At 64.0% G+C, this 56,403-nt stretch carries 50 protein-coding genes and 3 pseudogenes (1 of these 53 cut by a window edge); 26 read left to right on the top strand and 27 right to left on the bottom strand.

The features are described 5' to 3' along the window. The 5 genes in view from ACFTSA_RS08055 to ACFTSA_RS08035 are tightly spaced (at most 32 nt apart) and all read right to left on the bottom strand, a layout consistent with a single transcriptional unit that may run on beyond the window. Positions 1-361, bottom strand: the 5' end (the start) of a protein-coding gene (locus tag ACFTSA_RS08055; RefSeq protein WP_377950753.1) for a low temperature requirement protein A. The gene continues 893 nt to the left of window position 1, outside the view; 361 of the gene's 1,254 nt are visible here — the first part of the coding sequence; it begins with the start codon at positions 359-361; its stop codon lies off the left edge, out of view. A 3-nt stretch (positions 362-364) separates the two neighbouring features. Further along, on the bottom strand, positions 365-811 hold the full coding sequence (locus ACFTSA_RS08050; protein ID WP_377922937.1) for a nuclear transport factor 2 family protein: 447 nt from the start codon (positions 809-811) through the stop codon (positions 365-367). Next, the gene (locus ACFTSA_RS08045) at positions 808-984 is read right to left on the bottom strand and encodes a hypothetical protein (RefSeq protein WP_377950752.1); all 177 of its coding nucleotides are present in this window, start codon (positions 982-984) and stop codon (positions 808-810) included. The genes ACFTSA_RS08050 and ACFTSA_RS08045 overlap by 4 nt, the downstream gene beginning before the upstream one ends. A gap of 32 nt (positions 985-1,016) precedes the next feature. Then, complete coding sequence (locus tag ACFTSA_RS08040) at positions 1,017-1,766, bottom strand: glucose 1-dehydrogenase (protein ID WP_377950751.1); 750 nt, start codon at positions 1,764-1,766, stop codon at positions 1,017-1,019. Between the two features lie 30 nt (positions 1,767-1,796). After that, positions 1,797-2,528 (bottom strand): SDR family oxidoreductase, encoded by a 732-nt coding sequence (locus ACFTSA_RS08035; RefSeq protein ID WP_377950750.1) that lies wholly within the window; start codon positions 2,526-2,528, stop codon positions 1,797-1,799. Positions 2,529-2,694: 166 nt separating this feature from the next. Between ACFTSA_RS08035 and ACFTSA_RS08030 the strand changes: the two genes are divergently transcribed. Then, the gene (locus tag ACFTSA_RS08030; protein ID WP_377950749.1) at positions 2,695-3,540 is read left to right on the top strand and encodes a helix-turn-helix transcriptional regulator; all 846 of its coding nucleotides are present in this window, start codon (positions 2,695-2,697) and stop codon (positions 3,538-3,540) included. Between the two features lie 268 nt (positions 3,541-3,808). On the opposite strand, the gene ACFTSA_RS08025 is transcribed toward ACFTSA_RS08030, so the two are convergent. The 11 genes and pseudogenes from ACFTSA_RS08025 to ACFTSA_RS07975 form a co-directional block, all read right to left on the bottom strand. Further along, on the bottom strand, positions 3,809-5,314 hold the full coding sequence (locus ACFTSA_RS08025; RefSeq protein WP_377950748.1) for an aldehyde dehydrogenase family protein: 1,506 nt from the start codon (positions 5,312-5,314) through the stop codon (positions 3,809-3,811). Further along, entirely contained in the window at positions 5,311-6,048 is a 738-nt protein-coding gene (locus ACFTSA_RS08020; RefSeq protein WP_377950747.1) for an HD domain-containing protein, read from the bottom strand. The genes ACFTSA_RS08025 and ACFTSA_RS08020 overlap by 4 nt, the downstream gene beginning before the upstream one ends. Before the next feature lie 41 nt (positions 6,049-6,089). Then, positions 6,090-7,394 carry an NAD(P)/FAD-dependent oxidoreductase gene (locus ACFTSA_RS08015; RefSeq protein ID WP_377950746.1) on the bottom strand — a complete coding sequence of 435 codons (1,305 nt, stop codon included), beginning with the start codon at positions 7,392-7,394 and terminating at the stop codon, positions 6,090-6,092. 2 nt (positions 7,395-7,396) lie between these two features. Continuing rightward, positions 7,397-7,717: a 2Fe-2S iron-sulfur cluster-binding protein gene (locus tag ACFTSA_RS08010; protein WP_377950745.1), complete on the bottom strand. Its 321-nt coding sequence runs from the start codon at positions 7,715-7,717 to the stop codon at positions 7,397-7,399. Between the two features lie 47 nt (positions 7,718-7,764). Then, on the bottom strand, positions 7,765-8,541 hold the full coding sequence (locus ACFTSA_RS08005; RefSeq protein WP_377950744.1) for an SDR family NAD(P)-dependent oxidoreductase: 777 nt from the start codon (positions 8,539-8,541) through the stop codon (positions 7,765-7,767). Then, the gene (locus ACFTSA_RS08000) at positions 8,534-10,402 is read right to left on the bottom strand and encodes a PEP-utilizing enzyme (protein ID WP_377950743.1); all 1,869 of its coding nucleotides are present in this window, start codon (positions 10,400-10,402) and stop codon (positions 8,534-8,536) included. The genes ACFTSA_RS08005 and ACFTSA_RS08000 overlap by 8 nt, the downstream gene beginning before the upstream one ends. 87 nt (positions 10,403-10,489) lie before the next feature. Further along, on the bottom strand, positions 10,490-11,608 hold the full coding sequence (locus tag ACFTSA_RS07995; protein ID WP_377950742.1) for a PEP/pyruvate-binding domain-containing protein: 1,119 nt from the start codon (positions 11,606-11,608) through the stop codon (positions 10,490-10,492). Positions 11,609-11,613: 5 nt separating this feature from the next. Then, positions 11,614-12,891, bottom strand: a complete 1,278-nt coding sequence (locus ACFTSA_RS07990) for a cytochrome P450 (RefSeq protein ID WP_377950741.1) — start codon at positions 12,889-12,891, stop codon at positions 11,614-11,616. A 154-nt stretch (positions 12,892-13,045) separates the two neighbouring features. Further along, positions 13,046-13,840, bottom strand: a complete 795-nt coding sequence (locus ACFTSA_RS07985; RefSeq protein WP_377950740.1) for an IclR family transcriptional regulator — start codon at positions 13,838-13,840, stop codon at positions 13,046-13,048. A gap of 60 nt (positions 13,841-13,900) precedes the next feature. Beyond that, entirely contained in the window at positions 13,901-14,221 is a 321-nt protein-coding gene (locus tag ACFTSA_RS07980; protein ID WP_377950739.1) for a hypothetical protein, read from the bottom strand. Further along, positions 14,131-14,604: pseudogene (locus ACFTSA_RS07975) on the bottom strand (hypothetical protein); the annotation flags it as partial. The gene ACFTSA_RS07980 and the pseudogene ACFTSA_RS07975, both read right to left, overlap by 91 nt. A gap of 344 nt (positions 14,605-14,948) precedes the next feature. On the opposite strand from ACFTSA_RS07975, the gene ACFTSA_RS07970 reads away from it, so the two are divergent. Then, the gene (locus ACFTSA_RS07970; RefSeq protein WP_377950738.1) at positions 14,949-15,182 is read left to right on the top strand and encodes a hypothetical protein; all 234 of its coding nucleotides are present in this window, start codon (positions 14,949-14,951) and stop codon (positions 15,180-15,182) included. Positions 15,183-16,633: 1,451 nt separating this feature from the next. Here the strand turns inward: ACFTSA_RS07970 and ACFTSA_RS07965 are convergent. Further along, entirely contained in the window at positions 16,634-16,882 is a 249-nt protein-coding gene (locus tag ACFTSA_RS07965) for a retinol dehydrogenase (protein ID WP_377922859.1), read from the bottom strand. Positions 16,883-16,933: 51 nt separating this feature from the next. Between ACFTSA_RS07965 and ACFTSA_RS07960 the strand changes: the two genes are divergently transcribed. Next, the gene (locus ACFTSA_RS07960; protein ID WP_377922858.1) at positions 16,934-17,233 is read left to right on the top strand and encodes a TetR/AcrR family transcriptional regulator; all 300 of its coding nucleotides are present in this window, start codon (positions 16,934-16,936) and stop codon (positions 17,231-17,233) included. A gap of 311 nt (positions 17,234-17,544) precedes the next feature. Here ACFTSA_RS07960 and ACFTSA_RS07955 read toward each other — a convergent pair whose 3' ends face one another. Continuing rightward, entirely contained in the window at positions 17,545-17,754 is a 210-nt protein-coding gene (locus ACFTSA_RS07955; protein WP_377922857.1) for a hypothetical protein, read from the bottom strand. 153 nt (positions 17,755-17,907) lie between these two features. Between ACFTSA_RS07955 and ACFTSA_RS07950 the strand changes: the two genes are divergently transcribed. Further along, complete coding sequence (locus tag ACFTSA_RS07950; protein ID WP_377950737.1) at positions 17,908-18,693, top strand: YqjF family protein; 786 nt, start codon at positions 17,908-17,910, stop codon at positions 18,691-18,693. 555 nt (positions 18,694-19,248) lie between these two features. Here the strand turns inward: ACFTSA_RS07950 and ACFTSA_RS07945 are convergent. Further along, positions 19,249-20,658, bottom strand: coding sequence for an MFS transporter (locus ACFTSA_RS07945; protein ID WP_377950736.1), 1,410 nt, complete (start codon positions 20,656-20,658; stop codon positions 19,249-19,251). Positions 20,659-21,769: 1,111 nt separating this feature from the next. On the opposite strand from ACFTSA_RS07945, the gene ACFTSA_RS07940 reads away from it, so the two are divergent. The 13 genes and pseudogenes from ACFTSA_RS07940 (at position 21,770) to ACFTSA_RS07880 (ending at position 38,698) form a co-directional block, all read left to right on the top strand. Continuing rightward, on the top strand, positions 21,770-23,074 hold the full coding sequence (locus ACFTSA_RS07940) for an SRPBCC family protein (RefSeq protein ID WP_377950735.1): 1,305 nt from the start codon (positions 21,770-21,772) through the stop codon (positions 23,072-23,074). Next, on the top strand, positions 23,071-24,477 hold the full coding sequence (locus tag ACFTSA_RS07935) for a ferredoxin reductase (protein WP_377950734.1): 1,407 nt from the start codon (positions 23,071-23,073) through the stop codon (positions 24,475-24,477). Before ACFTSA_RS07940 ends, ACFTSA_RS07935 begins: the two co-directional genes overlap by 4 nt. A 255-nt stretch (positions 24,478-24,732) precedes the next feature. Next, positions 24,733-25,172, top strand: a pseudogene (locus ACFTSA_RS07930) (formyltetrahydrofolate deformylase); the annotation flags it as partial. Between the two features lie 351 nt (positions 25,173-25,523). Further along, positions 25,524-27,575: a hydantoinase/oxoprolinase family protein gene (locus ACFTSA_RS07925; RefSeq protein WP_377950733.1), complete on the top strand. Its 2,052-nt coding sequence runs from the start codon at positions 25,524-25,526 to the stop codon at positions 27,573-27,575. A gap of 10 nt (positions 27,576-27,585) precedes the next feature. Then, positions 27,586-29,259, top strand: coding sequence for a hydantoinase B/oxoprolinase family protein (locus ACFTSA_RS07920; protein WP_377950732.1), 1,674 nt, complete (start codon positions 27,586-27,588; stop codon positions 29,257-29,259). 23 nt (positions 29,260-29,282) lie between these two features. Further along, positions 29,283-30,305: a sugar ABC transporter substrate-binding protein gene (locus ACFTSA_RS07915; protein WP_377950731.1), complete on the top strand. Its 1,023-nt coding sequence runs from the start codon at positions 29,283-29,285 to the stop codon at positions 30,303-30,305. Positions 30,306-30,402: 97 nt separating this feature from the next. After that, positions 30,403-31,929 (top strand): sugar ABC transporter ATP-binding protein, encoded by a 1,527-nt coding sequence (locus ACFTSA_RS07910; RefSeq protein WP_377950730.1) that lies wholly within the window; start codon positions 30,403-30,405, stop codon positions 31,927-31,929. 10 nt (positions 31,930-31,939) lie between these two features. Further along, on the top strand, positions 31,940-32,923 hold the full coding sequence (locus ACFTSA_RS07905) for an ABC transporter permease (RefSeq protein ID WP_377950729.1): 984 nt from the start codon (positions 31,940-31,942) through the stop codon (positions 32,921-32,923). 83 nt (positions 32,924-33,006) lie between these two features. Beyond that, positions 33,007-34,326, top strand: a complete 1,320-nt coding sequence (locus tag ACFTSA_RS07900) for a hydantoinase/oxoprolinase N-terminal domain-containing protein (RefSeq protein ID WP_377950728.1) — start codon at positions 33,007-33,009, stop codon at positions 34,324-34,326. Beyond that, entirely contained in the window at positions 34,323-35,405 is a 1,083-nt protein-coding gene (locus tag ACFTSA_RS07895; RefSeq protein ID WP_377950727.1) for a DUF917 domain-containing protein, read from the top strand. Before ACFTSA_RS07900 ends, ACFTSA_RS07895 begins: the two co-directional genes overlap by 4 nt. Continuing rightward, a complete protein-coding gene (locus tag ACFTSA_RS07890) occupies positions 35,398-36,948 on the top strand; it encodes a helix-turn-helix domain-containing protein (protein WP_377950726.1) in 1,551 nt (516 codons plus the stop codon). Before ACFTSA_RS07895 ends, ACFTSA_RS07890 begins: the two co-directional genes overlap by 8 nt. Continuing rightward, positions 36,932-37,387 carry a GAF domain-containing protein gene (locus ACFTSA_RS07885; RefSeq protein ID WP_377950725.1) on the top strand — a complete coding sequence of 152 codons (456 nt, stop codon included), beginning with the start codon at positions 36,932-36,934 and terminating at the stop codon, positions 37,385-37,387. The genes ACFTSA_RS07890 and ACFTSA_RS07885 overlap by 17 nt, the downstream gene beginning before the upstream one ends. Positions 37,388-37,420: 33 nt before the next feature. Then, positions 37,421-38,698 carry an amidohydrolase family protein gene (locus tag ACFTSA_RS07880; protein WP_377950724.1) on the top strand — a complete coding sequence of 426 codons (1,278 nt, stop codon included), beginning with the start codon at positions 37,421-37,423 and terminating at the stop codon, positions 38,696-38,698. Between the two features lie 436 nt (positions 38,699-39,134). On the opposite strand, the gene ACFTSA_RS07875 is transcribed toward ACFTSA_RS07880, so the two are convergent. The 5 genes from ACFTSA_RS07875 to ACFTSA_RS07855 all read right to left on the bottom strand — a co-directional run bounded on the left by ACFTSA_RS07875 (position 39,135) and on the right by ACFTSA_RS07855 (position 44,860). Continuing rightward, complete coding sequence (locus ACFTSA_RS07875) at positions 39,135-39,344, bottom strand: hypothetical protein (RefSeq protein WP_377950723.1); 210 nt, start codon at positions 39,342-39,344, stop codon at positions 39,135-39,137. A gap of 122 nt (positions 39,345-39,466) precedes the next feature. Continuing rightward, entirely contained in the window at positions 39,467-40,804 is a 1,338-nt protein-coding gene (locus ACFTSA_RS07870) for an MFS transporter (RefSeq protein WP_377950722.1), read from the bottom strand. Positions 40,805-41,042: 238 nt separating this feature from the next. Further along, complete coding sequence (locus ACFTSA_RS07865; protein ID WP_377950721.1) at positions 41,043-42,530, bottom strand: aldehyde dehydrogenase family protein; 1,488 nt, start codon at positions 42,528-42,530, stop codon at positions 41,043-41,045. 4 nt (positions 42,531-42,534) lie between these two features. After that, positions 42,535-43,428: a 4-hydroxy-tetrahydrodipicolinate synthase gene (dapA, locus tag ACFTSA_RS07860; RefSeq protein ID WP_377950720.1), complete on the bottom strand. Its 894-nt coding sequence runs from the start codon at positions 43,426-43,428 to the stop codon at positions 42,535-42,537. A 46-nt stretch (positions 43,429-43,474) separates the two neighbouring features. Beyond that, positions 43,475-44,860, bottom strand: coding sequence for a protoporphyrinogen/coproporphyrinogen oxidase (locus ACFTSA_RS07855; protein WP_377950719.1), 1,386 nt, complete (start codon positions 44,858-44,860; stop codon positions 43,475-43,477). Between the two features lie 168 nt (positions 44,861-45,028). Between ACFTSA_RS07855 and ACFTSA_RS07850 the strand changes: the two genes are divergently transcribed. Further along, on the top strand, positions 45,029-45,709 hold the full coding sequence (locus ACFTSA_RS07850) for a GntR family transcriptional regulator (RefSeq protein WP_377950718.1): 681 nt from the start codon (positions 45,029-45,031) through the stop codon (positions 45,707-45,709). Between the two features lie 82 nt (positions 45,710-45,791). Here ACFTSA_RS07850 and ACFTSA_RS07845 read toward each other — a convergent pair whose 3' ends face one another. Beyond that, a complete protein-coding gene (locus ACFTSA_RS07845) occupies positions 45,792-46,028 on the bottom strand; it encodes an SDR family oxidoreductase (RefSeq protein ID WP_377950717.1) in 237 nt (78 codons plus the stop codon). Positions 46,029-46,308: 280 nt separating this feature from the next. On the opposite strand from ACFTSA_RS07845, the gene ACFTSA_RS07840 reads away from it, so the two are divergent. The 8 genes and pseudogenes from ACFTSA_RS07840 to ACFTSA_RS07805 all read left to right on the top strand — a co-directional run bounded on the left by ACFTSA_RS07840 (position 46,309) and on the right by ACFTSA_RS07805 (position 52,941). Further along, positions 46,309-47,100 carry an amino acid ABC transporter ATP-binding protein gene (locus ACFTSA_RS07840; protein ID WP_377950716.1) on the top strand — a complete coding sequence of 264 codons (792 nt, stop codon included), beginning with the start codon at positions 46,309-46,311 and terminating at the stop codon, positions 47,098-47,100. A gap of 7 nt (positions 47,101-47,107) precedes the next feature. Beyond that, entirely contained in the window at positions 47,108-47,755 is a 648-nt protein-coding gene (locus ACFTSA_RS07835; protein ID WP_377950715.1) for an amino acid ABC transporter permease, read from the top strand. Beyond that, positions 47,755-48,417, top strand: coding sequence for an amino acid ABC transporter permease (locus tag ACFTSA_RS07830; protein WP_377950714.1), 663 nt, complete (start codon positions 47,755-47,757; stop codon positions 48,415-48,417). Before ACFTSA_RS07835 ends, ACFTSA_RS07830 begins: the two co-directional genes overlap by 1 nt. 57 nt (positions 48,418-48,474) lie before the next feature. Next, the gene (locus ACFTSA_RS07825; protein ID WP_377950713.1) at positions 48,475-49,341 is read left to right on the top strand and encodes a substrate-binding periplasmic protein; all 867 of its coding nucleotides are present in this window, start codon (positions 48,475-48,477) and stop codon (positions 49,339-49,341) included. 123 nt (positions 49,342-49,464) lie between these two features. Next, positions 49,465-49,889: pseudogene (locus ACFTSA_RS07820) on the top strand (universal stress protein). A gap of 131 nt (positions 49,890-50,020) precedes the next feature. Continuing rightward, positions 50,021-51,337, top strand: coding sequence for a flavin monoamine oxidase family protein (locus tag ACFTSA_RS07815; protein WP_377950894.1), 1,317 nt, complete (start codon positions 50,021-50,023; stop codon positions 51,335-51,337). A 22-nt stretch (positions 51,338-51,359) separates the two neighbouring features. Beyond that, complete coding sequence (locus tag ACFTSA_RS07810) at positions 51,360-51,563, top strand: ATP-binding cassette domain-containing protein (RefSeq protein ID WP_377950712.1); 204 nt, start codon at positions 51,360-51,362, stop codon at positions 51,561-51,563. Positions 51,564-51,978: 415 nt separating this feature from the next. Beyond that, positions 51,979-52,941, top strand: a complete 963-nt coding sequence (locus ACFTSA_RS07805; RefSeq protein WP_377950711.1) for a hypothetical protein — start codon at positions 51,979-51,981, stop codon at positions 52,939-52,941. Between the two features lie 486 nt (positions 52,942-53,427). Here ACFTSA_RS07805 and ACFTSA_RS07800 read toward each other — a convergent pair whose 3' ends face one another. Beyond that, positions 53,428-54,357 carry an aldose 1-epimerase family protein gene (locus ACFTSA_RS07800; RefSeq protein ID WP_377950710.1) on the bottom strand — a complete coding sequence of 310 codons (930 nt, stop codon included), beginning with the start codon at positions 54,355-54,357 and terminating at the stop codon, positions 53,428-53,430. Positions 54,358-54,359: 2 nt separating this feature from the next. Further along, a complete protein-coding gene (locus tag ACFTSA_RS07795; RefSeq protein ID WP_377950709.1) occupies positions 54,360-56,309 on the bottom strand; it encodes a glycoside hydrolase family 2 protein in 1,950 nt (649 codons plus the stop codon). Positions 56,310-56,403: the final 94 nt, after the last annotated feature.

The raw sequence follows: 56,403 nt of genomic DNA, 5'->3' as shown, positions 1-56,403 counted from the left end.
CGCCTTGGTCAAGGGATTCGAACAGCTCCTCCAGTCCCAGAGTCCAGACGATCACGCCGACCATTTGCAGCAAGGTGGCGATGCGGAATAGCCAGTCGTCGGTGTCGTACGCCGAGGCGAACCAGGAGTAGTTCATCCAGGCCCAGACGACCGCGAGTACGGCGATGGAGAAGCCTGCGATGGCCGTGGCGAGATGGCCTTCTGCCAGGTAGTGCGCGAGGTGGTTCGCAGCCGTACCGAAGGCGACGACGAAAGTCAGGTCGTACAGCAGTTCCAGCGGCGTCGCGGTCCGGTGCGCCTCGTTCTGGTCACGCCCGGACAGCGGCCGCCGGCGACGGCCGCTGTGTCGAGTGTCGAACATCGGTCAGCCCACGCTCGAGGGACGCTTGTCGCTCCAGTCGATGACGAGTTTGCGGTCGCTGAAGCGCCACTCGCCGTCGTACCGGACGAAGGTGTCGAGGTAGCGGATCGAGAGGACCAGCAGGACCCGCTGGCCGTTCTCGGTCCACAAGTGGTGCGCGAGGCAGTAGGACTCGCCTGTGGCGGTGTCGCCGTCGACGTTGATCGTACTCTGCCCGTTGAAGTGGGTGGTGATGTCGTATGTCTGCAGAATCTCGAACGACTTGGCGAGTGCGGCCTTCCCCTGGATGACTTGCATGGGCTCGGTCGATCCCGGATCGCCCGGATACACTGCGACCTTCCCGTCGGGGGTGAAGAGCTCGGCCTGCTGCTGGCGGAGGCGGCGGTCGGCGAAGTGTGCCCAGCCGTCGACCAGAGCGCGGATCGCCTGGTGGTCTGAAACGGTGGTCATGCGTTAGTTCCCTCGAGCTGGCTCGTGATGACAGTGGGTGCGGCGCCGGCCCGGCGGAGCCGCCGGCGGAGCATCCAGGCCTGGATGACGAAGAACGCACCGCCGGCGGCCGCGTACAGCATGAGCGGATCAAGCGCGGCTACGCCACGGATGAGGAAGATTCGGGTTTGCAAGAGGGACCTCCGGTCGACAGTAGGGCTGGTTATCACGGGACGGAGTAGCCGCCGTCGACGGGCAGGGCGATGGCGGTGACGAAGCTGGCTTTGTCGGAGAGCAGCCAGAGCACGGCGTCGGCGATCTCGGCGGGCCGCGCGATGCGTCCCAGCGGGTGCGCGGCGCTGAGCGACTCTCGGGTGGCCGGATCCAGTGCCGCGATGAGCTGGGTATCGACCAGGCCGGGAGCGACCGCGTTGATGCGGATTCCGTGGGGTGCGACCTCGAGGGCGGAGCTCTTGGTCATCGCGATTTCGGCGGCCTTGGTGGCGGTGTAGCCGGAGAACCCGGGGACGCCGAGCAGCCCGGCGCCGGAGGACATGTTGACGATCGCGCCCGATCCTTGCGCGACCATTGCCCGGAGCTCGTACTTCATCGACAGGAACACGCCCCGGACGTTGAGGGCGATCATGTGGTCGAGCATCTCGGTGGAGTAGTCCGTGGTGAGCTGGTACTCGCCGTCGTACCCGGCGTTGTTCAGGGCGAGGTCGAGGCGGCCGTTCTCGGTCGCGGCCGCGATGGCGTTCTCGACCTGCGCCTCGTCGGTCATGTCGGCCACGACGAACCGGGCCGAGCCGCCGTCGGCCTCGATCAGGCGAACGGTTTCCTTCAGGGTTTCCTCGGTGCGGCCGGTGACGGTCACCAGTGCTCCTTCGGCCGCCAGTGCCAGGGCGCTGGCGCGCCCGATCCCGCTGCCGCCTCCGGTGATGAGCGCGGACTTGCCCGCAAACTGCTTGGTCATGTGAGTTTTTTCCTTTCTCTGCAGGGGGTGTCAGAACTTGGCAGCGGTCGGGTTGACGACGATCTCGCTGACGTCGACGTCGGCCGGCTGGGCGATGGCGTAGCCGATAGCTCCGGCGATGGCCGAGGGGTCGATGCCGATCGTTTCCGCGGTCTCCCGGGCGCCCTGCCGGGTGTCGGGGTCGCCGCCGATGGTGGTGAGTTCGGTAAGGGTGAAGCCGGGGCTGATGATGGTGACGCGGATGTCGCTGGTCTCCTGGCGCAGGCCTTCGGACAGGGCGCGAACGCCGTACTTGGTCGCGCTGTAGACGGCGCCGGTCGGGTAGACCCGGTGACCGGCCGTCGAGGCGACGTTGATGATCTGACCGGACTTCTGCTCGTTCATCACGGGAAGGACCGCGGCGATGCCGTGCAGCACGCCGCGCAGGTTGACGTCGATCATCTGGTTCCAGTCCTCGACGCGCAGGGCCTCAACGAGGGAGAGCGGCATGACACCGGCGTTGTTGACCAGTACGTCGATCCGCCCGTGCCGCTCCAGAGCACCGGCGGCGAAGGCCTTGACGCTGTCAGGGGCGGTGACGTCCAGTTCGGCGTACTCGGCCTGGTAACCGGCGTCGGTCAATTCCTTGACGAGCAGTTCGAGGCGATCAACGCGCCGGGCGCCGAGTACGACAAGGTGGCCCGCGGCTGCCAGGTGACGGGCGGTCGCTTCACCGATGCCGCTGGAGGCGCCGGTCACGAGCACGATCTTAGGGTTCTGCATTGTGGGGTGTCCTTATTGGTGTTGGGGTTCCTGCCAGGGATTCCTGACACCATCCAGATAACCAAGCGCGCGGAAGCCCAAGAAGGGGTGCGCTTTTCCCGGGGTACGGGCTACAGGGGGCCCGGCAGACCCCCCTCAGCCCGGTGGCCGCGCTAGCCTGATAGTTATGAACCAGTCCGTTCCCGAGACCGATCTTCGGGAATTCCTGCGGACCCGGCGGGCACGGATCACGCCGCAGGAAGCGGGTCTGACCGCGTTCCCGGGGGTCCGGCGGGTTCCCGGCCTGCGGCGCGAGGAAGTCGCCCAGTTGGCCGGCGTCAGCCTCGACTATTACGTACGCCTGGAGCGCGGCCGCAGCGCGTCTGTCTCGGACGCGGTCCTCGAGGCGGTGGCCAGGGTCCTCAAACTCGATGACGACGAACGCGAGCACCTGTTTGCGCTGGCCCGACCGGGCCGACCGGCGCCGCGCACGGACACGCCTGAGCCTGCGCGACCCGGCCTGCTGCGTGTGCTCGACAACATCACCAACATCCCGGCCCTGCTACTGAGCCATCGCCTGGACGTCCTTGCCACGAACCACCTGGCCCGCGCGCTCTATCTCGACTTCGACGCGCTGCCAGTCGAGGCCAGGAATATCGCCCACTACCTGTTCCTCAATCCCGCCGCACGCGATCTCTACGCCGATTGGCCCGAAACAGGCCGGGAGATCGTCGGCATGCTGCACTTCCAGGCGAGCCGCCATCCACACGACCCCCAGTTACCCCGGCTGATCGGACAGCTGTCATCCGGCGACCCTGACTTCCGTCGCTGGTGGGCCAACCAGGACATCTTCAAGCCCCGCCACGGCTCCAAGCACTACCGCCATCCCCTGGTCGGCGACCTGATCCTCGGCTACGAGTCCTTCACGCCCACCGGCGATCCCCACCAGACACTCGGCCTCTACACCGTCGAAACCGGGTCACCGTCCGAGCACGCACTGAGCAAGCTGGCCATGAGCGCAGAACGACCATGAAGTGGCCGAGACGGAGACCTCGGCAAAATTGGTCTCCGGCTCGGCCGGTCGTGGTCAGGAGGCCGGGATGACGATGTGTTCGACGTCGGCCGTGCAGTGACTGGCACCCATCCGGGCTGCCGCCCGCGCCCGCTTGTCATAGGGCCGGTTACCGGCGTTCAAGCAGAGGGAGATGCAGTAGCTGCGGGAACTCCCGCCCAAAGGGAATTCGACACTCACCTTCGTTATGGCGTGCGATCCCCCGGGCCCCGGACCGAGCCGAAACGCGCTATGCGCGGCGGTGGATGGACTTGTAGCTTAGGTAGGCGCTCAGGCCTTCTTTCCCGTACTCCGTACCGAGGCCGGAGTTGTGCCGGCCGCCGAACGGCGCGGCATGGTTGGAGGCGAAGAAGTTGATGCCTACGGAGCCGGTGTCCATCCGGTCAGCAACAGCGAGGGCGGCCTCAGGATCCTGTCCGAACACGAGCCCACCCAGACCGAACTCGGTGTTGTTCGCCAGTGCAACTGCCTCGTCAACGTCCTTGTATTTCAGGATGCAGATTACCGGGCCGAAGATTTCCTCGCGGGATATCCGCATCGCGGGTGTAACGTCAGCGAATACGGTGGGTTCCACGAAGTAGCCGCCTTCCAAGCCCCCGCCCAGCGAGGCGGCACGTCCTCCGGTCGTGGCGCGGGCGCCTTCTGCAAGGCCCGATTCAACGTATTCCAGCACGGTCCGGTATTGGGCCTCGGTGGCGCACGGCCCGAACACGGTGCCGGGATCCAACGGGTCCCCCTGCTTTCCGGCGGCGATTGTGGCCGTGACCATGTCCACGACTTCCTCGTAGCGGCTCGCCGGAGCCAGGATGCGGGTGGAGATGTAGCAGGTCTGCCCGGTGTTCCGCATGCAGGAGCGAATCAGCACCTTGGACATGGCGTCCAGGTCAGCATCCGGAAGCACGATGGCACTGGATTTTCCGCCGAGCTCCAGGGTGACGGGGCGCAACAATTCCCCGCACGCAGCAGCGATTTTCCGGCCCACAGGCGTGGAGCCGGTGAAGGCGACCTTGTCTACGCCCGGGTGCCTGACCAGCGCGTCACCGAGCCGCCCGGAGCCTGTGACCAGGTTGACCACGCCTGCCGGAACGCCGGCGGCGGCCACCGCGTCGATGACGACACGGAAAGACAGCGGGGTGGGCGAAGCAGGCTTGATCACGACGGTGCATCCGGCCAGCAGCGCAGGTGCGAGCTTGATGACCACCAGGTTGATGGGATAGTTCCACGGCGCGATCAGCGCGCACACTCCCACAGGGTCGCGCCGGACTACGGATTCACCGCCGCCGTTGGGGAAGGGGCGGACGTCCTCGTGCTCCAGGTACGCGGCGAGCGTGGCGAAGTAGCGGAAGATACCGGCGGCGTTGGCCGCAGCCCCGGCGGATTCGGAGACCGGTGAGCCGTTTTCCAGTGAGTTGGTCAGGGACAGCTCATTGGCGCGTTTTTCCAGTTCCTCGGCAATGCGCACCAGGTACTCTGCCCGTTCGGACGGGGTTAGCCGGTGCCACTCGCCCTTGAAGGCTCGCTGGGCGGAGGCTACTGCGGCGTCCAAGTCTTCGGGAGTTCCGTCCGGCACTGATCCCCAGACTTGTCCTGTGGCGGGGTCGGTGACTGGGTTGCGGCCGGTGCCGCTGGACGGAGTCCAGGCCCCGTCGATGAAGATGTCGTCCACATGGGTGTACGGCAGGGACAGGCCCGCCCGGGCGGCAAGGGCTGGAGCGTCGTGCGTGGCTGCGGTCATCGGATGACTGCCGTCTTGAGCAGGGCGTTGGAACGGTTGAGGTCCGCGGTGGCCATATCTAGGGCGGCTTGGGTGATGAGTTCGGGCACAATCTCGGTGGCCAGCCTGTCGGTGTAAGTGGCCGGATCCATGCCGAACCACGACGAGGCCAGCGCGATTCCGGCATGGTCGAAGCGCCACAGCCTGTCAGCGTCGCGCATCAGTGCATCCTCCAGGGAACGGGCCACCGGGCGCGTGTCATGCCCGTCGATAATTTCACACACGCGTTCCACAAAAGCCGGAGAATATCCCAGCCCAGGGAGCACCCGGCGTGCCACGCTGCAGCCCTGCACCTCATGTTCAAACCGAATGGCTGCCTTGCGCCAGTCTCCGGCGAAACCCTCGGAAATGATGCGGGATTCATCAACGTGGGCCCAGCCTGTGTCATGCAGCAGGGTGGCAACCCGCACCAGTTCGGCATCGGCACCGGGGTAGGCCCGGCACAGCCGTTCGGCGAAAGCCAGCGAAATCGGCAGGTGGATGTCGTTGCCGCGGGTCCGGGTCTCGTGGACAACGGCCTTCCACAGCGCGTCGAGCTCTTCAAGGGCGGCCGGCGTGGTGCTGATGGGGGTGGTGTCCACCGGGCCGGGCGCCGGGACTGGCCGGAGGCTGTACTCGGCGTCGAAGGCCTGGGCCAGCACATCCGTTTCAGCGGCCGGGTCGGCTGGGGCGACCGGAGTCTTGGGGGTGCTCATAGTGCTCCTTGGGGGTGGGCCAACCTGCTGTCTGAGTGCAGTTAGCTGTCCGTGGTGATGGTCTTGAGGGGTGTGGCGGTCTCGGCAGCGGCGTGGGCGGGGATGTTCTGTCCTTTGGCCAGTGCGTTCTTCACGGCCATGAAGTCCAGTGGCGCGTTGACGCAGTCAGCGGCGATGATCTGGCCCTGCCGGTAGTAAAGGACGGTGAACTTTCCGCGTTCCTGACCTCGCCGGACAACGGTCTGGTCGTAGCCGTTGCAGAGGCCCGCGATCTGCAGCTTCAGATCGGCCTGGTTGGACCAGAACCACGGTATCCCGGCGTACTCCTCTCGCCTGCCCATGAGTGAGTAGGCGGCCACTTTGGCGTGCTCGATGGCGTTGTTGACGCTTTCCAGCCGGATCCGTTCGCCCGGATCCGAACCGGGGACGGGGTTGGGCATGTTGGCCACGTCCCCTGCCGCAACGGTGGTGCCGTCAGAGGCCAGCGCGAACCGGTCCACCACCACCCCGTTCTCCACTGCCAGGCCCAGCTGTTCGGCCAGGTCGGTGTTGGGGATGACGCCGATTCCAATCAGCACAATCTGGGCTGGCAGCACCGTGCCGTCATGGAGTTCGACGGCGGCAACTTTCGTGCCGCTGTCGTTCGCGGTGAAGCGTACAGCACTGGTGTTGAGCCGGATATCCAGACCGCGGGAGCTGTGCGTCTGCAGGAAGTACTCGGCAGTCTCCTCCCCCACCGCCCGGCCCACCAGCCGCGGACCGAACTCGAGAACGGTGACGTTCTTGCCCATTTTCTGCAGGCTGGACGCGGCCTCCAGGCCGATGAACCCGCCGCCGATCACCACCACGTCCGTGGCGTCACGCACCCGGGCCTTCAGGGCCAGTGCGTCGTCGGCGTTGCGCAGGTACAGCACACCGTCGAGGTCCCCGCCGTCAATTTCCAGCCTGCGGGCGCGTGCACCCACGGTCAGGGCCAGCCGACGGAACGGGAACTGCCGGCCGGAGGACGCATGCGCCACCCCGGAACCGTCCGTTTCCTTGTCGATCCGGACGATGTATTCGCCCTTGACCAGCTCCACATCATGCTCGGTCCAGTACTCGTTGGAGCGGAATATCAGGGACTCGCTCTCGACCGTTCCTTGGAGGAACTCCTTGGACAGTGCGGGGCGTTGGTAGGGGCGGTGGTCCTCGTCCCCGAGCAGTGTGATGTGTTCATCGAAGCCGAGGGCGCGCAGGGATACCGCAAGCTGAACGCCTGACTGGCTCGCGCCGATGATAAGCAGGCCGGTGCGGGTGCGGGTTTCGCTGCCGGATATGCTCTGTTCCGCCGCCACTGTGGTGCCCATTTCTACACCTGTGTTTCCGGGGTGGTGATGAAAAGTTCGGAGCTTTCGGTGAGGCGGAGCTGGCAGGACAACCGGGAGTTCTTCTCGCGGTCCACGGCGGTGCCATAGAGCATCTCGTCCTCCATGTCCTCCATCGGAGGCAGCTGTTCGAGGCAGTCCTCCCGGACGAAGACGTGGCAGGTGGCACAGGACAGCGAGCCGCCGCACTCGGCCACGATTCCGGGAACGCCGTTGCGCACGGCGGTTTCCATGACCGAGTCGCCGGGGTTGCCCTGGACGTCGCGGACAGCACCTTCGGCGTCAGTGAAATGAACCGTTGGCATGGGGTTCTCCTTGGGGGTTGAAGTCGGTTTTAGGGGTGGGGCAGGGGCTAGATGAACTGCCGGCCACCGTCGACCACCATGGTTTGGCCGGTGTAATACGAGCTGTCGGGTCCGGCGAGAAACAGCGCGGCTCCCACGATGTCCTCAGGCTGGCTGGCCCGTTTGATGGCACCGCGGTCCACGCCGTAGTTCTCGGCGTTCTCCATCAGCCCGTAGCTGGCCTCAGTAAGCGTGAAACCCGGGGCGATCGCGTTGACCGTGATTCCCCGCCGGCCCAGTTCCTTGGCCATGACCCGGGTCAGGGCCACCACGCCGCCCTTGGAGGCCACGTAGTGCAGCCACTGCTCGGAACCGCTGTAAATGGTGGCGCTGGAGAGGTTGATGACGCGCCCGCCCTCGGGCAGGTATGGACTCGCGGCGCGGGTCACCAGCCAGGGGCCTTTGAGGTTTACGTTCATGACCAGGTCCCATTCCGCGGGATCGATGTCCTCAAACGGGCTGCGTGTCACCGCCGCGTACACCGCGGCGTTGTTTAGCACGACGTCGATGCTCCCGTTACCGAACTCCGCACAGCTTTTCGCCAGGGCCTCTGTGGAGTCGACATTGGTGACGTCCGCGGAGAAGGCAGCCGCGTCGGCGCCGCTTTCGCGGACGAGTTTCGCGGTCTGTTCAGCGCCCTCGAGATTGATGTCCGCTACTGCCACCCGGTACCCGTGGCCGGCAAAGCCGAGCGAAAATGCCCGGCCCAGCCCGCCGGCGGCACCGGTGATGAGGACGGTTTTTCCCGCTTCTTGCCCGGTTGCGGGCACAGTCTCTTCAGACATGGCTGTGGCTGTGGGCGCCGGGGCCGGTGACCAGCAGCTCGTCCTCGGCGTCAAGGATCTCGACCGTGCCCTTGGTTCCGTCCACGCGCAGCCGCTGGCCGGTCTTGATGGTGGTGGAGGCGGATCCGGTGCCGGTGACGGCCGGAAGTCCGTACTCGCGGCACACGATCGCGGCATGGCTCATCATTCCGCCGATGTCGGTGACCGTGGCCTTGATCTTTCCAAAGATCGGCCCCCAGGACGGTGCGGTGACGGTTGCGATCAGGATCTCCCCCTGCCGGACCTCCGAAAGCTGGTCAGCATCGTGGACCACGCGGGCCAGGCCTTCCACCACGCCGGGTGACGCGGCCATGCCGCGCAGGCCGCCGCCTTCAACCGCTTCGCCGGCGCCCAGCCATTGCTGGACCTGCTCGGTGGTGATGCCCCAAAGCATCCGGGTGAACGGTTCGGTGATGGATTCCGGCGGGGTGTTCAGGGCCGGGGCGGGGCGGGCTGTCTTGAGGGCGTCCACTATGCCGCGGCGGCGCTCGATCTCTTCGGGCCAATAGTCCGGGCCGATGGGCTTGGCCCCCACGCCCCAGCCGGTGACCAGGTCAAAGAGCGCGTCCCGGACCTCGTTGCGGCCCAGGTACAGAAGGTCGTCGGGCTCGGTCCAGAAGCCTTCGGCATGCAACATGCGGGACAGTTCGCGGATCTTGCGCCAGAAGACACCCATGGTCCAGTGCTCGATGTAGAAGTTGTGGTTCTCCACGTACGGGTAGGCGGTGGCCGCCAGCCCACGCTTGGCGTCGAAGATAGCCTGGTTTTCGCCTTCCAGCAGGTCGCGGTATTCCTCGACAATCCGGTCGCGTTCGGCGATAAGGGCTTCAACGGGGCGCATGATTTCCTGGCCCTCGTCCAAGCGGCGGATGTAGTCCGCGATGTAGCCCAGTGGAATTTCCTGGTGCTCATTCCAGTACTTGTCGTGGCCGTAGAAGCCGTTGCCCACGGTGAAGTTGAACCACGGGTCCTTGGCCCCCTCGTACTGGGCCATCCACTTTTCCCCGCCGGGGGCGGACGCGATGGCACCCAGGGTGGCGTCGACGTCGTCGGTGTTTCCGAAGTGGGCCTGCAGCCCAAGTTCCACGGCGAGCTTGGCCAGCTGCTTGAGCTCGTCGTCCGGGCGGAACAGTTCCATGTCGACGCCCTGCACCATGGCCGCGATCGACTGGTCCGGAACGTTGGGAAAAACCTGCTTGCAAAAGTTAAAGAAGTCCAGGTAGGCAATGTAACCGAGGTTCAGGAACTCGAAGTGGTACTGCCAGTTTTGGTAGGCGAGCTGGATGAGACGGTCATAGTTTTCCAGCAGCTTCTCAGAGCCGTCCTTGCCCTTGCCCGCGACGATGTCCTCCATGGGGACAAGGTCCGGGAGCTTGGGGAAGGAGATGGTTTCCATCTCCGCAATGGTGCCCTTGACCTTGATGTGCCAGTCCTTGAGCAGCTGTTCCCAGTTCTGGAAGTAGTGTCCCACCCGTTGCTCAAACAGGGGCACGCGGGCGGCGATCTGGTCCTGAGGCACGGGGATGGGCGACATGTAGAGGTAGCCAAGGTGGATGCGGAATTCGATGCCGTTGGCGTTGGGGATCATCAGGTGCCGGGCGTTGTACTGGCCCAGGCATTTGACCGCGAATTCGCCGCCGATGGTCTCAAAAGGCTTGAAAACCGTGGGCCAGTGCTGGCTGTCGCAGAACCAGAACTTCGCGTCTTCCTGCTCCTTGAGCTTGTCCTGGAAGACCAGATAGTAGGGGTAGATCTTTTCCCAGCCCTCGGCCCCGGCGGGAACCGGAAGCGCGGAGGGTTTGGGGAAGGACTTGAGGGTCATGGCGGTCCTTTCAATGGGCTCGGCGTTGAGCCTTGGTGCGTGGAGTCTTGCTTGAGGAGCTTGAGGAGCTTGGGGAGTGTCGGTGTCTTAAACGGAGGGCTTGAGCAGGGATGCGGTGATGCTGCCGAGGCTGAAGCCGCCGGCCGCGGGGGTGGTGGGGCTGGAGATTCCGCCGAAGTAGCCGCCCGGGGTGGCGGTGGGCTGTGCGGCCGGTTTGGAGGAGTGTACGGTCTCCGGGCGGCTCTGCAGCAGCAGGAGGTTTTCGCCGTCGGGCAGGTCCGAATCCAAGGCCCATTCGATGTCCTGGGGGCACTTGTAGTGCTTTTCGGCCTGCTTGGCCATCTGGGCGACCGCGGTGAGTTCGGTGCCGGTGAGGCTGCGGCGGCTGCGGCGGTCGGCGTCGACCTCGCGTTCGATGAGCCGTTTGGCGCCGGGGTCGGGAACCAGTTCGGCGTGCTTGTCGCCGAGGTGTTCGTTCACGACGGCGAGCGTGACCTTGTCCAGGACGATGTTGTCCGGCGTGACCTGGCCCGAGACGACCATTTCGCCCACACCGTAGGAGGAATCGATGGTGATCTTGGAGCGGTCGCCATTGGTGGGATCCATGGTGATGGCGACGCCGGAAACGCGGGAGTTGACCATCTTCTGCACGACGACGGCCATGGAGAGTCCCTGGTCGGGGATGTTGTTCTTCAACCGGTAGATGATGGCGCGGGAAGTGTAGAGGGAGGCCCAGCACTGGCGGATGTGCTCGGTGGCAGTCTTGACGCCGTCGAGCCAGAGGTAGGTGTCCTGCTGGCCTGCGAAGGAGGCGTCCGGCAGGTCTTCCGCGGTGGCGCTGGAGCGGACGGCCACCGGGACGGGGGCGTCGAAGCGGTCCATGAGCGACTTGTAGGCGGCGATGGTCTGATCGCGCAGGGTTTGGGGCACCGGGCGGGAGCAGATGTCCTCGCGGATGGCGGCGGAGACCTGGTCCACCCGAGCGGTGTCCTCGGGGTCCAGGTCGGCGAGCAGCTGGTTGATTCTTGCCGTGATGCCGGCCTCGTCCATGAAGGCGTCGAACTGGGCGGTGGTGACCACGAAGCCGGGCGGGACGGGCATGCCCGCGGAGGTCATGGTGACCAGGGATGCGCCCTTGCCGCCGAGGTTTTCCAGTTTCGGCTCGATTCCGCCGTCGAAAAACTGGATGTAGTCGTTGCTTTCCATGGTTTTTAGGCCTTCCAGGTGACGGGGACGGTTTCGGGGACGCGGAAGGAGAGGTTTTCGCGGAAGTCGATGGATTCCGGGTTCTCCAGCTGCAGCTCCGGGGCGAGCCGGGCCACTTCCTCGAGCGCGATTTTGGCTTGGAGTTTGGCGAGCATGTTGCCCAGGCAGTAGTGGATGCCGAAACCGAAGGAGAGGTGCTCGCGGGCGTTGGGACGGGTAATGTCGAAGTCCTCGCCGGCTGCGAACTTGCTCTCGTCGCGGTTGGCCGAGCCCATCAGGAGCAGCAGCTGGGCACCTTCGGGAATCTTTACCCCGTCCACCGTTGTGTCCTTGAGGGCCTTGCGGCGCCAGCCGACGATTGATCCCGCATAGCGCAGGACCTCATCAATAGCTCCGGGGATCATCTTGGGCTCCTCAACCAGCTGCCGCCACTGCTCGGGGCGTGCAAGGAGCTCACGCAGGGCGTTGGAGATCAAGGTCGTAGTGGTTTCGTGGCCGGCGAAGAGCAGGCTGTAAAGCACGGAAGCGATCTCATGGTCGGAAATCTCAGCGCCATCCTGCTGCGCTTTGACGAGGTCTCCGGTGAGGTTGTCTCCGCCCTCCTCGTGCGCCACCTTGACCAGGCGCAGGCATTCCTGCCAGTACTCCACCAGATTGTGGGCGTGGGGGACCTGCTCCTCATCGCTCAGGTCGCCCCAGGTCATGGCCGCCCGGGAATCGCTCCAGCGCTTGAAAGTGTCCACCTGCGAGACGTCCGCACCGATCAGGGTCAGGATGGTAATGGTAGGGACGTCGTAGGCGAGGTCTTTCACGAGGTCACCGCGGCGTTCCGGCCGGGAGAGCATCTGTTCGATCAGGGTGACAACATTCTGCCGAATGAAGGGTTCCAGTGCCTTGTAGCGTCGGGGGGTGAACGCTTTCTGAACCACCGCGCGGATCCGGGTGTGCTCCGGCGGGCGCCGGGCCGAAAGGCCCGAATAGGCGGTAAACCCGCCGTCTTCCATGATCTTTTTTGCAGCGGGGCCCCGTTCCCGGACCGGCGCCTGGGCGTTTTCGCTCGAGAACGTCTCCCAGTCCTCGAAGACAGCCTTGACGTCGTCATAGCGGGAGACGACGTAGAGGCCGACGCGCTCATCGAACATGACGGGCTGTTCCGCCCGGAGTTCGGCGTAGGCCGGGAAGGGGTCCTTCATCTGGAACGGCTCGTAGCCGTGGTGCCCGGCGGGGGCTTCGGCGCCGTACCCGAAGGGACAGCGGCCGGCCGTTTCTGTCGACGATGACATCTGGACTCCTGGTGAATTGGTTCCGCAGCGCGTCAGGCACGCGGGCGATTTCTACTCACCAGTGTGTCCCCCATCACCGCGGCATGACAGGGAGTACTTCCACTGAGTGGAAACCAATGTTCTTGCTGGTTCTTTCCCGGCGGGCAGGTTGCGGTCAGCCCTTGGGTGCGACCTGGCTTCCGAGCAGGGTCTCGAGCGGGATCCGGGCGGTGGCACGTTCAATCTGGGCCGAGATTCCCTTCAGCACCGGCAGGTGCCGGGTCATCGTGGCAGCTTGGCTGGTGGGCAACACCAGGCCAATTGAGGCCCCGATCCTTCCGGTGTGGAACACCGGAACGGCAATGGAGCAGGATCCCAGCCGCACCTCCTCCAGGGTTGTGGCATAGCCCTGCTCACGAATTTGAACAAGTTCCTCGGCCAGGCGCCTGCGGTCAACGTGGGTGTGGGCGGTGTGTCGCTCCAGCTGCCGGTTCAGGTAGGCGTCGCGGACCCAGTCCTCGTCGAAGGCGAGAATGACCTTTCCGACAGCGGTTGCGTGCATCGGGAGCCTGCCACCGACGCGGGAGGCGCGCGGGACTCTCTTGGAGCTGTAGACGCGGTCGATGTAGAGCACGTCATGGCCGGCCCGGACGGCAAGGTGGGCAGTTTCGCCAGTAAGGGAAAACAGGTCCTGGATGTAGGGGCGGGCTGCGTCGCGCAGCTGTCGCCCGGTGTTCTGGGCGAGTTCCCACAGCCGGATGCCCGGCTGGTAGCGCCCGTTTGGCTCGCGGGAAAGGAATCCCCATTCCGTCAGTTCATTGACGAGTCTGTGAGTCGTGCTCAAAGGCAGGCCGGACTTCGCTGCGATGTCGGTCAGACTTAGGGCCCCACGGGATTTCTCGAATGCCTCCAGGATGGCCAGAACCTTGGATGTCACGGTCCGTCCTGGTTCGCGGCTGCCGCCGGCCATCGTGACTCCTTATCCTGTATGTGTCCACTGCAGACCGCCTCCCTGCAGTTCGATCAGAGTCTAGTCTGCGCTCAGGACCGCCTGTCGTTGAGGCCACAGCGTGACGGATTCCAGTGCGGACAACGGGCTGGCCATCGCTTTCGCTTCCTCCGTGAAGAGGTAACCGTGGACCCGCTGACTGCACAGCCGCAGGGCCTGGTTCCGGTCAAGCCCGAACCAGTCCATGACGGTGTCAAGGCCGTGCGGGCTGAGCCGCCAGGTCTTGTCCGCGTCCTTCACGATCGCGTCCTCTATAGAGGGCGCAGTCCGCCGGGCGTCGTGACCATCGATGATGGCAAGGATCCCAGGGACCTTCGAGGCGTCATAACCTGCCTGCGCCAAGATACCGGTGGCCAGCCTGGCGCCCTCCTTCTCGTTAAGCTGGCGCCCTCCTTCTCGTTAAGAAAGACCAGATCCGGCCTTCCGCCCCCTGGAGCAATGGCCTGCAGAACCTCCTCCGGCAGCACCTCGGACCACCCCACGTCGTGGAGCATTATGAGTTCATCTAGATTCCAGGCGGAACTTACAACAGATGTGAATACAGAGCCGCCATCCACTTCGAATTCGTTCAGGATCGATGAGGCCCTTTCGATCTGTTCCCCAGGGGAGGTCCAAACGCCGTCGTAAACAGAGGCAAACCCGAGCATCTTGAGACGCGTCCTCAGTCGGTTGCGGGTCTCGCGACGACTTTCGGGCAAGGAGAACATGCACAGGGTCCACTGCCCCGTCCACGGTGCTCCGGACCCAGGGCCATGATCCCGGACCCCGCTTTACAAGATCACGGGCTACCAGGGAAGTGAACCGGCGCCTGTGCCTTGCTGGAATCGCACCCCGAGGCTGACGCTGCCATCGTTCTCCCGGCACTACATCTCTAACCGGCCAGCGGTGTAGCGGCATTGCTGATTAAGGGTCGGTGCCCGGACCGGTAGGCAGACGCGATGACTGGTTCGAGCTCGTCAATCACGGTACGGCTCCCCGGGAGAACCACATGGGCGAGAAATTCCGATTCGATCGTCGCAACTCCGGCTCCCACCGCTGCGAGTTTGGCGTCAATCGATAGAGCGAAGGCATGCCAAAACCTGCGGGCATCGAGCTCCAGGTCTTTTGCCTTAACTCCTCGGCGACGGACTTCAGCGACATCACCCGGGACAACAGGGATTCCGTCGGGCTGCGGCACAGAGACGACAACGCGGAACTGCCTTCCACAGGCCCTGAACGCGATGGCGCTGAGGTGTCCACGTTGACTGAAACGAACATCTGTCGCCCCAAAGTCCAGCAGCGCCCGCTCGACATGTCCCCGTGAAGCCCCAACGCTAAAGGAGTCACCACGCGTGTAAAAACTCCGGGAATCAAAAGTTGACATGTCCAATTATGCGCTCCCATGCCGCCCTTCGGCTGCTTCAGCGCATTCGGCCGGATGAACAAAAGCTACAGTGACGATTTCCTTGGGGAACTCCAGACGCAATGTGCTCCGCCGGGCCTAGTGTTGAGTGTGTCGGCACACGCCGCGCAACTACCCTCAGGGAGGGTGCATGTACTCCAACCAGTCCAGCTCCGAACAATTCATGCTGTATCTGAAAAGTCTGGGTGGTTCAGAAGCTGATGTAACCGGACCTGCCTGCGTGGTCAGCGATAAGGACACCGTGGAGACCGTAGTCTCGCGAATGAGGAGGGAGAAGTACGCACACGGTAATAACCTGGTGGACCCTTCAATTCTTCAGGCCTCCGCGCAAGTCCTAATCAGTAGGCGCGACGAGAGCGACCCCGGCCACCAAGATCCGTCAGTCATTCCGACACAACCAGGGAAACCATTCCCATCAAGAGCCTGAAAGACGCCAAGGTCTGGGCGAGGGAACGACTCGACGCCATAGGCGCCCAGGCCGGTGTTTTCTGTTTCTCCACCGTGGGCAGCACAGGACCGGGAACGGGGACACTCGCTTCCGACCCGCTGCCGTGTGGACCGTCAACCGGCGGTAACTAACTCCAGCCAGTACCCGTGAAGGACGTCCGGTTGGCTATTTAGCGTTAGCGCGTCCGAGTTGGCGCTGTCTACGCTGCCGGCCAGCCGGGTGCATTGACGCTCACAATGTGTCCAAGGTCACGTGCTCCCGCTCTTGAGCGGACTTCGCTCGCATCAAAAACCCACGCAGCCCCCTGACCTGCAGCGTTACTGGAGCCCATCACCACTAACAGAACCAATACACCGTCCACGAGCAGTGGCTAACTCAGCCAGTGATCCTGATAGGCCGCGCCCGGCTCGCTATTAAGCGTTAATGCGCCCATGCTGGGCAAGAGCAGAGCGATGAATCGGTCAAGCAACAGCCCCCGAAACGTGAACCTCAGGCGCTGATTAACGACCAGTTCACAGTTCCCTGTCAGGGCCGTTACGCAGTCAGCGGCTGTGATGGACTGCGTCACCCCCGGCAACAGCCCTTGGCACATTTGCGAAAGGCAGCCACTGCCGGTGTCGGTCAGGCTGACGGAATACCGCTTATCGGCGTCATTGGCACAGGAGTGCCTGCAAAAGGGCGCTGGATCCTGGACGGAGCCGGGGCTATCACCACCGCTAATCCCCGCAGTGAGGTCAGGCGCATACGGCGCGAGTCAGCAGCGGAATCCCCGACATTCGATCTGCATGATCCGCCCTGGGATAATTCTGCGGGCGCTCAGTTGCGTGGTAACCGCGCCGCTGATGAGGGCATCGAACTGGTGGTCGGTGAGCAGGCCGCGAGCGGTGATGAGCGGCTGGGGTCCTTACCCGACGGCGTGTCGGGTCTTCGGCTTCGCGACTGTCACTGCCTTATCAATCGCGTCGGCGATGACCGACGGTGGGGAGTTGCGGTTCCCGTTCGCCTCCGACCGCAGCGACTTTGCAACGGCGTCCGCCCGGGCCGCGTAGGGACCGTTCCCGGACGTTTCCTCAACGAAGTCCGCTGCGATCCCGCCCCACTCGGTCGCGATGCCGCCGGGCTCAATGACGACAACATTGACTCCGAACGGCATGATCCTCGACGCTGCCCGGGCGGAAATCGCGGAACGTGGGCGGATGTAGGAATGGAGGTGATTGCGAGTACCGCCGGCGTTGCCGTCGGGACCCTTTACCGGCATTTTCCTACGAAGACTGATCTGGTGGGCGCTGTGCTGGCCGGGTACGTCGAGCAAATCACCGTTGAGGCCGAATCGGCCTTGGACCGCGCCAAAGGGCGGTGGTTCGCCGTTGATGGTCATCATTGCCTTTCTGTGAGGTGGTCCGAATTTCTGCGCTTAACGCGGGTGCGAAATCTGCCGCTCCTGCTCTCGGTGCTGCCGCGGGCGTCGATGAGACCCGTGTGGCGGGGGCTTTGTCCGAGCTGATCGAAATGGGAATAGCGGCCGGGCAGATCCGTCGGGATCTCACTGTTGCGGACATCTATATGCTCATCTCAGCTGCCCCTTTGGATCAGACAGAAGCAGTGCGTGATCGGTGGGGTGCGTTGGTTCTGCCTTGCCTTACTGCCTTTCAAAAGCGCTGCAAAGCCGGGGTGCCAGGCCTGCCTGTTCAGCGCTCGAAAGCATGTTGGCCCCAACGCTCGCCTGCCCTGGTGGAATTCCCGATGCGGGCGGTAGAGATGCGCGGGGTGGCGTCGGTCAGGACGAACCCGCCTGCCGTTCATTTCGTGTTCACGTCAGAGCGCGCAGCTGCGGTGGCGTTCGATGAGGTGACGGGCCATTTGCTGGGCGAGTCCGACAGCTTCCTGGTCCCCTTCCATGGTGGCAATGATGGACCCCTTCAGCAGGAGGTGCCACAACCGGGCGAACACATCGCAGCACTCAAGTCGTGCGGCCTCGGCCAGGTCCTGGGCGTGCCCGCTGCGCACAGCCGCCCCAGCCGTCATGACACCGGACTCCCAGCCGCGCTTTCTGTCATTTTCGGGCCCATTCGCTTATTCCTCCTGGGCGGGCTATCGCGGGCAGGCCATGGGGTAATGGCACTGTCCACCCGGCTTCTGTTCTTGCCGCCAGCGGCGGGGACGGGGCACGATGAGTGCATGCCTACACGGGACGGTCCCAGCAAGATTTGGGAAGCGAGATGGGGCACGGACACTGACGCCCCGGCAGGGGCCCTGAGCGGAAACGTCCGATATTTCCCGTTGCCGGTGTATCAGTCATGGGCTGATGTGGTTTTCCTTCATTGGAGGATTCCCGTAGCAGTAGCGCTTCCTTACATGCCTCCTGGTGTTGAGCCTGATGTGTATGCCGGTTCGACGTGGGTCGGCCTGATCGGTTTCCGGGTTCCGGGCACGCGCCTGGGGCGCCTGGGTCTTCCTTATGCCGGAACGTTCACCGAGGTCAATGTCCGGCTGTATTCCCGTGACGCTGCGGGCCGTCACGGGGTGGTGTTTCTGTCCTTGGATGCCGACAGGCTCGCGTTCGTGCTGGCCGCCCGTGCCGCCGGAGTGCCGTACGTGTGGTCCCGCTGCCGCCCCACGACGATGCCCGGCACAATCCCGCGGGGATATGGATACGAAGTCGAGCGGTTCCGCAGGCAGGGGACGTCCTCGTTCGGCGCCTACCCTGCCATGGACCACCCGGCCGTGGACGGGTTATCCCTCTGGCTCACAGCCCGCTTCGGGCTCCATGCCCGTGTGGGGCGGCGGGTCCTGTACCTGCCCATCGCCCACCGACCCTGGCCGCTGTATCCCGCTGGCCCGGCCACATTGGAAGACGCACTGGTCTGCGCCGCCGGGATCACGGTCCACGGCCCGCCTGACTCAGTGCTGTACTCCCCCGGCGTCCGGACTCAATTCGGATGGCCCCGGCAGGTTCTGGGCTGATCGTGGCACACGAATACAGGGCAGGCTTGCCCGCGTAAAATTAGGACCGACCGGCGGCGGACGCTTGCCGTGTGTCCCCCCACACCGGCTGGCCCCCAGCTCCGTCGTCGGTCCTGTCCGCGGTTCCGAAGGACAACGCCATCGGACACCCAAAGCGATTGCGCCAGTTCGGCGTCGGCTCCAGCCACGACCGAAACCTACCCGTTCCATACGCCAATTGTCGGGGCGCAGGCTCTGTAGGTTGACGAAACCTCCATAATCGGCGTTCAAAAATAGCCGGGGAGTGCCTGCAAAAAAGGCTATTTCCTGCCTTCGCCGTGTTCTTCTCTCCATAATTCGAAAGTCAGAACTACTTGGCGAGCATTGACTATGACGGTTTGATTCAGGACCGGTGTGACGGCTTGAATCAGGACCACCCGCGACTCGCCGGTTGACGGTTTGGCCAGGACCCCAGTGATACTTTCATCTGCTGAGAGCGAGCATTGGGAGGTCCCGGATTAGGGTGCGTATGGGGAGCCGTTTGCCTAGATCCGCCGAGACGCCCCGGGTGGAGGGTCAGTGGGAGAAGTTTGCTGAGATTTCGGCGAGGGTGCGCCCCTTCGTCTCAGGTGCGAGCCATTGCGAGAGGACTGCGCCGAGTAATGCGACGGCGGCGGCTACGATCATGCTGGGGCCCAGGCCGATGTTGCTGATCGCCCATGGCAGGGCGAAGGTGCCGAGGGCGGCTCCGATGCGGCTGAAGGCCGCGGCGAAGCCCATCCCGATGCCGCGCAGGTGGCCGGGGAATACCTCGGCCGGATAGACCTGGGTCATCGTGGTGTAGCCGGCATTGAAGAAGGAGAAGGCGAGAAACAGTACAAGCACGAGGATCGCTGGTGCGTTCGCCCAGACTCCGATGATCAGCAGGATGCCTGCGCAGAGCCACTGCCCGGGCACGGTGAGGATTCGGCGGCCGAGCTTGTCAATCAGAAGTACGGTGGTGACAACACCTGCGGCCGCAAGTGCGGACAGGCCGACTCCACCGGTCCAGCCGCCGAAGCCGAATTGGTTGAGCACGTCGTCGGCGAAGGTCGCGATCGCGAAGTACGGGGTGACCGCGCAGAACCAAAAACCTGCGGTGAAGAGGGTGGTGCGCCAGTACTGCCTCGAGAACAGCATTCCGAAGGAGGCGCCCTTGATTTTGGTGCTGCTCTGCGCGGCTTGGGCCTCCTGGATCATCCTCAGATCGATCTCTTCGGTGATGCTGTTGTGCATCTCGGGTGATTCGATGTATTTGCGTGCGATCGCGAGTGCTTCCTCACGCCGTCCCTTCGTAATGAGCCAGCTCGGTGATTCGGGGAGGCCGAAGCGGGCGAGGAACAGGATGAATGCGAGTATCGTGCTCGTGCCGATGACGAGGCGCCATGGGGTGCCGGCGTCGTGCAGGAGAGTGCCGATGATGAATGCCATCATGAAACCGACGTACCAGGCGATCAGAGTCAGCCCGAGCAATCGCCCGCGGAGCTTTGGAGGGGAGAACTCTGAGAGCAATGGCCCACCGATTGAGTACTCGCCGCCGATCGCGACGCCCATGAGGAACCGGATGGCGGCCAGCTGGATCACGGCCCCGTCTCCGGAGGTTACGAAGAACTGGGCCGCTGAGGCGACCAGGAACAGGCCCATGTCCACGAGGAACATGGGCTTGCGTCCGAACTTGTCAGTAGCCCAGCCGGCCAGCGGGGAGCCGACGAAGATACCAACCAGCGGGCCTGCAGCGATCATGCCCAGAGATAGTGCGTCGAGCTGGAGATCTGACCGCATGGGTCCGGTGACGGGGCCGATGATTCCGAGGATGTAACCGTCGAGGAACATCCCGCCGATGAAGACAGCGACAAGGCGCACCATGAAGCGGCGTTTGAACCTGGAGCTGGTCTCTTTTGATATGGAGGTGTCGACGGAGTCCGTCGTCGTGGTCGGTTGGATCATTGAGATTTGTTCCCTTCTGGCTTCAGCGCAACCCGCTGACGGCACCAGAGCGCCGTTTCCTAGACGCACGGACCGCCGCAGCCCTTAGCGACCGGTGGACGAGGCCGGCTGGCTCGATGCCAGCCGATGTGGCCGGGTGATTTCGGCGTCGCCAGGTATCACTGCTCTTCGAGATGGCTGTGGACGAGCTTCCGGCTGGCCTGCAACGCTTCAAACTCAACGAGCTTCCGCGTTCCGTTACCCGGGTGGAGAATCCGGAGCATTCCCGTGAAGGGAAATGGTCCGCATGACTTTTCCCCGTTGTGGCGTCGTTCTTCGTGCCACGCCTCAACCAAATCGCCAATGGCGAGTTCCGCTCAGGTGCTGCACGACGTCCGTGGCCACTGCCGCCATGCGGCCTCCTTGATTCCTCCGGCAGGGGCTGACCGCCCCACAATTCAGGCTAGAGACCAAAGATTGCACGCATGTTTCTGATGGATGACGTTCTACATCCGATACCTCGGTGCGACAGTCCCGTTGGGTCTTCCCAGCGTTTGGTCCGGGGTAGGTGATTGCCCAGCGGATAATGCCAAAACCCGGGGCAGAGTTCTGCCGCATCGGCCACCAGGCGCGGGGGCGCTATTCATGAGTCTCTCCAGGCCCAGCAGGCACCGGAAATAGCAGGACCATCGGGACCCGCACAATGAGACTGACAGCTTCAGTCACCTCCCACGGACAACAGGGGCATAGCCGTCCGGAAATCACGAGGTTATTGGGGTCCCCACGGGATGGGGCCAGCATGATGGTGCACAGCATGGACCGTCCAGCCGGCAACGTCGAGGACCCGCACTGCTCTGTCGTCTTGCCCTGCATCCTTAGGAGCTTGACAACAGACGTGGCGTAAGCCACTCTGTTGCGTATCCTGATTGTTGTTGCGAAAGACGCACCGTAGAAGACTGAAAAAATTGCAACCCCACCGCTATCCCCTAGTTTGTTCCCGAATCCGTGGTGCATCTATTGCACATCGATCCTCTAATTTCAGGACTACGGCGTTCTCGACAACGCCGGTTCCCCCACTGAGCCCCGTGGTCCCCACCATTTGCACACTACCCAGCCCCCCGGGAGGAAACTCATGACTACCTCAGTGAACCTGCCCCTCAACTCACGCGGAAAACTTGCTTCATCATTGCCTCCGGAGCAGTTGGATGAAATCACTGACTTGTTTGCGTCCCGGCGCACTGGATATTCCCTCGATGCCCCCTTCTACACGGACCCAACGATTTTCAAGGTCGACATGGAGGCCATTTTCGGCCAGCACTGGATCTTTGCCGCCAGCACCGCTGAGCTGCCGGAGCCGGGCGACTACGTCACGGTCGACTACGGCCCCTACTCTCTGATCGTGCTGCGAAATGACGACGGCGGCGTGAACGTCCTGCATAACGTGTGCCGCCACCGCGGGGCCCGCGTCCTGACCGAAGCTGCCGGTTCCACCGGAAACCTGGTCTGCGGCTACCACTCCTGGACCTACTCCCCCGAGGGCAACCTGATCCATGCCTCCGCTCCCGGTGAAGCCAAGTTCGACAAGAACTGCTTCGCCCTCAAGCGCGCCCACGGCCGCGAGGTTGCCGGACTCATCTTCGTCTGCATCGCGAATGAGCCGCCGGCGGACTTCGACGAGACCTCGAAGATCTTTGAGCCCTACCTCGCACCCCACGAGTTGGCGAAGACGAAGATCGCCTACCAGCAGAACATCATCGAAGAGGGCAACTGGAAGCTCGTCATGGAGAACAACCGTGAGTGCTACCACTGTGACGGCCACCCGGAGCTGGCCTGCTCACTCTTCCCCACCTGGGGCCTGAGCGAGGGTCTGGTCCCACCCCATCTCGAGGAAGTGTGGAACCGCAACGAACAAGCACAGGCCTCCCTTGAGGAGCGTTGCCGCCGCTACGGCCTCCCCTACGAGGTGGTCGAGGAGCTTGACACCCGCATTGCCGGAATCCGCATCTCCCGGGAGTCCCTCGACGGTGAAGGCGAGTCCTTCTCGGCCGATGGGCGCAGACTTTCCAAGAAGTTGCTCGGTGACTTGCCGGACTTCCGCCTGGGCCGCTGCTCGATGCACCTGCAGCCCAACAGCTGGTTCCACTTCCTCGGCGACCACGTCATCACATTCGCCGTCTTCCCCATCAATGAACACCAGACACTGGTACGCACCACCTGGCTGGTGGCCGACGACGCCGTCGAGGGCGTCGACTACGACCTCGACAAACTCACCTACACCTGGAAGCAGACCAACCTGCAGGACAAGGCGTTCGTGGAACTGTGCCAGAAGGGTGCTGCCAGCCCCGCCTACGAGCCCGGCCCGTACATGAAGAGCGAATACCAGGTCGAGGCCTTCATCAACTGGTACGTCCAGCGCGTGCAGGAGCACTTTGCATGACTGAGCTCCGGGCCGAGACGGCAATCCAGGAACCACAGCGTATCCGCGGCCTCGAAATGCCGTGGAACCGGGTGATGGGCGGCACTGAGGGGCCCGCCCGCGCCGCCCACGCGTTGGGCCCCTGGTATCCGCAGGAGTTCATGGCCGAATGCGTCGAGACAGTTCCCGAGGCGGGCGGCATGATGACCTTCGTGTTCCGCCGTTGCGACGGTGCGCCGCTGGCGTTCCGCGCGGGCCAGTACGTGAACGTCGCCTTTCCTGTGAACGGCGAGGACCAGGATCCGGTGGACCGCAGCTACTCGCTGTCCAGTTCGCCCACCCAACCGTGGACGTTCAGCATCACAGTCAAACGCGACCCCACCGGAGTCGTCTCACCCTGGGTCCACGAGAACGTCAAACCCGGCACCGTCCTCGAGATGCTCGGACCGGTCGGGGCATTCCACTTGCCTGACGCCGACCGGCGGGCGCGGTACCTTTTGCTGGCCGCCGGCGCAGGCATCACCCCCATCATGTCGATGGTGCGGACCATCCACTCCCTGCCCGGACAGGCCGATGTCGTGGTGCTCTACCACGGGGCGGAGGCCGGAGGATACGCCTTCCACCAGGAGCTGGCCTACATCGCCTCCGTGGACTCGCGCGTCAAGATCTTCTACTCCCTCGGTGACCGCAACAAACCCGAAGGGTGGGAATGGCTCAGCGGAAGGCTGACGGCCGCCATGCTCGACGAGGTTGCCCCCGATGCCAACGGCCGCCAGGTCTATGCCTGCGGCCCAGAGGGTTACCTGAACACCGCCACCGAGCTCCTGCAGAAGGTCGGAGTCGACGACACGTCCATCAACATGGAATTCTTCACGGGGGATCGCCAGACGATCCTTGAATACCAGGCGGAGATCGCGCTTGCAGAGGACATCGCGGAGGAAATCGCAGAGGAAATCGCCGAGTCCGCGGAAGACTACTACGAAAGCCAGCCCACAGCGTTCGGGCTCTACGAGCCCGGCTACAACGCCGAAGGACCCCTGAACGCCACGGGGCTGCCGCTGGAAACCGGTGACCCCGCGGCCCCCGCCCCCGACGGCACTTCGGATCTGGAACCGGAGGCCGGGAACCCCGACGCCTCGGGCTTCGACACGGTCGGGACGGGAAGCCTCACTCTGTCCTTCATGCGCACAGGCATCAATGTGCGCGTTGACCCCTCCGAACACATCCTTGGGGCAGCCCAGCGTGCGGGCGTCAGGATCGGGGCAAACTGCAAGGAAGGCATGTGCGGTTCCTGCAAAGTCGTCAAACTTTCCGGCGAGGTCGAGATGAAACACCAGGGCGGGATCCGGAAACGCGAAATTGATGCAGGCAAGTTCCTGCCCTGCTGCTCTACAGCGCAGACCGACTTGGTGATCGACGCCTAACCGCTTCCACGTGCTCCAGGCTGGACAGCTTCAAGGATAGTTTTCACGGCAGCAATACAAGTGGGAAATCAGTGTTCCTAACGGTTGCCCCAACTTGCTTCACGAAACCTGACAATAGCTACCTCACATACAGCTGCTGCGGCCAGCATCACCGACCAGATGCGTCTTCGACGAAGGACCCAGCCCTGGGATAGGAATCCCTGTGTCCCGGGATACCTCCATCGCGTCAGGGCTGTATGTCAAGACTCTTATCGGGTGATGGTCTCGAAGTTCGGGCACTGCTTAAACGAGCGGATTTTCCGGTGGCGGGTCGGCAGCCTCGGCGGAGAGCTCGCGCTTGCGGTGTCCAACCACGAGACGCACCGGGCAATGGCAGAGGCCGCCGGCCTTCCTTTCGTGCACATCCCCGTGACGCCGGAAACCACGCAGGACCCCGAGCGGTGCCTGCTCGAGCTCGTGGACGAGTACGACATCGACTTGGTCGTCCTGGCCCGGTACATGCAGGTACTGTCGGACGACCTGTGCCGCTCTCTCGAGGGCCAGGCCATCAACATCCGCCACTCCTTCCTCCCTGGCTTCAAGGGAGCACGCCCCTACCACCAGGCCTATGACCGCGGCGTCAACTGGTGGGCGCCACCGCCCACTACGTCACCGCCGACCTTGACGAGGGACCAATCATCGAGCAGGAGGTCATCCATGGTCTTGGACGGGTTCGTCTGGAAGACCAGGCCGTGCGATGTGGAGCCGCCGGGCATATTCAGCGGCCGCCGGTCCAGGACAGTGGTATCGAAGGGGCCGTCGGCGGAGCTCTGAAGGCCCGCCAAAAAGCACTTTTCCCCTTGTCAACCTTCACGCACTGAAAAATATTGTTCTCTGTTCACGACAGCCAACTTCGCTCCAGAAGTGGCCTTTCAACGCACGCCTAGGCAATCAGCACTGGCACAGTTGCCCAGATTGTGCACAGCGCACACTGCGGCAGTACCCGGACGACCTAACGTGATTCTCCACACACCAAGTTCTAACACCAGAACCATGAGGAGATACACATGCCGAACTACAGGGTGTCGATGGATATCGGCGGAACGTTCACGGACATCGTGGCGTACGACCAGGCCGCAGGAACCTACGAGGCGACGAAAGCATCCACCACACCAGGCAACTTGAGCGCCGGCGTCATCGCCGGCCTCGAATCGATTGTTACCGACCTGTCCGACATCGAATTCCTGGTACATGGCACCACCCAGGGTCTGAACGCCTTCCTTGAGCGCCGCGGCGTTCCGGTGCTGCTGCTGGCCACCGCCGGCGTCGAGGACTCCTACCACATCGCCCGCGGCCCCCGCCTGGAGCTCTACAACGCCCAGTACCGCAAGCCAGCTCCCCTGGTCGAGCCGAAGGACGTCATCGGCGTCGGCGGCCGCCTTGACGGTCAGGGCCACGAGATCCGGCCGCTCGACGAAGTGGCCGTCCGCCAGGCGGCCCGCCGCGCACTGGACGAAGGATACGGCGCCGTTGCTGTTGCCTTCCTCTTCAGCTACAAGAACCCGGCCCATGAACTTCGTGCCCGCGAAATCCTGCTCGAAGAACTGGGCGAAGACTTCACCATCTCCCTTTCACATGAAGCAGCCAAGGAATGGCGCGAATACGAGCGCACCTCTTCCGCCGTCGTCGAGGCGTACACAGGCCCCGTGGTCCGCAACTACCTCCTGGACCTGGAAGAGAAGCTCGCGGACCGCGGCGTGGAAGCCCCCCTGCACATCATGCAGTCTTCCGGCGGCGTGCTCACTGCCGAGTCCGCCCGCAAGCGTCCCCTGCAGACGCTGCTGTCCGGACCGGTGGGCGGCGCCATGGGCGACGTCGAACTGGCCGGCGTGTCAGGCAACCGCAACCTCATCGGCGTTGACATGGGCGGCACCTCCTTCGACGTTTCACTTGTTGTCGACGGCAAACCCGACGTTTCCACCGAGGCCCACCTCGAAGGCCTGCCGATGCTTATGAGCGTCGTCAACATACACACCGTGGGAGCCGGCGGCGGGTCGGTGGCATGGCTCGAAGCCGGTGGCCTCCGTGTGGGCCCACGGTCCGCCGGCGCCACTCCCGGCCCCGCCTGCTACGGCCGCGGCGGCACCGAACCCACCGTCACAGACGCCAACCTGGTACTCGGCCGGGTCGACCCCGACTGGTTCGCAGGCGGACAGGTTGCCCTGGACCGGGAAGCGGCCATCGCGGCCCTCAAAACAGTGGGAGACGAGCTCGGCCTGGACCCGGTCGCCATGGCGGAAGGAATTTGCGACGTCGCCAACTCCCAGATGGCCCAGGCAATTCGTACGATCACGATCTCCCGAGGCATCGAGCCCCGCGACTTTGCCCTCGTCGCATTCGGCGGCGCGGGGCCCATGCACGCCGTGTTTCTCGCCAAGGAGCTGGGAATACCCGAAACCGTGGTTCCCCGATTCCCGGGCGCGTTCTCGGCGTGGGGCATGCTGCAGACCAACATCCGCAAAGACTTCTCCGAACCGTACTTCTACCTGGATGAGGACATCGACGTCGCCGACATGGCAGGGGTCCTGCGAAGGATGGAGGTAGAGGGCCTGGGCTCCCTCGTCTCGGAGGGTGTTCCGGAGGAAAGCCGGCGGACAAGTCCCTCCGTGGACGTTCGCTACCAGTCGCAGGAGTTTTCGCTGAACGTTCCTCTGACCTCGGCAGACGAACCCGAGTCAGAGGGCTTCGTCGCCAACCTGGCCGCCCGCTTCTCCGCCATGTACCACGAGCGCTACGGGCACTCCAACCTTGGCGCCCCCATCGAAATCGTGGCACTGCGGACGCAGGCGGTGGGCGACCTGGGCCGGCTGGAGGCACCCCTCTTTGCAACGGCAGAAAGTCCCGAGTTCAAGCACGAAGTGCGCCGGGTGGTCTTTGACCACGAAGAACACGAGACCACCGTGGTGCGCCGCGACGATCTGGCCGCCGGACACGCCTTTGAAGGTCCGGCCATCATCGTGGAACAGACGGCAACCACCGTGGTGCCGCCCGGGTTCAACGTCACCGTCGACGAGTTCGGCTCCCTGGTCATCCGCACTGAAGACGCAGAAGGAAATTGAGGTACCACTGATGACAATCGCTGCAGTCAAAACCCTGGATCCCGTAACCGTGGAAATCATCCGCAACGCGCTCACCAGCGCCGCGGACGATATGAACGCGACCTTGATCCGCTCCGCCTACTCACCCATCCTGTACGAGGGCGGGGACTGCGTGGTGGCACTGCTGGACACCGAACACCGTGTACTCGGACAGTCCGCCGGCCTCCCCCTGTTCCTCGGCAACCTCGAAACCTGCTCCATCGCCGTGGAGGAACTCTACGGCCGCGAAGTCTGGCAGGAAGGGGACGTGTGGATTCTTAATGACTCGTACCTTGGCGGTACGCACCTGAACGACGTCACCATCTTCGCGCCGATTTTCGATGACGGCTCAGTAGTTGGCTTCGCCGCCACCCGGGCGCACTGGATGGACATGGGGTCCAAGGATGTGGGTGGCTCCATGGATGCCACGGACATCTTCCAGGAAGGTTTCCGCATGGGTCCGGTCAAGCTCATGGAGGCTGGCATCGAAACCTCCGTGGTGGACCTGATCCGCACCAACGTGCGCTTCCCTTACCAGACCATCGGCGACATGCACGCGATGATCGCCGCGCTCCGTATGGGAACCACCCGGATGAAGGAGCTGGTGGGCCGGTACGGCATGGAACAGCTCGATGCTGCCCGCGATGAAATCTTCCGGCAGACCGAGGAGATCGAGCGCGAAACAGTCCGCAACATCCCCGACGGCGTTTATGAAGCCGAAGGAGTACTGGACAACGACGGCATCAACCTGGACACCCCCATCCCGATCCGGCTGAAGATCACCGTCGCCGGCGACACCGTGGATTTCGACGTCACCGGCTCCGCGGACCAGACCATGGGCCCGGTCAACTGTGGCGCAGCCCAAGCCGTCTCGGCCCTGCGCGTGGGCTACAAGCTCCTGGTCAGCCCGGACTCCAACTCCAACGGCGGATCCTTCCGCCCACTGACCACCCAGGTCCGTTCCGGCTCGGTGCTCGGCGCCGTGGCACCGGCACCCTGCCAGTGGTACTTTTCCCATCTGGGGCTGCTCATCGACCTGGTCTCCAAGGCCATGGCACCCGCCATGCCTGACCGCGTGGCCAGCGCCAGCCACGGCGATTCAATGATCATCACGGCCGCGGGCTTCGATCCCCGCTTCGGCCGAAACTTCGTCAGCATGGAAGCCACCCTGGGCGGCTGGGGCGCCTGGCAGGGCACGGACGGCGAATCGGCCATGATCAACAACGTCAACGGCTCGCTGAAGGACCTGCCCATTGAAATGATGGAAACCCGTTACCCCCTGCGGATCAACGAGTACTCCATCCGCCCGAACTCCGGGGGCCCGGGGCAGTGGCGCGGCGGCAACGGCGTGATCCGTGAATACGAGTTCCTCGCCGACTGCGTGGTGGGCCTCTGGTTCGAAAGGTCCAAGACGCCGGCCTGGGGCCTCTTCGGCGGATCTGACGCCCAAGGCCCGGAAGTGGTGATCAACCCGGGCCGCCACGACGAGGTCCGGACACTGAAGGCCAACGCACGGAAAATCAAGGCCGGTGATGTGGTGCGCCTGGCCGTTGGGGGCGGTGGCGGCTTCGGAGATGTCGCCAAACGCTCCCGTGAAGACATCGAGTACGACATCGTCAACGGCTTCATCACCGAGGACTTCGCCAAGACCCACTACGGCTACTAAACGCCGCGTAGAAAGGATTGACTGTGAAAATCACCAAGCGTCCAGCCGCAGCGATGGCCCTCATAAGCCTCGCCCTGCTGACCTCAGCTTGCAGCCCGCCCGCCCAAGGCAGCTCCGCGGAAGCATCGGCTGCCGGTGCAGACCAGAAGCTCAGCGTCGGATTCTTCGGTTTTGCCAAATCCAACGGCTTTGCCCAGGGTACGTACCTCGGCGTGGAACAGGCGGCCAAAGCCAACAACGCCAGCGCCACCTTCGTGGACTCCAATTTCAGTGCCCAGACGCAGGTCCAGCAGATCCAGGATGCCGTCACCTCGAAGCAGTTCGAGGTGATCGTTGTCCAGGCGAATGACAACCAGGCCCTCATCGCACCGTTGACTCAGGCCGTACAGGCGGGCATCACGGTGGTTGTCGAATTCTCGGTCATCGGGCCAAAGTTCGACACTATCCAGCCGCAGGTGCCTGGCGCCATCAGCATCGTGGACCTGCCCACCCGCAACGGCAAGGTGCTCGGCGAGATGGGCAAGGAAGCCTGCGCCACGGTGCAGGGCGACACCTGCAAGGTGGCCTACCTTGAAGGCTTCAAATCCCTGCCTCTGGACAACGCCCGGACCGAGGCTGTGAAGGCGGAACTGGCCACTGATCCGAAGATCAAGCTCGTGGCCAGTGTGGAAGGTGGCTACACCCAGGACAGCGGCCGCCAGGCCTTCCAGAACGTCTCACAGGCGAACCCTGATGTGGACGTGATGATCGGCGCATCCCAGGCCATCACGGGAGCGGCCGCCGCCGCCGGGAACAGTGATATCAAGTTCATCGGCAACGGCGCATCGGTTTCCAACGTGGAAGCGGTCCGGTCCGGTAAATGGTTCTCCATCTACGTCAGCGACGTGGTGGCCAACGGCGCCAAGGCCACGGAACTGGGGCTCGCCAAGGCGCGGGGCAAGCAGGTGGAAACCGCCATCGACGAAGCGAGCCTCTCTCCCAACAACGGCAAGGGCACCAAAGAGGCACTGGACTCCCTGAACTACGTCTCAAAGTACTCGGACTAATCCAGTCCCCTGCCGCGGGCAACCCTGGGGCCGGAGCCTGAGCGCTTCGGCCCCGGGCGCCCTGGCCCTAAAGTCCCTTCCATTTCCAGAGGTCAACATGGCTATACAACAGTTGGAAAAACACGAGCATGCGAGCCGGAGGGCCGCCCCCGAAATCACCGTCTCCGGAATCGGCAAACGCTACGGTGTTACCACGGTGCTGAAGGACGTGACACTGTCGGTCAGGCCCGGGGAAATCCACGGCATCATGGGGGAAAACGGCGCAGGGAAGAGCACCCTGCTGAAAATTCTGGGCGGTGCCGTCATGGCCGACACGGGCACCATGGAATTGGACGGACATCCGGTCAGGATCACCACCCCCCGCGACGCCATCTCCCACGGGATTTCCCTTATCTCCCAGGAACTGGCGCTGATCCCCAACCTCTCAGTGCTGGAGAATGTCTTCCTGGGCCGCTGGTCGCACAGGGGAAGCTTCCTCTCCCCCAACAGGGACAGCGAGCATTTTGCCCGGCTGCTGGAAGAGACCGGTTTTGAGCTGGACCCGAGCGCTACCGTGGGGAACCTGCCTATCGGACGACAGCAGCAGGTGGAAATCCTGAAGGCCCTCGCCCGCGGCGCGAAGGTGCTGTGCATGGACGAACCCACGGCGGTCCTCAACGAGGCCGAAAAGGAAAAACTCCTGCACGTCATCAGAAGGCTGGCCCGCAACGGCACCACAGTCCTTATCGTCTCCCACTACCTTGAGGAAGTCCTGGAGCTGGTGGACCGGGTGACCATTCTGCGCGACGGTCAGCACATCGTCACCGAAGACGCCGCCGGCCATACACCGGAGTCACTCGTGCGGTTGATGGTGGGGCGGGAGGTCGACTTCCTCGTCCCGGACGTTCCGCAGGTTCCGTCCGAAGCCGAGACAATTGTCCGGGTGGCCGGACTGACCAGCGCTAAGGTCAAGAACATATCTTTTGAGGTCCGCCGCGGAGAGATCCTGGGCATCGCCGGGCTGGTGGGCAGCGGCCGCAGCGAAACCCTGCTCGCCGTTTTCGGTGCAGACCGGACCACCGGCGGCCACGTTGAAATCAACGGCCGCCGCATCCGCCCCAGCTCTATCAGGGACGCCATCAAAGCCGGCATCGCCCTCATTCCCGAGTCGCGGAAAGAACAGGGCTTAGTCATGTCCCGACCCGCCGCCGAGAACATCGCCCTCTCGACCCTGCCCGCACGTTCATGGGCCGGTTTCGTCAGGGCACAGCGGGAAAGGACGGCCGTCAATGACGTCAGCACGTCCGTTGACCTGCGCGGCGCCCGCCCGGGACAGCCTGTAGCCAACCTTTCGGGCGGGAACCAGCAGAAGGCACTCTTTGCCAAATGGCTGTTGAACCCTCCGGCGGTGCTGCTGGTGGATGAACCAACCCGGGGAGTGGACATCGCCGCTAAGGCGCGGATCCACAGCATCATCGTTGAACTGGCTGCGAAGGGCACAGCAGTCATCGTGGTCAGCTCCGAGCTCGAAGAAGTGCTCGGCCTGTCCCACCGTATCCATGTCATGAGGCACGGGCGCATTGTTGCCGAGTTCGACCGAAACGCCTCCCGCGACGAAGTCATGACTTCCGCTTTTCTGAAATAGGTGAATCCATATGACCACAACGACAGTTGCCGTGCCCTCGACGGCAGAGAAAAAAATCAACCTGAACCTCAAAGACTTCGGGATCGTTTTTGGCCTGGCCGCCATCATGCTTTTCCTGGCCCTGAACACCGGAACATTCCTCACTGGCCGCAACTTCATCAACCTGTTCGACCAGGCCGCCGTGGTGGGGCTGCTCGCCGCGGCGGCCACACTGTGCATCATCAGCGGGGTCTTTGACCTCTCTTCGACCGCAACTCTCGCGGTCTCCGCCATTTCGGGCGTGATGCTCACCCAGCATTTCGGCGTTGCGGCCGGTTTCTTCGGGGCTGTGCTGGTGGGTGCCCTGCTGGGGACGGTTACCGGGCTGATCGTGGTGAGCACGAAGGTCAACTCGTTCATCGGCACACTGGCGGTGAGCATCATTTACCGGGGCCTGGCGATTGTGATCACCGGCGGCGCAATTGTCGCGCCGCTGCCTGACCAGCTCGCCTCCTTCCAGACCTGGACCTGGCCCAGCCTCTTCGGCCTCACCGCCGGCTCCGTATTGATGCTGGCGATGACCGTAGCGCTGGGAATCGTTCTGTGGCGCACCACTTTCGGCCGCAGGATCTACGCCGTAGGCGGGAACCAGGAAGCCGCCCGTCTCAGCGGCATCCGGACCGGTTCCATCCACGTTGCGGTCTTCGCCATTAGCGGCGTCTGCTCGGCAATGGCCGGAATGATCCTGGCCTCGCGTGCCGGCTCGGCGCAGCCGGCCATGGCCGTGGGCATCGAACTCACCGCAATCGCCGCTGTGGTCATCGGCGGCACCAGCATCCTGGGCGGACAGGGCGCCATGTGGAGGGCCTTCGTGGGAGTCATGATCCTCACGGTCATCAGCAACGGTTTCAACCTGCTGCACTGGGATACTACCTACCAGCAGGTGGTGACAGGCGTCCTCATCCTGGTGGCCGTAGCTGCCGACGGATTGTTCTTCCGCAAATCCGCCAGATGAGCGTCCAGGGTGGACCCTAGAGATATGACATGGATGCACCGCGGGGCAGGCGCCCGGCAGGAAGTTGAACAGGAGGCCGGGCAATGCGGATAGGGCTCACGTTAAAGGGCAGCAGCTGCCGGGCGCTCGTCCTGGAGGGATGCGCCGTCATCTCCGTGGCCGAAGAGATCCAGGCCAGCAGCCTGGCTGAAGCGCTGGACGCTGTGCTATCCGCATTACGCCTGCAGTTCGGAAACCGGATCACAGACGTAACGGCCGACGTCGGACCCGTGCTCGCCGCGGGGCAGCCCGGCGACGTCGTCGCTGTCCGCATCTCTCCCCGCCCACCGGCTGACGAGTTCCACAACACGAGGTTGCCGCCGCTCATTGAGCCCGCCGTCACCCGGACCGTGCATGTCCGCGGCGGCCACGACCTGCGGGGACGGCCGCTGGCGCCGCTGGACCTGCAAGCATTCCTGCTGGAATTGCCCTCCATCCTGGCTGGAGGCCTGCGGAACGTAGCCATCACCGCCGTCGGTTCCACCGCCTCCCCGGAACACGAAACCAGCATCGCGGATGCCATCCTGTCCAACAACAGCGACATGCGGATCAGCATCTCCAGTGATTTCTACTCAAGCGTGTTCCGCGACCGTGACTACACAGCCGTCCTTAATAGCGCCCTGATGGAATCGGGCGAAGAGCTGGCGGCAATGCTGGAAGACGCCGGGAGGCGCCACTTCCCCGCCGCCACGCTGTCCTATGCAAGGAACGACGGCGGACGCGCGCCCCTTGCGCGGCTGGCGGTAGCCCCCGTGCATGCGCTCCGCCCGGAACCTGCCATGGCAATCCTCGGTGCGGCAACGCTGGGCGGGCTGTGTGACGGCGAAGTGGTTGTCTGCCGCGATGAGGGTGTCAGTGTGGGCACCGTCCGCGGCGGTCTTCCTATTGCCCACAGCCTCATCCGGCAGGGGTATGAAGCGAGCCTCGCCACCAACGCCGCCATCGTGGAGCCATATACGGTCAACCATCCGGTGCGGCCCGACATCCCGTCAGTGGTAGCCGACCTCCGCACCAGCCAGGACACGCCACCTGATCACGGCCTGATCCCAACACTCCCGGGTGTCCGTGACCTGAGCCTCATAGGCTGTGCCGCGACACCGCTGACAGCGTGGATCGACAGGCTCGAAAAGGTCAGCGGGCAGGCCGAGCTGCAGCGGGTGCAGCACCGGGCCGAGGAGGAAGCCAGCGCGGCTGTGGTCCAGTTGGGCGCGAGCCCCACAGACACCCGCATCATCGAATCAAACGTCTTCGCCATGCCCTACGGGAACCCCGGAATCGTGCGTATCCGGGTCCGGGCTGCTGGCGGGACGTCCAGCTCTGAGGAAAAGACCGTGGCCGCCCAAGCGGTGGGGGCCACGGCATGAGCACCGTCCTTACGGCCGAAGACGTGGGGCACCTGCGGACCGGCGCCCATTTCCTGGCCTGCGCCATCGATCCCACTGCTATCCACGTCTACGCCGGCATGATCCAGGAGGCGATGGAGGACCGGTCCGTCGAGCTCATCACCGTGGATGAACTCGCCCCGGAGGACCTGGTGGTGGCGGTCGGCATGGTGACCCAAGGCCTGTTCATTGCTGACATGCCACCCGTGGGCGACGAATTCACAGGCTGTATCGATGCGATCGAAACCAGGCTCGGCCGCAAGGTGCGGGCCATCTATTCACTCGCCGCCGCCAACATCAACGGAATCATTCCGCTTATGGTGGGGCTGCAGTCCTCCCTACCTGTGATTGACTCCGATCCCATGGGACGCGTCTTTCCCCTCATCAGCCAGACCACTTTAAACATCGGTGGGGTGGCTATCGGCCCCATAGCGCTCATGGGAGTAACCGGCGAGCGCGCCGTGGTGGAGGCGGGTGATCCGCAGCGCGCCGAGACGCTGGTCCGCGCACTCGTCACTGAGCTCGGCGGGTGGGCCGCCACCGTGATGTATCCATGCCCTGCCAGGCAACTGGCAGAGCACGGCGTGCACGGCTCCATCAGCCGGATGATCCGCATAGGTCAGATCCTCGACGCCGAAACCTCGGCGGAGAGCAAATTCCTGTCACTTGCCGACTTCCTGGGCGTGACCCGGATTGCCCGGGCGCGGGTGAGCCACATTGAAGGCCTTTCCCGCCCTACCGACCTGGGGCTGCCGGCCCAGCCCTCCAGTGTGACCCTGGAGGACGAGACCACCGGGCAGATCATCCGGCTGGAGATCCAGAATGAGATTCTGCTGGTGCTCGTGGATGGTGCCGTAGCGGCAGCCGTGCCCGACATGGTGACGCTGCTCAACTCGGAGCACGGCTCTGTGGCCAGCCTGGACGATCTCAGAGTAGGCAACGCGGTGGATGTGCTCAAACTCAACGCCGCGCCGCAGTGGTATTCGGAGGCGGGACTGGACCTGGCCGAACCGGCCGCGTTCGGCATTCCGCTCCAGCATCCGAGGCGGCGCCGTGGGTAGGTCGATGAAGGACACCCGGCTCGATGTAGCAGGGCTGCTGGCACACGGGTCACTGCGCGGCACCATCCCGCTGTACCTCACCCCCGCCAGCGCACTGATTGAGAGCGTTGTTCTGGTCTCCCAGCTTGAGGCGATCCAGAGCGTGCGGCCGAACACCGTTGTAGTCCTCTCGGCAGAAATGGGCTCGGGCGGGTGGCTGGTCTCCGCCGCACTGAGGCATGCCTGGGAACGGCGGGCCAGCGCCGTGGTCGTGGCCGGAGGCACCTATTCCAGCGCCGTGATCGGCCTGGCCGAACGGCTGGGCATCACCCTTCTGGCCTCGGAAGGAAACCCCGCCGGAGTCGCGTTGTCTTTGGCAGCCGAGATCGGCGCCGCCCTGTCCGTGGTGGATGCCGAGCTCGCCCGGTTCGCCCGTGCCGTGGCCAAGGACAGTACGCTCACTGACGTCCTCAAGACCATCTCCGGGGAACTGGACGGTGTGGGCGTCTCGCTGGAATACGACGGCGTCGTCCTCGCCACAGCCGGCACGGCCCCGCGCGATCCGGCAGAGGTCATCACGGTTGACGTAGGCGCTGCCAACGCTGACGTCCCTTCCGCCCTTACCGCGCGCGTGCCCGCCTCCCGTGTCCTCAACCTGCGCCTGGTTCGTTCGATCCTGGAAGTGGCTGCCCCTTCCGTGAAGGCAGCCTGGTTGATGGGCAACGCCCGGGACACGGCCCGCGCCGTTCCCACTGCGGCACTGGCCGGACTGAACCCAGGCCCCGGTTCTTCAGTTGGTGCCTTCGAGGAAGACCACCGGCATCTCCTCTCACAGCTTGGGTGGCGCCAGCACGAACGCTACGCGGCGGTCTGGCTCTGCCACAGCGGCCGCATTCACGCGCCAGGAAACGACTTGACCGCTGTGCTGAGGCTGCTCTGGCGGAAGGTCGCTGCACGCAGTCCCCTGGCGGAAGTAGATGGCGGCTGGCTGGCACTTGTTCCGGCCGCACACGAGGCAGTTGTTGCACAGCTTGAACTCCGGCTCAAGGCGCGGCTCCAGCCTGCCCTGGCCGAGCTGGGCCTCGTCGCCGGCGTGTCCCGCTGGGCGGAGGAGGAGCCACCGCTTCCCTCCATCATTCAGGAGGCGCGGCTGGCTGCTGTCTCCGCCCAGCCAGCGGGACAAGGCACGGTCCTGGGCTTCGCCGACCTGGGCGTCACCGCCGCCACCACATTCGTCGACAAGGCCGCCGTGGCACTGGTGGCTGAGCTGACCCTGCCGCGGCTGATGGCTTCTCCTGACAGGGACGCAATCGTGGCGGCGGTAGCTACCTTCCTTGACCACCGCGGCTCGGTCAGCCTCGCTGCGGCGGCGCTCGATGTGCACCGCAACACCCTCCAGGCCAGGCTGGGCCGCGCCCGGGAACTGGGCGTCCCGCTGGACAGTCCGTCCGAGTTGCTGTCCGTCCACCTGGTCCTCGACGTGCTACGGGCGGCAGCACATGAGAAACCAACTTCCAAAGATCCGCACGAAACCAGAAAGGACTCCCATGAGTTCCCAGTTTGAATCCTTCGATGACGTCTACGCTTCCGCCCGGGACACTGTAGGCGTCCGTCTTTTCACCGCCTCCGTCATCGCCGACGAAGGCACCAGCATGGCGCGCATCTACACCACCCACCCGGAGGTCTACCCGGTTGGGGGAAAGAAGACCCTCGCAGGAGACACCAATCCGCTCTGGCTGGAGCAGGTCCTGATCGGCCAGCAGCCGTTCCTAGGCGCCGACAGGGAAGCGGTCAGGGCGTTCTTCTTCGACTCCGGAACCATCGAATCGCTGGGGTGCGGCGCAATAGTCAATGTTCCGGTGGTGAGCGGCGGCCGCACTATCGGTTCCATGAACTTCCTGGCGCCCGAAGGCAGCTTTGACCAGTCCTCGGTGGATGCCGCCATAGAGGTTGCGAGGCGCTCTGTCCGGCTCCTCGAAATCGCTTTGGCAGCCACCAGCTAGCGTGCGCCCTGCACCAGGAAGGAAACACTGCACATGATCCCTAACTCTCAGGGAAGCCTGACCATCCGGAACGCCAGAATCTTCGACGGCGAATCACCCGCACTCGTTGAAGGCTCCATCACTGTCCGCGACGGCAGGATAACTGCCGTAGGCAGCACAGAAGAAGGCAGTGGCGGCAGGCCCGGCGTCGGTACCGTACTCGACGCGGGCGGCCGGGTGGTGATTCCCGGCCTCATCGATGCCCACTTTCATGCCTACGCGCTGAGCCTGACCTCGGCCATCAACGAAACCGGGCCACTGAGCTATTCCGCACTGGCCGGTGCCCGCAGACTTGAGGCCGCGCTCGTCCGCGGCTTCACGTCAGTCCGGGACGTGGCCGGAGGTGATGTAGGCCTTGCAACCGCCATCGAGGAAGGATTGTGCCCCGGTCCGCGCTACTTCTTTACCGGTCCCGCGTTGAGCCAGACCGGCGGTCACGGCGACATCCGCGCTGCGAACGATGGAAGCTGCTTCCATGGCGGCCACATGTGCGAGGTAGTGGACGGCGTTGAGGACCTGCTGCTGGCGGTGCGCCACCGCTTCCGGACCGGGGCCACGGCCATCAAGCTCATGACCTCGGGAGGAGTGATCTCCCCCGTGGATCCCATCCGTGTGCCCCAGTACAGCGCGGCGGAAATCCGCGTGGTCACAGAAGAGGCATCGCGGCGTGGCAGCTACGCCACCGCGCACGCCTACTCGCCGGAAGCCATTAGGCACTCAGTCCTCAATGGAGTCCGCTGCATCGAACACGGTAACCTGCTGGATGCTGAAACGGCCCGCCTCATGGCCGAGCACGACGTCTACTTGGTGCCCACATTGGTAACCTACGACGCCATGGGCCGCCGCGGAGCGGAAATCGGACTTACCGAGGTGGGCGCCGCTAAGAACCAGGATGTCCTGGCAGCCGGCAAGAACGCCGTCACACTGGCGCGCGACGCCGGAGTCCGGATTGGCTTCGGCACCGACCTCATGGGTGAGCTCGAGGATGAACAGCTTGCCGGGCTTCGGCTGCAGTGCGAAGTGCTGGGCGTCTACGAGGCACTCCGCTCTGCGACCTCAACAAACGCGGCACTGCTCCGGCGCGAAGACCTCGGCCGCATCGCGGAAGGGGCCTGCGCGGACTTGGTGATACTGGACGGTGATCCCTTCGAGGAGCCCTCAGTGCTCTGGGACGGGAGCCGGAACCGCACCGTCATCAAGGCCGGGCGCATTGCCTCCTCATCAAGCCTTCCGGCCATCCCAAACGTGCCGTTGGAGATCCCCGTCCTTTAACACACCGGTCTCAATTAACGGCTGATCAGCCTGTGCAAGCTAGGTAGAGCGGAACGCCCGGGCGGTCTCCATGGGCGCTGCTGCCCCGCCATAGAATTCTGCCTAGCGCTGCTCGGCGCCGGTATGGTGCTGCGAGTTGCGCGTTGCGTTCAACCTTGGAGAAGGAGTCTTTTCCATCCTTTGGACTGGGTGCGGGTGATGTCGTACATCACGAGTGTGGTTACGGCCTTCATGCGCCGGTCTCCTGCTGCCGGTTGTAGGTGATGGGACCCCTGCTGCCACTGGGAGGATGCTCAGAAGCTAGCAGCAAGCCGGCGAAGCGCGTATCGGCGATTAACTGGGACGATGGGGGCCCGGCACGTCGCTGCTTGGCTAATCAGCCCCCGTAATTTCTGGATAGAGCATGCCCGCTGTCATACGGTAGGTGCTGGTGTCGCTAAACTCCTGGGGGTTCGACCCAGGCTTCGTAGCGCAGCGCTGCTTCGTACAGTGTCCGGGCGTGTGCGCCGCCAGCTGCCAGCCATAGGGCCGAAGAGTCGGGCATGGCATCGTCAACCGTTTCGATTCTGATCATGTGGCCGTTCAGGCGGATCTCAACGGTTGCCCCGATGAGGCGGTTCCAATCGGGGTAGTTGCTGAGCGCCATGCTGTCTCCTTCGAGTTGCGCCTGCAGTGCGGAAATGGTGCCGGACTGAAGCGTCCGGCACCATTTTTCTGATTGTGGTGGATTGCAGGTTGAGGGCCTTCACCGATGGCAAGGCGGCGTTGTCAGTGTGAGTATCCGGCGGCCGCTTCGGTGAGGGTCTTGCCCTTGGTCTCGGGGGCGAGCCATTGGGACAGCGCGGCACCGGCGAGAGCGACGAAGGCGGCGATCAGCATGGTGGGGCCGGGGCCGAGGTTCTCCATCGACAGTGGCATCAGGAATGTTCCGATACCAGCCCCGATCCGGCTGACGGCGGCCGCGAAACCCGTTCCGATCCCCCGGATCTCGGTGGGGAGGACCTCTCCCGGGTAGACGTTTGTCAGGGTGTTGTAGCCGGCGTTGAAGAACGAGAAGACCAGGAAGAGGATGAGCACGACGGGTGCCGGGGCTCCGGCCCACAGGCCGATGACGGCGAGGACGACGGCGCACAGCCACTGGGTTGGTACGGTCAGGACCCGGCGCCCGACCTTATCGATCAGCAGGAATGTGATGACGACGCCGGCCAGGGCGATGGCGGAGAGCCCGACGCCGCCGGCCAGGCCCCCGGCGAGACCGTACTGGTCCAGGACGCTGTCAGCGAAGGTGGCGATCGCAAAGTACGGGGTCACGGCGCAGAACCAGAACCCGGAGATGAAGAGGGTGGAACGCCAGTACTGCTTGGAGAAGAGCATGCCGAAGCTCCCCTTGCGGACGTCTTCGTGCTGGACGTCATCCAGCGCATCGTCCGGCATGTACTTGTAGGCGAGGGCGCGGGCTTCGTCCTTGCGGCCCACGCTCCAGAGCCAGCGCGGTGACTCAGGCATGCCCAGCCGGGCCAGGAACAGGGCCACGGCGATGAAGGTGCTCGTTCCCAGGATGAAGTGCCAGCTGAGGTCGGTGAATTCAGTGAGCAGATGGCCGATCAGGAATGCGATCATGAACCCGGCGTACCAGGCGATGCCCATGGCACCCATCAGCCGGCCCCGCAGGTGCGCGGGTGAGAACTCAGCCATCAGGGGCCAGCCGACCGCGTATTCGGTGCCGATGGCGATGCCCATCAGCAGCCGGACCACGAGCAGCCAAACGGGTGAGTCGATGAAGAACTGCATGCCTGACGCCACCGCGAACAGCGCGATGTCGAACATGAAGATCGGCTTACGGCCGCATTTATCGGAGATCCAGCCGCCCACGGGTGAACCGATCAGGATGCCGATGAGAGCTGCTGCGGCGATGAGGCCCTGCCAGACCACAGTGAGCTGCAGGTCTTTGGCCATCGTCCCCGAGACCGGCCCGATGATGCCCAGGACGTAGCCGTCGAGGAACATGCCGCCGATCAGGACTGTGACCATTCTGATCAGGAAGCGCCGTTTGCTCGGCGTTGAGGCCAGGCTCCGGCGGAAGGTTGTGTTTTTCATGGATGACATGGCGTCACTCCTGGCGGGCTGGGATGGACGGGGGCAGTTTTCGCCTTGTTCGCGACATTGAGAAGCTGGCCTGCGGGCATTTTTGACCTCCCGGTCGACGGGGAAATTGAGGGGTGTGATGGGCGGGACTGGGAAGAAGCTCTGGGGTCCCGGTGAGTGTGAGGGTGGGACCATGGCACCGGCCCTGCCTTTGGGACAGAACCGGTGCCGGTGTCCTCACGGATGGCCGGGGCTGGCCTCAGCCGCGGTTGTACATGACGTGCTTCGTGCGGGAGAAGTCGTCCAGGGCGTAGCTGGAGAGGTCGCGGCCGTAGCCGGAACCCTTGAAACCGCCCCAGGGCATTTCGGTGGCGATGACCAGGTGCGAGTTGACCCAGACCGTGCCGAAGTCCAGCTTCCGCGGAACAGTCAGCGACCGGGCGGAATCCCTGGTCCACACGGACGCAGCCAGGCCGTAGATCGTCTCGTTGGCGCGGGTGACGGCTTCCTCGTCGGTGCTGAACGTTTCCACCGACACCACGGGCCCGAAGATCTCGTTGCTGGTGATCGCGGCCCCGGCCGGGACGTTAATGACGACGGTGGGCTCGATGAAGTAACCCGGCCCTTCGATGGCGTGGCCGCCGACCGCGATGGTCAGCCCGTCCTTCCGGACGTCATCGAGTGCTGCGAGGACCCGCTCGTAGTGGGCTTTGGAAATCATAGAGCCGATTTCGGCGTCGCCGGCGCCGGGGGTGCCGACGGTGATCTCGCTGATCTCCCGGACCAGCAGTTCGGTGAACTTGTCTGCCACCGATTCATGGACCAGGACGCGGCACGCCGCACCGCACTCCTGCCCGCCGTTCCAGAACCCGGCGCTGCGGGTGCCCTTCGCGGCGGCCTCAAGGTCGGCGTCGGCAAAGACGACCACGGGTGCCTTGCCGCCCAGTTCAAGGTGCACGCGTTTGACGGATCCGGCGGCTGCGGCGGCGACCTTCTGGCCGCTGCCCACGCTGCCCGTGATGGCCACGAGGTCCACATCGGGGTGCTCGGAGAGTCGGTTGCCCACCACCCGGCCGGGACCGGTCACAATGTTGACCACCCCGGCGGGGACCTCGCCGGTGATGAGTTCGGCCAGCTTCAGGGTGGTCAGCGGTGTCTGCTCGGAGGGTTTGAGCACCAGGGTGTTGCCCGCGCCCAGGACCGGTGCGATCTTCCACGCGGCCATCAGCAGCGGGTAATTCCATGGCGTGATGACGCCGACGACGCCGACCGGCTCCCGGTGGATTACCGAGGTGTGGTTCTCGGCGTAGTCGTCGGCGCCGAGCGTGCTGTAGGCGCGGGCTGCGCCGGCGGAGAACCGGAAGGTGTCGATGGCGCTGGAGATGTCGTCCTCGGCGACCGCCGCGGGTTTGCCGGTGTTGGCGGCTTCCAGGGTTTCGAACAGTTCCCGGTTGGCCTCGATGATGTCCGCGATCTTCAGCAGGACAGCGGCGCGGTCCCGCGGGGTCGTTGCCGCCCAGGCGTCCTTCGCCGCAACGGCGGCTGCGACGGCAGCATCCACATCCTCGGCGGTGCCGGCGGGCACCTGGGTGAGGACTTCCTCCGTGGCCGGGTTGACGATATCCACCGTCGAGGTTGACGTCGAGGGAACAAACTTCCCGCCGATGAACTGGCCGAAGGCAGGCAGGGAAGGCGCCGGCGTCGTGTCCGCCCGCCGGACGGTGAACAGTGCAGTTTCTGTCGTCATGGTCTTATCCCACGTTCTGGTAGAGGGCGGATACGGCCTGCCGGACGCGGGCCAGGTCGTCAGCGTTGAGGTCGGCGGTGGGGCGGCGCGGGGAGCCGGCCGGAAGTCCCTGCTGGGTCAGGCCCGCTTTGACGGCCGGGATGAATGGCACGGAGAGGAGGGCGTCGATGACCGGGTACACCTTCTTCCACAGCTCCAGCGCGCCGGCGAGGTCGCCTTCGGCGATTTTCCGGCTGACGGCGACGATTTCGTCGGGGACAACGTTGGCGGTGCCTGCCATGACACCGGCTGCGCCTTCGACCAGGGCGCTGTAGAGGTAGACGTCCCAGCCGATGAAGGTACCGACGACGTCGCTGTGGTGGTGGATCAGCTGCAGCGCCTGTTCCCAGTTGGCGCTGGAGTCCTTGATATAGCGGATGTTCTCCACTTCCTCGGCCAGTGCCCGGACGGTGGCCGGGTCCAGGTTGACGCCGGTGACCGCAGGGATGTTGTAGAGCATGACCGGGATCTGGACGGAGGCGGCGACGTCCTTGATGTAAGTGACCGTCTCTTCCAGCGAGAGCGGTTCGTAGTAGGGCGTGATGAGCATCAGCACGTCGGCGCCGAGCTTCTCGGCGGCCTGGGACAGCCGGATGGCCTCTGCAGTGGTGGTGGCGCCGGTGTTGGCGATGACGGGCACGCGTCCGTTGGCTTGTTTGATGACGGTTTCGATGAGGAGCAGCCGTTCCTCGGAGGACAGTGCGCCCACCTCACCGGTTGAGCCGGCGGCGACAACGCCGTCAACGCCGGCTTCGATGGAGCGGTCAACGATCTTTCGCAGGGTTTCGACGTCGATGGTTTCGTCCTGGTTGAAGGGCGTGGACAGGGCGGTGAGGACGCCGCGGAGGTTGTTGGTCATGATGGTTCCTTACTTAAGTTCCTGGGATGTGATCAGGGATGGATGGTTAGGCGACGACGGACAGGCCGGTATGCGGCCGGGCCTGGCGGTGGGTGGCGAGTACGCTGGCTGCTTCCTGGGCTGCGGAGAACCCGGTGGTAATGGAGCTTTCGGTGTACAGGGTTCCCAGGTAGTCGCCGGCCAGGAAGACGCGGTCCGCTCCCCTCATCAGGGTGGACTGGATCTTGGCCCGGCCCGGGAAGCAGTAGGGGGAAGCGTTCTTCCACCGGTCCACCTTGGCTTCCACCACGCTGTCGGCGAAGCCGTGGCCAAGGACCTGGTCGAGGTCCGTGAGGTGGGTCTTGATGACTTCCTCCTCGCTCGTCTCCAGCAGGGCCTTCCCGAGGCGGGCCGGCGAGAACGTCATGAAGCTGCCGCCGGGCTTGCGGACGGACTCGGTGCCGCGGACGATGCTCGCCTGGTTCAGGGCGATCGCGAAGGAGCGCTTCGGTGCTGCGATGGCGTAGATGTCGTCCCACGGGCGGGCGGTGGTCTCGTTGGTCAGGAACGCGGTGCTGACGTGGGGGCCGTACTTGATCTGGCCGAGTGCCCCGCGCAGGTCCTCGGGAAGGTCCACGCCGATCTTGTGCGACACGTCGGCGGTGGTGGCGAGAACCACCGTGCGGGCCTCAACCTCACGGTCGGTGCCGTCCTGGCGGTACCGGACCACGACGGAATCCTGCTTGTGGACTACTTCGTGGACGACTGCGCCGAGCTGGATGCGGTCCCCCATGGCAGCCGCGATCGACTCGGTCAGCGTGGACGGGCCGCCCACGATGCCCTGGCTGAGGCCCTGGCCGAACCCGAGGACCAGGCTGAAGTAGCCGATGCCGGCGCCGGCTGAGATCTCGTCCATGTCGCCGGCAGAGCGGGTGACGGTGGTCTTGAACAGGGCGGCGGCGTCCTCGGACAGGTTGCCGATGAAGTCCTGGAAAGAGGTGCTGTTCTCAAAGTCGTAAATGCGCTGCTGCCGCATGGCACCGGATTCGCCCGCACGCTTCCGCACCACGCCGGTGTACTTCACCACGCCACTGACCACCTTCAGGCCGGCACGCACGGTGTCCACCCGGGAGGAAAGGGACATCGGGATGCGGAACGGGTAGGTGGCGATGTGCCCCTTCTTGATGAACTTCCCGTTCATCCACAGGCCCTGCAGTGACCCGGGGATCTGGACCGCCATCACGCCGACCTCATTGAGCAGCGCGTCGGTGGAGGATCCCGCGCCGGCGAAGACGTGCCCGCCCCAGTTCAGCCAGTAGTCACCCCGGCGTTCGGAGCGGATTCGTCCGCCCACGCGGTCTCCGGACTCCAGGACAACCGTGTCCCAGTGCCGGAGCCGCCACGCTGCAGAGAGTCCGGCGAGTCCGCCTCCGACGATGACTGCGTCTTTCATGATTCCCATTCCTTGCTGTTGGTTCGGTGCGTTCCGTCGTGTGACTCAAACCACTATAAAATGTGATCACAGATCACACAACCCCATGGACGAAGATCTCCTGGACAGGACTGCGCCGCTGATGAGTCGCCGCGGGGCGGACTCCCGGCAGGGCCGTATATTGGATCTGTGGTCATATCCCAGCGCGCCGAGCCCACCCTTCTGACCGACCAGGTCTACGCGATGATTCATGCGGCGATCCTGAGTGGGGACCTGCCGGCCGGGTCGCGGCTAAAGGTGCGTGACCTCGCGGAGCAGGTGGGAACCAGCGTGATGCCCGTCCGCGAGGCCATCCGGCGTCTGGAGGAGACCGGGCTGGCCGAACGCCAGCCGCACAAGGGGGCAGTGGTCAAGAGCCTGACCTTCGAAGAACTCATCCATGTCTACGACGTCCGACGGCTCCTGGAAACTGAGGCCGCACGCCTGGGCACTGAGAAGGTCACCGCCGAAGACTGCGACAGGATGCAGTCCGAATACGACTTGATGCGGAAGGCGATTGACGAACGCCGGGTGATTGACCTGCTTGATCATGACGAGGCCATGCTTGCGATCCTCTATGAAGCCGCGGGAAACCCGGTGCTGCTCCAGATGATTCGGGCTCTGTGGCAGCAATGCCGGGCGTACAAGATCGTTGGCGCCCAAGGTTCCCTGGACACCGGAAAGGACGACTCCCTGTGGCGCCACCAGCAGGACTTGGTGGCCGCCGCCCGGAACGGGGACCCGGCAGCCGCCGCAGCGGTCAACGAGGCCTCCCTCCTGGACGCCAGCGAGAGGATCAAGGCGCGGCTGGCAGAACAAGGCGCACCATAGCTCGGCATGTAGTTCCACTGGAGGAGCAGCGTGACGCATAACTCGTCTGCCCCAAATGCACCAGGAAGATGAATCCCGTCACTTACATTGACGTTAGTCCGCCGTCGATTGGAAGGAGCTGCCCGGTGATGTACCGGGCCCGGTCCGAGGCGACGAACACACGGGCCGGGGCGATGTCCTCCGGTTCCCCCTGGCGCCCCGGGGGACCTGCCTTCCGACGAGCTGGTCGAGTTGTGCGGTGTTCAGATGGCCGGGCGCGGGGTCGTTGAAGCCCCGCTTCAATCCACCCGGGGGCACACGCCGTTGACCCGGATTCCATCCTTGGCGCGTACTCGGCTCGCGAACGGGCGGGTGAGCTTCACGAGCGCGCCCGCGTGAAATAAACCCCGGCATCCTGAGACACCGACCGGTCCTTTGACTCGTGATTTGTGATCACAGATCTAGACAGGCACGTAACCAGTCGCTAGAGTGACGTAAAGCACACAGCGTGGAGCAAGCCACAGCGTGTGCCTCACTGAGCGCGGCGCGGCACCTGCAAACACTGCACCGTCGACGAACCCACTCATGGTTAATGCGCCCACTACCCAAAGGAACTGAAAATGGGCTTAAGCTTTGGCACCAAAGCTCCCCGTACCACACACTCCGGTGAAGTTGCGGTTTCCGGACTCGGCAAGAGTTATGGAGCGAGCCGTGTGTTATCAGATGTGAATCTGGTGATGAACGAGGGGGAAGTAGTCTCGATCATCGGCCCGTCCGGGGCAGGCAAGAGCACCTTCCTGCGCTGCCTGAACTATCTGGAAACCCCAACTGAAGGCACTATCGAAATCGGCGGAGCCCGGGTTGTTGCCGGCGGGAAACTGCCGGACAAAGCGAGCCTGGACCACCTCCGGCGCGTCACCGGAATGGTCTTCCAAAGCTTTAACCTGTTTCCGCACCTGACCGTGATGGAGAACATCACCCTGCCCCAGCGCAAGGTTTTGGGCGCCAGCAAGGAGCAGGCGCAGGAAACCGCGGAGAAGCTGCTCAAGCGCGTTGGCCTTCCGGACAAGGCTAAAGCGTACCCCGCCCGCCTCTCGGGAGGGCAGCAGCAGCGCATCGCCATCGCCCGGGCCCTCGCGCTGTCACCGAAGGTCATGCTCTTCGACGAGCCCACCTCCGCCCTCGATCCCGAGATCGGCCTGGAGGTGCTCGCGGTCATGCGCGACCTCGCGGACGAGGGCATGACCATGCTCGTGGTCACCCACGAAATGCACTTCGCCCGTGACGTCTCGGACCGCATCATGGTGATGGGCAATGGCGGGGTGCTGGAGATCGGCCCGAGTGAACAGGTGATGTCGGAGCCGCAGAACGACCGCACCCGGCAGTTCCTCAAAGCCGTGCTGGACAGGTGAGCCCTCGATGATCATGGAACTCCTGTCCGCGATCGCCCGGGGCGTCGGACTTACGCTGTACGTCACGGGCGCCTCACTCCTGTTCGGCGGCATCATCGGCCTGGTGCTTGTCGGGGCCGCCCGCTCCCCCATCGCCGTCGTCCGGGCCATCGCGACCCTTTACATCAACATCGTCCGGGTCATACCGCCCATTACCTGGCTGTTCCTGATTTACTTCGGCCTGCCCCAGTACGCGCTGCGGCTCTCCACCATCCAGGCCGCGATCATTGGCTTCTCCATCATCGCCTCCGCCTTCATGGCTGAGATCTACCGCTCCGGCCTACTGAGCATCCCCGGCGGCCAACGCGAAGCCGCCCACGCGCTCGGCTTGAGTGCTGTCACCACGGTGGGACATATCATCACCCCGCAGGCGTTCCGGGTGGCGCTGCCGGCGATCGCCACCTACGGCATCGGACTCCTCAAGGACTCTGCCCTGGCCTCCACCATCGGCGTCCGTGAGATCACCTACTACGCCCAGCAAAGCGCGAAGCAAACGCACGAGGGTCTTCTTTCGTTCATCGTTGCCGGCGCGCTCTATATCGTGATCAGCCTCGTGGTGGCCCTCGTCTCACGGCAGGTCGACCTCAGGCTCCGCAGGAAGATCGGAGTGGCGTGATGGACATGCTCACCCAGTGGATCGGATGGTTGCCCAACCTCGCTCCAGGACTCCTTGTCAGCCTCCAACTGACCGGACTCTCCCTGCTCTTCGGTTTCCCGCTCGGCTTGCTATTCGCCGTGATGGCCGCGGCAAAACTCCCGCCCCTGCAGTGGATCTCGTTCTTCTTCGTGGAGATCGGGCGGGGACTGCCGGCCCTGGTGCTGCTGTACCTGATGTACTTCAGCCTCCCTGATGCCGGCATCACCCTGACGTCGCTGACCACCGCCATCATCGCGTTGACGTGGAACACCGGCGCCTACGCCTCCGAATACTTCCGGGCCGGGATCGCCTCCGTACCACTGGGCCAGAAGGAAGCCGCCCTCACCTCCGGGCTCCGCGGCTGGACAGGGTTCCGCCTCATCATCCTGCCCCAGGCACTGCGGATCTCCACCCCGCCCCTGGCCGGACTCGCCGTCCTCGTCTTCCAAGGCAGCGCCCTCGCCTTCGTGATCGCCGTCCCTGAACTGATGTCCAAGGGCTTCGAGATCGCCTCCATCACCTTCGAATACCTCAGCGTCTACCTGCTTACTGCAGTCATCTACGGATCGCTCACCCTCGTCTTCCTCGGCCTCGTCCGAGTGCTGGAACTGCGCCTCGGCCGGCACCTGCAACGCAACTGACCTCTACCCACTTATCCCGGGCAATCCGCCCACAACCTCAGCAAAGAGAGAAAAACCATGTCACCAGCTCCCCGTACACTCGTGCGCACGCTTTCCGCCGGCACCGCCGCCGGCCTGCTTGCCATCTCCCTGGCTGCCTGCGGCGGCAGTGGGAACGCCGGCAGCGCCTCGGACTGCAAGCCCGCCCATGAGGGCATCAAAACCGTCACCGAAGGCGAACTCACTGTCGCCAGCTACGACTACGCACCCGCCACCATCCTGGACGGCGATAACGTCACCGGCATGGAAGGCGACCTGATCAACGAGATCGCCAAACTCGAATGCCTCAAGGTCACGGTGAGCACCTCGGGCGGAGCGGGAGCGGTCATCCCGTCCGTGCAGTCAAAGCGCGTTGACATCGGCTCGGGAAACTGGCTCCGCACCAAGGAACGGACCAAGATCGTCCACCTGAGCACCCCGCTCTGGAGCGATCCCCAGGCCATCGTCTCCACCAAGGGCCTGACCAGCAACGACCTCGAGGGTAAGAAGGTTGGCTCAGTCGCCGGCAACCTCTGGAACGACAGCATGCAGAAGTGGCTCGGAGACAACTTCAAGATCTACCAGGACGACGAATCCATCTACGCAGACCTCAAAGCCGGCCGCATCGACGCCCTCGTGGCCTCCGCGGCATCCGCCAACTACCGGTTCAAAACCGCCCCCATCGAGGGCGTCAAGGTGATCGCCGTCAAGCCGAACCCCCACGTCCCCCAGTTCGCCGCAGTTGGCCAGGTCATGCTGCCCTCCAACCTCGAGAACGACACCCTCGGCAAGGCCCTGGACGAGGACATCCAGAAGCTCCGCGAAAAAGGCACCATCAAGAAGATCCTGGAGAAGTACGGGATCGACCCCAAGGTTGGCGAGCCCGGCGCACCCACCGAACTCTAACGACGTCGCACTTTCCTCAGGGCGGTGCCGGATGTCCTGTCCGGCGCCGCCCTGACGGTACTTGATCGCGCCGAACGGCGCCCTGATTTTCTAGGTTTTTCAAGCAAGCAAGGGAGCATGCACATGAGCGGAATCATTGTTGTAGGGTCGATGGCAGTGACACGGCGAGAAAGGCTGCGGAGGCCGCAAGAGACCTCGCCGCAGCACTGTGCGCGACCCTGCATGTGGTCTCAGCCTTTGACACTGACCGCTCTGACGTCTTCGGCACCGGCAGCAGCAAATGGCTTGTCTCGGACGCCGATAAGGCCGAACAGGTCGCCAGAACCGTGGCCGACACTCTGGGCGGGGACATCAAGATCACCCATGCTGCAGCCTCCGGAAGGCCAGCGGATGCCCTTATCAGGGAAGCGCTGAGCAAAGAGGCCCGCCTCATGGTGGTCGGCAACCGCAGGATGCGAGGTATTGGCCGCGTCCTGGGCAGTGTCGCCAACAGTGTGGCGCACAGCGCGCCCTGCGACGTCTACATCGCCAACACGTACGAAGACTGAACAACTACCCGACGCTGAAGCCTGGGCTAGGCAGCATCTGGGACTTGCACCCTAAAGAGACCCAGCTCGACTCTGTTGACTGCTTTTTCTCGACATAACGAATTTCCCATGAGGAGCCCCACTTGCGTGACGTGATTATTGTTGGTGCCGGTGCCGCCGGCCTCGGAACCGCCTTCTACCTGCGGGATTCAGGGCTCGACGTCCTCATCCTGGAGTGCGGCCATGACATCGGCGGCCGGTCACACACCGTGCAGCTTGCGGGAACGTCGGCCAATTCCGGCGCGATGTTTGTTTACAAGGGCACGAAGTCCGAGGACCTGGTGAATGAGCTCGGGATTGAGACCGTCCCCTTCCTTCCCGAGACGTACGGAATCCACGTCAACGGCAAAACGGTGGTGGCCGAAGCCAACGAGGACGTCGTGGCCGGCCTCAACCTCACGGAGTCCGAAAAGACCGAGTTAATCAAGTTCATCGACACATCCCTCACCGAGTACCGGGACTACGTCAACGAGAAGACTTCAGCCGGAGACCTCAACAAGCTTTCAGGTGAAACTGTGGCCGAACGGATCGCCGACCTGCAGCCGGCCGTCCAGAAAATCATTGCCACCGCCATCCGCGGCGGCGCCGTGGGCGACCCGGCCCATCTCTCCGCAAAGTATGCGCTCCGCTACTTCGCCAGCTACCTGGCACGGGAGAAGAACAACCGCCTGTTCGCGCTCGAAGGAATGCAGGCGATTCCGAGGGCGATCCTGAAGCGCCTGCCGGAGGGCACTGTCCGCTACAACACGCAGGTGACAGACGTAGCCTTGCTCGAAGAGCAGGGCGTCTACGAGGTTTCGGTGACGGGCGAAAGCGACGAGAAGCTGACGGCCAGGCATGTGGTGCTGGCCGTTCCCGCCCCCGTCGTTCCCGACGTCGTGAAGAATCTGCCGGAGTGGAAGACGTCAGCGCTCAACAGGGTCGCCTCCCCCGGCAGCACCACACTGAACATCGTCGCCGACATTGAAGGGCTTCCGGAGTTCGAGGACTGGGCCTTCATCGTGACCGTCGGGATGCCCTTCGACGCCATCATCAACCCTATCCCCGGCGGCACCGACGAGACCTCCAAAGCAAACATCCTTCAGCTGACCTGCTACGGAAATTCCTCGGGCTATCTGCCAGGGTTCGCCGACGACGAGGAAAGGGTGGCGCAGTGGATGGAGCACGTGTACACGGTGGCACCCCAGCTTCGCGGCCGGGTCCTCGGCGTGCACGCCCAGACCTGGCAGCACTGCTTCGCCCTGCTCAGCCCGGAGCGGGCGGCAGCGCTTCCTGAGCTGCAGCGCTCGGTAGGGTCACTGCACTTCGCGGGCGACTACACTTCCGAAACCGCCGGTACCCACGGTGCCTACACGGAGGCCGAACGCGTCGCTTCCCTGATCCGGGCCACTCTGACACCCACGGCCTAGTGACCTACGAGCGACACCCGGCATGGGCGGCGTTGACGGGGCCCGCCGAACCGAAGCCTACCCCGGCCACCTCTCCGGCGGCGAGCAACAACGGGAAGCGATCGTCCGAGCGCTGGCAATGGGATCTGAAATCTTGCTGTTCGACGAACCGACCTCAGCTCTTGCCCCGAAAACTCGCCGCCGAAGTGCTTGGCACAATGAAAAGAGCTTGCACGCAAGGGAATGACCATGGTCGTTGTGACCCACAAAATGGCACTTACACGGGAGGTCACCACCAAGCTCGTCTACTTAACGGGGAGTCGTCGCCGAGCAAGGCCCGCCCGACGAGCTGTTCGAGCGACCACACGGTAGCGCTGCAAGGCACCCTTGGCCGTTCAGACGCATCATGACCGTCGCCGCTTCGCAGGCCGCAACGCCTGCACCGCCAACAACCACACCGGTTGAAAGGACTTCCCCGTGACCGTTTTCGGAGGTGAAAACGGCGCATTTGGTCACAAGGATCCAGCCGATAGTCGAGATTCCTTTGGACTATTCGTACTCCACCGTCCCCTACTTCGCGGCTGCGTCCCGGCGCGGGCAGCGCCCTCCAGAAGCGCACTGCGGGCCGCGCCCTTGGGGCCCCACACGACTAGACTTTTGTCATGTCCCTGCAGGCTTATCGTAGGACTTTGCTGCTCGCCATGCTCATCACAGGAGCTGCAGCACCACCTGCAGCCGCTCAAGAGGCAGCCCAGGAGGGCGCACCGTGCGCCATGCTGACGGCCCACAAAGTGAAGTTCAGCGCCGGTGACGCGAGCCGGGTGGTGTTTGTGACCGCTACCGACGTGAACCAGAACGCAGTACTGATCACTGGCTGTGTCCGAACGGCGGACGGGTACGCCCAGGAGTGGCAGACGAGTGGCTTCATCGGCAAGAACGGGTTCGCTCCCGAGGGCACATTGAGGGAAGGCCGGCTCCAGTCACCCACCGGTTCGTTCTCTGCGACGGAAGCACTCGGGCTTGCCGATCCCGGAACCAAACTGGTGTACCACCTGGTCAACCCCCGGTCACGCTGGGGCGGGCCGGGAAGCCCCTCGTACAACAATTACCTGGAGGGTGGATCAGAGGCTGACGAGAACCTGTGGTACTGGGCGAACCAAGGGACGTATGCGCAGGCCACGGTCATCAATTACAACCGGCTCCCGGATTCCCCTCCCGTTCCCGGGTACGATTACGCAATCTTCTTCGGGGCGGGGAACAGGGTCTCAGCAGGATGCGTTTCCACGAACTTGCAGACGGCGACGCAGGTCGCCAAGACGCTCGTGCCGGGCGACCGCTTCATCATGGGTGTGGACCACGACGTCTTCGGGCCTCCGCCAACAAGCGCCGCCCCTCCCCCGACCACGGCGGCGACGCCGGAAGTTACGTCCGGCGCGGCCACAGTGACCCAGAGACCGTCCGCTTCGCCACCGTCCGCTCCGGCGTCCGAGGCGAAGGGCGGCCCAGCCCGAGACACGACCGGTTTCGACTACCTCCCGCTAGGGATTTTGCTGGTGGCAGGAGGGAGCACGGCGCTGGCAGTCTACTTCCGGCTCAGAAGGCAGGGCAGAGAAACCCGGCTCTAGTGCTCGGGGCCGTTCCGACCGGTGTGCGGCGCGACTACGCTCAGAACGGGGTCAGCAGCCGCCCCGCGAACTGCCCCGGGCGTTCCTCGCGAGGGTCGCCCAACAGTGCCTGGGCGGGCGAACGCGAACTCGTGGGTGACCACAACCACGCCAGATCTTTCCTGTCATGATCCAGCAGATAACGCGTTAGAAACGGGTCAGCATGGAACCTGGGCATAGCCCGCACTGCCTGGCAAGCGGGAAGATACGCGTCCGTAGGCTCGACCTCAAGCAGGACGAGAAGCAGACTCTTGGAACCGCCCGGAAGTAGGCGTCCGTCCGGAGACGTTCAGCGTGTTGGCCGGCGACCCTGGGTATCGGCCTGCATGTCGAAGTCATTCGTTGCGTGGACGTTCTCGGGCTGTTTCGGTGTCGACAGCGGGATGTTTCATGATTCGGTCATTGACCGGCCGGGAAACTTTGTTGCGGCTCTGCGGGCCGTTGGGTTCAGATGGCGAAGATGGTCCATTGTGTTTGGTGGCTTCCGGCGGAGTTGAGTCGGATGAGATCGGTGCCGCTGTTGAAGGCGTCCGGCGGGCAGGTCATGGGTTCTGCCGCGAGTCCGATTCTGTTGGGTAGAGGTGGTTTCTTGTCGGCGGTGTGGATTTGGAGCCATGGGGAGGCGACGTCCCAGGTTAAGCCGACGCCGGTCCCGATAGGGTCCTTGAGGGTGAGGCTGGCGCGGCCGCGGTCGTTGAATCGTATGTTAGTAAATGCGTGGTCAATTTTCGTGCTGCCGATGGTGCGCGGCGCTCGGAAGTCGAAGTCCTGTCCTTGAACTGGCCGTGTTTTCACTGGAAGGAGCCGGTCCGTGGTGACTTCCAGGTAGGAACTCGCGGGGAGTTCGAGAATCCAGTCATTCATGGATGACGGCCCGGCAACGAGGTACGGGTGGGGGCATACACCATATGGGGCTGCGGTCGGGCCTGTATTGGTCGCTGTTATGAGGGTGTGGAGCCCGTTCTTATCGATTCGATATGCCGCTTCGAGCCGAAGCTGGAAAGGGTATCCCGTTGTGGGCCCAAGCTCACAGGCCAGGACCACGGACGAGTCGTCGGTTGACTGCAGGTTCCACTCCCTGTTGAACACGAGTCCATGTAGTGCGGTGGACCGCTCCGGTTCATTTAGGGCCAGCTGCTGTACCGCTCCATCGAAGGTGTACCGGCCGTCGCGTATTCGGTTCGGCCAGGGGGCTGCGACGATTCCCCGGTAATCCGGAATCGGCGCTCCTGCCTCGAACGGAACTACCAGATCACGGTTTCCGTGCCGGAGCCGGCGCAGGGCCGCCGCCTGGGCGGTGATGGTGGCGGAGTAGTCCCCCGCCCGGATGAGGTACTCGGAAGCCGGAGGTCCGGGCGGCGGCGTGCGGGCAGCCATTGTTAACCGATTCCAATGGCAGGTTCAGGGTGCTTCATCTCAACTGCAGGGACCGTGGATGCCGGTTCGTTGGCTTGCTCTACTGGGGTTTTGGGCCGACGGTGCGAAGCGGTGTTGACATTCTCGCCCAGCACGATGGATCTGATTTCCTCGACGGGAATCTTGGGCCGGCGCTGGGCGTCGGCCAGGCCGTTGGCTTCCTGAAGTGTGTCCGTCAGCTGTGTGTAGCAGAAGCCGGCGAGGACGGGGCTGGATTGCAGTGCCTCAAACAGGTCCCGAAGCAAGCGCACGAAGTCTTCGGCGTTGGAAACTGTAGCGTAGCCCCATGACTCCAGGCCGGTGTCGTTGACGTAACTGATGCCGCCGAATTCGGAAACGATGAATGGCTGTTCGCGGTCCGGGGTGTTGACGAGCTTCATCCTGCGCCCGAGCGGGCCGATGCCGGCCATGAGCTCCTCGACGTTGCCGGCGCTGGCGTAGTTGGCTGCCAGTTCCTCCCGGGTGATGCCGTAGTCGTGGATGGCCCAGATGTCCGAGTCTGCATGCTCCCACCCGTCGTTGGTCACCACGGGCCGCGAGGGATCCAGGGCTTTTGTCAGGTGGTAGAGGGCCTGAGCATAGTTGAGCTGCGCCTGGTCGTGAGAGATGTGCTGCACGCCCCAGCTCTCGTTTAGTGGAACCCACGTGACGATCGAGGGGTGGGATGCGTCGCGGCGGATGACCTCCAACCATTCCCGGGACATGCGTTCGATGGCCGTGACGGAGAATTCGTAGGCGCTGGCGTTTTCACCCCAGATAAGGAGCCCGAGGCGGTCGGCCCAGTACAGAAAGCGCGGGTCCTCGACCTTTTGGTGGATACGGGCGGTGTTAAAGCCGAAGTCCTTGATCAGTTGAACTTCCTTACGCAAGGCGTCACCGTCGGGTGCGGCGATGTGGGATTCGGGCCAGTAGCCCTGCTCGAGGACAGCACGGAGGTAGTACGGCCTGTCGTTGAGCATGAAATGCCGTCCGGCCCAGCCAACAGAGCGCATGCCGAAGTAGGAGGACACCTCATCGACCGTTCCTCCGCCGGCCGAAACCCGGACAACGGCGTCAATGAGTCGGGGGTTTTCCGGTGACCAGAGCAGCGATTCGTATGCTTGACCGTTTGACTGCCGCGGCAAGGTGATCATCGTCGTGCTGCGCGGATCAGTCTGGTCGAAGCCGACGCGGGCCAGGGTCTTTCCTTCATAGGACAAGGTGACTTCGACGGTGACTGGCGTTGCGGGCCGGCCATTCAGTTCCAAAGACAGGCGCACAGCTCCATTCGGAACGTCCGGCGTCCAGGCCAGATGCTGCACCGACGTATGCGGGACGGCCTCCAGCCAGACTGGCTGCCAGATCCCGGTTGTCCTGCGGTACCAGATGCCGTGGGGTTCCTCCTGCCAGTCCTGTTTGCCCCGGGGCTGGGCGACGTCGACGGGGTCATCCTCGGCCCGGACCACCAGCACGTTCCCCTCCCCTCCCGGGCTGGCGAGAAGATCTGTGACGTCAAAGAAGAAGGGAGTGTGCCCGCCCTCATGGTTGCCCAGGTACTGGCCGTTCAGCCATACGTCCGCGCGGTAATCCACGGCCCCGAAATGCAAGATCATCCGCGTACCCTGCCGGCCCCACCCCGCGGCCCTAACCTCGGCCACGCTCAGCTCGCGCCGGTACCAGATGACCGGGTGGAAGGAGTTGTCACCGATGCCCGAGGCAGCGGACTCGGGGGGAAACGGCACTCGAATGCGTCGGTCAAACGGGCTCTGCTCCCGGTGCCAGCGCCCGTCGAGGCCTTTGTTGGCGTCATCGTAGGCAAAGCCCCAGAGCCCGGCCAGCTCTGTCCATTGGCGGCGGCCCAGCTGCGGCCGAGGATAATCCCCCGCCAGGGACGTCACTGTCGGGAAAGGGGTAGTGGTGATTGCATCATTCATGCAGGCAATCATGCATGCCGTTCCGCCATTTTGCAACGTAGAAAAAAATGGTTGACATTGCCCCATTGGAAGCCGCACGATGGTGTGCAACAAC

This window comes from Arthrobacter sp. NPDC057013, assembly GCF_042674585.1.
In the GTDB taxonomy this organism is placed as follows: Bacteria; Actinomycetota; Actinomycetes; order Actinomycetales; family Micrococcaceae; genus Arthrobacter.
Note: the sequence above shows the minus strand (reverse complement) of the source record. Positions and strands in the feature narration are given on the sequence as shown.

Excerpts from the sequence above, each read along its gene's own strand:
- ACFTSA_RS08050 (WP_377922937.1), bottom strand. The coding sequence starts at position 811 with ATGACCACCGTTTCAGACCACCAGGCGATCCGCGCTCTGGTCGACGGC.
- ACFTSA_RS08040 (WP_377950751.1), bottom strand. The coding sequence starts at position 1,766 with ATGACCAAGCAGTTTGCGGGCAAGTCCGCGCTCATCACCGGAGGCGGC.
- ACFTSA_RS08035 (WP_377950750.1), bottom strand. The coding sequence starts at position 2,528 with ATGCAGAACCCTAAGATCGTGCTCGTGACCGGCGCCTCCAGCGGCATC.
- ACFTSA_RS08030 (WP_377950749.1), top strand. The coding sequence starts at position 2,695 with ATGAACCAGTCCGTTCCCGAGACCGATCTTCGGGAATTCCTGCGGACC.
- ACFTSA_RS08025 (WP_377950748.1), bottom strand. The coding sequence starts at position 5,314 with ATGACCGCAGCCACGCACGACGCTCCAGCCCTTGCCGCCCGGGCGGGC.
- ACFTSA_RS08020 (WP_377950747.1), bottom strand. The coding sequence starts at position 6,048 with ATGAGCACCCCCAAGACTCCGGTCGCCCCAGCCGACCCGGCCGCTGAA.
- ACFTSA_RS08015 (WP_377950746.1), bottom strand. The coding sequence starts at position 7,394 with ATGGGCACCACAGTGGCGGCGGAACAGAGCATATCCGGCAGCGAAACC.
- ACFTSA_RS08010 (WP_377950745.1), bottom strand. The coding sequence starts at position 7,717 with ATGCCAACGGTTCATTTCACTGACGCCGAAGGTGCTGTCCGCGACGTC.
- ACFTSA_RS08005 (WP_377950744.1), bottom strand. The coding sequence starts at position 8,541 with ATGTCTGAAGAGACTGTGCCCGCAACCGGGCAAGAAGCGGGAAAAACC.
- ACFTSA_RS08000 (WP_377950743.1), bottom strand. The coding sequence starts at position 10,402 with ATGACCCTCAAGTCCTTCCCCAAACCCTCCGCGCTTCCGGTTCCCGCC.
- ACFTSA_RS07995 (WP_377950742.1), bottom strand. The coding sequence starts at position 11,608 with ATGGAAAGCAACGACTACATCCAGTTTTTCGACGGCGGAATCGAGCCG.
- ACFTSA_RS07990 (WP_377950741.1), bottom strand. The coding sequence starts at position 12,891 with ATGTCATCGTCGACAGAAACGGCCGGCCGCTGTCCCTTCGGGTACGGC.
- ACFTSA_RS07985 (WP_377950740.1), bottom strand. The coding sequence starts at position 13,840 with ATGGCCGGCGGCAGCCGCGAACCAGGACGGACCGTGACATCCAAGGTT.
- ACFTSA_RS07970 (WP_377950738.1), top strand. The coding sequence starts at position 14,949 with ATGCCAAAACCTGCGGGCATCGAGCTCCAGGTCTTTTGCCTTAACTCC.
- ACFTSA_RS07965 (WP_377922859.1), bottom strand. The coding sequence starts at position 16,882 with ATGCCGTTCGGAGTCAATGTTGTCGTCATTGAGCCCGGCGGCATCGCG.
- ACFTSA_RS07960 (WP_377922858.1), top strand. The coding sequence starts at position 16,934 with ATGGAGGTGATTGCGAGTACCGCCGGCGTTGCCGTCGGGACCCTTTAC.
- ACFTSA_RS07955 (WP_377922857.1), bottom strand. The coding sequence starts at position 17,754 with ATGACGGCTGGGGCGGCTGTGCGCAGCGGGCACGCCCAGGACCTGGCC.
- ACFTSA_RS07950 (WP_377950737.1), top strand. The coding sequence starts at position 17,908 with ATGCCTACACGGGACGGTCCCAGCAAGATTTGGGAAGCGAGATGGGGC.
- ACFTSA_RS07945 (WP_377950736.1), bottom strand. The coding sequence starts at position 20,658 with ATGATCCAACCGACCACGACGACGGACTCCGTCGACACCTCCATATCA.
- ACFTSA_RS07940 (WP_377950735.1), top strand. The coding sequence starts at position 21,770 with ATGACTACCTCAGTGAACCTGCCCCTCAACTCACGCGGAAAACTTGCT.
- ACFTSA_RS07935 (WP_377950734.1), top strand. The coding sequence starts at position 23,071 with ATGACTGAGCTCCGGGCCGAGACGGCAATCCAGGAACCACAGCGTATC.
- ACFTSA_RS07925 (WP_377950733.1), top strand. The coding sequence starts at position 25,524 with ATGCCGAACTACAGGGTGTCGATGGATATCGGCGGAACGTTCACGGAC.
- ACFTSA_RS07920 (WP_377950732.1), top strand. The coding sequence starts at position 27,586 with ATGACAATCGCTGCAGTCAAAACCCTGGATCCCGTAACCGTGGAAATC.
- ACFTSA_RS07910 (WP_377950730.1), top strand. The coding sequence starts at position 30,403 with ATGGCTATACAACAGTTGGAAAAACACGAGCATGCGAGCCGGAGGGCC.
- ACFTSA_RS07905 (WP_377950729.1), top strand. The coding sequence starts at position 31,940 with ATGACCACAACGACAGTTGCCGTGCCCTCGACGGCAGAGAAAAAAATC.
- ACFTSA_RS07900 (WP_377950728.1), top strand. The coding sequence starts at position 33,007 with ATGCGGATAGGGCTCACGTTAAAGGGCAGCAGCTGCCGGGCGCTCGTC.
- ACFTSA_RS07895 (WP_377950727.1), top strand. The coding sequence starts at position 34,323 with ATGAGCACCGTCCTTACGGCCGAAGACGTGGGGCACCTGCGGACCGGC.
- ACFTSA_RS07885 (WP_377950725.1), top strand. The coding sequence starts at position 36,932 with ATGAGTTCCCAGTTTGAATCCTTCGATGACGTCTACGCTTCCGCCCGG.
- ACFTSA_RS07880 (WP_377950724.1), top strand. The coding sequence starts at position 37,421 with ATGATCCCTAACTCTCAGGGAAGCCTGACCATCCGGAACGCCAGAATC.
- ACFTSA_RS07875 (WP_377950723.1), bottom strand. The coding sequence starts at position 39,344 with ATGGCGCTCAGCAACTACCCCGATTGGAACCGCCTCATCGGGGCAACC.
- ACFTSA_RS07870 (WP_377950722.1), bottom strand. The coding sequence starts at position 40,804 with ATGTCATCCATGAAAAACACAACCTTCCGCCGGAGCCTGGCCTCAACG.
- ACFTSA_RS07865 (WP_377950721.1), bottom strand. The coding sequence starts at position 42,530 with ATGACGACAGAAACTGCACTGTTCACCGTCCGGCGGGCGGACACGACG.
- dapA (WP_377950720.1), bottom strand. The coding sequence starts at position 43,428 with ATGACCAACAACCTCCGCGGCGTCCTCACCGCCCTGTCCACGCCCTTC.
- ACFTSA_RS07855 (WP_377950719.1), bottom strand. The coding sequence starts at position 44,860 with ATGAAAGACGCAGTCATCGTCGGAGGCGGACTCGCCGGACTCTCTGCA.
- ACFTSA_RS07845 (WP_377950717.1), bottom strand. The coding sequence starts at position 46,028 with ATGGAATCCGGGTCAACGGCGTGTGCCCCCGGGTGGATTGAAGCGGGG.
- ACFTSA_RS07840 (WP_377950716.1), top strand. The coding sequence starts at position 46,309 with ATGGGCTTAAGCTTTGGCACCAAAGCTCCCCGTACCACACACTCCGGT.
- ACFTSA_RS07835 (WP_377950715.1), top strand. The coding sequence starts at position 47,108 with ATGATCATGGAACTCCTGTCCGCGATCGCCCGGGGCGTCGGACTTACG.
- ACFTSA_RS07830 (WP_377950714.1), top strand. The coding sequence starts at position 47,755 with ATGGACATGCTCACCCAGTGGATCGGATGGTTGCCCAACCTCGCTCCA.
- ACFTSA_RS07825 (WP_377950713.1), top strand. The coding sequence starts at position 48,475 with ATGTCACCAGCTCCCCGTACACTCGTGCGCACGCTTTCCGCCGGCACC.
- ACFTSA_RS07810 (WP_377950712.1), top strand. The coding sequence starts at position 51,360 with ATGGGCGGCGTTGACGGGGCCCGCCGAACCGAAGCCTACCCCGGCCAC.
- ACFTSA_RS07805 (WP_377950711.1), top strand. The coding sequence starts at position 51,979 with ATGTCCCTGCAGGCTTATCGTAGGACTTTGCTGCTCGCCATGCTCATC.
- ACFTSA_RS07800 (WP_377950710.1), bottom strand. The coding sequence starts at position 54,357 with ATGGCTGCCCGCACGCCGCCGCCCGGACCTCCGGCTTCCGAGTACCTC.
- ACFTSA_RS07795 (WP_377950709.1), bottom strand. The coding sequence starts at position 56,309 with ATGAATGATGCAATCACCACTACCCCTTTCCCGACAGTGACGTCCCTG.